The organism is Pseudomonas sp. GW821-FHT02A08, from assembly GCF_059422045.1.
Map to the genome: position 1 here is coordinate 1 of NZ_JBWKWD010000047.1, position 45,704 is coordinate 45,704.

Consider the following 45,704-nt stretch of genomic DNA (forward strand, 5'->3'; position numbering starts at 1 on the left):
TTTGAAATACAAAACGCCCGATGCGGTGCATCGGGCGTTAGGGTGAAACAGGTGTAAACCTATTTCAGGACTAGACAAGCGCTTTATTACACTGTGCGCCTGGCAGGTCCTTGGCTAAACTGCCGGATCATCAGCCGAAAAGCAGCTCACCATGCTTCGTTTATTGTTCTGGATTGCCCTGATTGCCGCTGCAGTGTGGCTCTGGCGCAAGATCAAGGGGCAGGCTTCCACCCCCAGATCCCCTGCCGAGCGGGAAGCGGCGCCCATGGTCCGTTGCGCCCATTGTGGCGTCCACCTGCCCCGTGACCGCGCGCTGAGCCTCGACCAGCAATGGTATTGCAGCCAGGCTCATCTCGAGCAAGGCAAGGGCTCCAGTGGCCGCTGACACTTGCGCAGAAATGGCAGCCGTTTAAGGTCTATCGCGCGTCACCAAGGAACTGAAAGGTGTTGAACGACGTCTGACACAGATTATTCAAGACCTCTCTCTGCGAATGAACCGGGTAATCGAAAACGTCCTGTATCTGCAGCGCCGCGAGCAAATGCCGCCGCTACGGCTCGATCCGAAATCACTGGAAATACTCGGCAATGAAGCCCCGGCCCGCCATTTCAGAGGCCTGGGGCTTTATCCGTCCGGCCAGCCGGGCGAAAGCACTCTGTCCCGCCTAGACTTCAAGGCACGCCAGGAAAACAGCTGCTTTTGCATGACTTATGCTCACGGACGAACCCCACGTTGAACACAAGACCACGACAAAAAGTCTTGATCGTCGATGACGAGCCGGACATTCGCGAACTACTGGAAATCACCCTGGGAAGGATGAAGCTGGAGACGTTCAACGCCCGCAACATCGGCGAAGCGCAATCGCTGCTCAAACGCGAAACCTTCGATCTATGCCTGACCGACATGCAGTTGTCGGACGGTACCGGCCTTGAGTTGGTGCAGCACATCCAGCAGCGCCACCCTCAGGTCCAGGTGGCGATGATCACCGCCTATGACAGTCTCGAAAACGCGATCAATGTGCTCAAGGCCGGGGCATTCGACTTCCTGACCAAACCGGTGGACCTTACGCGCCTGCGTGAACTGGTCACCAGTGCCCTGCTGGTTCCTGCCCGCGGGGTCGGCATCGATCGACGCTTGCTGGGCGACTCATTGCCCATGCGCAACCTGCGCAAGCACATCACCAAACTGGCCAGCAGCCATGCGACGGTATACATCAGCGGAGAGTCCGGCAGTGGCAAGGAGTTGGTCGCGCGCCTGATCCATGATCAAAGCCCCCGCGCCAATCAGCCGTTCATTGCGATCAACTGCGCGGCGATTCCCTCGGAACTGTTGGAGAGCGAGTTTTTCGGCCATCGCAAAGGCAGTTTCAGCGGCGCCATCGAAGATAAACCCGGCCTGTTCCAGGCAGCTCACGGCGGTACCCTGCTCCTCGACGAAGTAGCCGACCTGCCGCTGGCCATGCAAGTCAAACTGCTGCGTGCGATTCAAGAGAAATCCGTACGCAGCGTCGGAGGGCAGCAGGAAGTGGCAGTGGATGTGCGCATTCTCTGCGCCACGCACAAAGACCTTGGCGCCGAAGTCGCCGCCGGACGATTTCGTCATGATCTTTACTACCGCTTGAACGTGATCGAACTCCGGGTGCCGCCCTTGCGCGAGCGCCGTGATGACATCGAAATGCTAGCCAGCCACATACTCAAGCGTCTGGCCGTCGATAGCGGTCAACCTGCGGCGAGACTCCACCCCCAAGCCCTCGATGCGCTGAAAAGCTATCGTTTTCCGGGCAATGTGCGGGAACTGGAAAACATGCTCGAACGGGCGCACACCTTGTGTGAGGACAATCAGATCGAAGCCGGTGACCTGCGCCTGGCTGAAGGCAACCGTGGCGCCGAGGGCGGCATGCCGGACCTGACCCGGATCGACAATCTGGAAGCCTACCTGGAAAACGTCGAACGCCAACTGCTGCTCCAGGCCCTGGAGGAAACCCGCTGGAACCGCACGGCGGCGGCTCAGCGGTTGAACCTGTCATTCAGGTCGATGCGTTACCGGCTCAAGAAGCTGGGACTGGATTGAGGCTTTAAAGTCTTCCGGCAGGCGCATAAGGCGCCGGATCGATAATCGGCGCACGGCCCAGCATCACATCGGCAAACAGCTGGCATGACGCCGGCGCCAGCACCAGCCCGTTTCGGTAATGCCCGCAGTTGAGCCAAAGCCCGTCAAACCCCGGCACCGGGCCAATGTAAGGAATGCCCTCGGGTGATCCCGGACGCAATCCGGCCCAGTGCCCCACCACTTCGGCATCGGCCAGCGCCGGGATCAACTCCACAGCGGACGCCTTCAGGCTTTCCAGTGCCGACCCGGTCGGCGTCTTGTCGAAGCCTTCATGCTCCAGCGTACTGCCGATCAGTATGTGCCCGTCGCGCCGGGGAATCGCATAACGGCCCTTGGCCAGGACCATGCTCGGCAGGAAATCCGCCGCACACTTGTAGAGAATCATCTGCCCTTTCACCGGCTCGACCGGCAGCGCCAGATCAAGAAGCTTGAGCAAATCACCGCTCCAGGCCCCCGCCGTCAGGACGATTTGATCGCCCGGGACAATACCTGTGGAGGTCTGCACGCCGACCACTTTGTTGCCGTCACGAACAAACCCGCTGACTTCGCACTGCTCCTGGATCGTCACGTTCGGCAGCGCCAGCAACGCGGCCTTGAGTGACTTCACCAGACGCGGATTACGCACGTTGGCGACGTCGGCCATGTAGATCGCCCGGGAAAAACCACTGCCTAGCACCGGCACGGCGTCGTGTGCTGCCGAAATATCCACCGCGCTAAGCGGGCGACCTTCCCGGACGGCCCATGCCAGGGCTTCAGCCTCGTCATCCAGATCCAGCCAGTACAGACCGGTGGTGTGCACTTGCGGATCAACGCCAGTGGCGGCAAACAAGCGCTCGCCCAACTGTGGATAAAAGTCCTGGGACCAGTGAGCCAAGGCAGTGACCGCCGGGCTGTAGCGCCACGGGTAAAGCGGCGAAACGATGCCGCCGCCGGCCCAGGACGATTCCTGGCCGACGCTCGAGCGATCCAGCAGCACAACGCTTTGCACTTCGGAGGCGAGATTGTAAGCCGTCAGCAATCCAATCACCCCACCGCCGACAATCACCACTTGCTGTTGCCTGGTCATGTTCTGATCCAATCGTTAAATAGACAGAGGGTACAAAAGGCACCCGAAAAAGAAACTCAGCGCCCCCAGCAGTCTTTGCTGGTCAGGCCGGATTTTGCGTTGACCATACCGAGCACACCGGTGTTGGTGATGGTCAGATCACCGCACTTGTCAGTGGCCATGCTCGAGTCAGCCTTGCGCACTGCCGTCAGCAGAAAGGTCTGGTCGGTCAGGGTCGGTGTGATGCTGTAGTAATCATTGCCGGCACTGAGGCCTGTCGCATCGGTGTAGACATTTTTCTGCGAGTAGAAACGCTCCAGGAGCTGCGCCTGCTCCGAGAGCAGACCGGTCACTTCTGCGCGACGGCCCTTGTTCAGGTATTCGGTGAAACTTGGGGCGGCAATGGTCATGACAATACCGATGATCGCAATCACGATCATGATTTCGATCAGGGTAAACCCGCGGTTGGAACTACGCATGCATCAATTCTCAGTCACTGTATTTGTCGCCACATGATGCGACGGCTGCCGCCGGACTTTTCCATCCCCGCAGTACCGTCGCCAGTGGAATCGTTCACGGCCCCGCCATTGTCACTGGCGTCCTGGGCCGAATGCTCTCCGATAAAGATCACGCCATCGGACAGCGTGTCGCTGTTGTCGACCACTCCATCGGTGTTGCTGTCGAGCATCTTAACGCTGATCGCCTCGGGCAGCTTCAGGCAGACGGCCTTCAACCCCTGATTGCTGTGATAAAAACCGTACCAGTTGCCTTTGGCCAGACAGGTTGGCCGGTTCAGCGCTGGTGAATCCGCTGACGAGGCCGCGTGCGCCGACATCGACAGATCAAGCGCGACGACGACAGCGAACAGTTGTGGCCATAACCTGACAGGTCGCTCAGTACTTCGCATAGATGCTCTCCACCACACTGCGCGAATGCCCTGCGATGCCGACTGCCGTTACCCGATACAAGGTTGCCGGGGTATTGATAGGCACATTCACCGCATTTCGGCTGACACCGATGTTTTGCACGCCATAAAAGCCCTTGCCCGATGCAATCCAGGTCACTCCGGAAGAGGCGTTGAAACCGGCAGCGGTAATAGTCGAAGACTCTGACGGTGGCGCACATTGAACGATGCCGCTACAAACAGGTAGCGCATAACTGTCCCGCTGCACTGCACCCTCGCCCACCCGCAAGGCGGCTTCGGCACTCTGGAACGACTGGTTGCGCAGGGCGACGCTACCGGCCATTTTTTCCTGCAGGGTCGCGCTCTGCATCGATGAAAGACCAATCAGCGTCAGCAAGAGCAAGAACACCAGACTGACCAACAGTGCCATGCCCCGTTGGGCGCAATACGTCTTGAGGGCACGATTCATTGGCACTCCCTCATGGCAAGCGGTTGCGCAGTGCGGCAACCACGTTGAAGGTTTGATCGCTCACCCGGTGGTTCGGATCGAAGAGAGTCAGGCTCAGGCGAACGCTGCGAATCAGCGCGGGGTCCGGCGGGTTGCTGCTGTAGCGCGAAGCAGCCAGATCAGTGGCCGTGCTGGCCAGGCCGAAGCTCACGTCGAAAGCACTGACGTTGTCCACCAATACCTGGTTTGCTGCGGCCCCGCCTTTCATAAGCAGTTGGTTATTGCTGAAGCTGTAAATCAGCCTCCGGACCGGAAAGGCCAATTGCCCTGCCACTGGCGTCCGACCTTCACTGTAGGCCGTCGAATGGGTTCGACAATCGGAAAGCACGGTCCAGTCCGGTTTGCCGCCATGAGCGCCGACATCCGCCGTAACCAGCGTCAACTTGCGGCCACCGTTGTCCCAACGGATCGGCGTTAGCTGACTGGCATGAAAATCACCTTTCTCACTTGAATCGGTGATCGTTGCCAGACAACCGAACATCCCGACCATGCGGACTTCCTGAATCATTTTGCTCAGCACGAAACGTGCGTCCTCCTGTATGTTCGCGGCCGCATTCTGGCTGAGATGGGTGTTCTTGGCCGCGATGAAAATCTGCACCACGCCCAGCACCACGATCAGGCTCAATGCCAGGGCAATCAGCAACTCAACCAGACTAAAACCTCTGATTGAGCGGCTCACGGGATCACCGTCGGATCAATGGCCGCGCGACTGCTCAGGACGAAGCTGCGCCGCGAGTCGGCAGCCTTCACAGCCCGTGAGTCGTCCCAGGTGATCGTGATGGTGTACACCTTCTGGTTGACGGTGACACTGCCCGTCGCGGAGGCACCGAGTGAACTGACAATGTTGGTATTGAAGTCAAACAGGTCCTGGTCCCGGGTAACGTCCGGATTGCCCGAAGCCGGCGGCGCAATGGTGTAGTCCGCAGCAGCGTTGGCGCGAATACGGTCCATCAGGTCGTAGGCGATAAAACTGGCCTGACTGGTCATGCGCGCGCTGTCCGTGTACTTGAGCGCATTGAGCTGAAACGCCGCCCCCCCCAGCAGGCCCACTCCCAGAATGACTAACGCCACCAGGACTTCGACCAGCGTCATGCCCCCCTGCGCACCTTGCCTCCCTGCTCTCATCCGCACTTTCCACCCAATAGAATTCGTCCGTTCAAACACACAGTCAGCGTCCTGCCTTGTGCGCCCCGCCCATAGCTGATCACCACCTCTGAGGACGGTGATGACAGTCCGCCCATGCTGTTGAAATCGATGGCAGTGACGCCAGAGGTTAGCGCCAGAGTTGCGCCGCTGCTCATCGCCGGAACAACCCGTAATACATTGGCCAAAGCGCCAGTACCGTCGTAAATCGCCAGTTCCCCACTCCAGACATCCCCACCCGCCGTCGGGCGCACGCGTGTGGTATTGCCCCGATCGATGGCTTCGAGCCGGGCAAAACTCAGGGCTCGTCGCAGGTCAGCGATTTCAGTATCAGCCCTGGTTGTTTGCGTCGAGCGGGTAAACGCCGGGACAGCCAGAGTCAGCAGCATCAGAAGGATCGCGATCGCGACCAGCAACTCGATCAGCGTGAAACCTTTTGTAGGATGATCCATCGGGGCCTTCTGTTTCCTTCGGCTATACCTGCTCTTGCGCGGCACAACATTCGAGCGATGCGGTGCGTTTGCGTTGCCATTTCTCGCGCAGGGATTGCGCAAGCCACAACACGCCACGGAGGGAGATGCCATGCGACAACAAGGCTTCAGCCTGATCGAACTGCTCATGGGACTGGCAATTACGGGAATTGTTCTGCACTTGGTCAGTCCGGCGTTCGCAACGCTGATCGAGTCGAACCAAAGACAGCAAGCGGCACAGGCTCTTTCCAGCGGTATTCGCACCGCCCGGAGCGAAGCCATCACCCGCAACCAGGCCGTGGTGATTCACGGCATCAATGGCGACTGGAGCCAAGGCTGGCGGATCATTCTGGATATCAGCGGCAAGGGGGAGATGGACAGCGACAATCCACTGCTGGCCGAACGCCAGAGCGGCGCACGCCTGTCGATTGTGGGGAACGGTCCGGTCGAAAGCTCAATACGCTTCAGAGGTCAGGGCGAGTCACTGATTGGAGGGACGCTACACGTTTGCGCTGTTCGCGAACCGGTAAGCCAACATCAAGTGGTGTTGGCCCGGACCGGTCGCGTCAGCCTGCGTAGCGACAAGGCTGAGCATCCGTTATGCGAAAAAAGGAGAAACCTCAGGTCAACGAGCGAACGCGCAGTTCTTTAGGCATCGAGAACGTGATGTTCTCCTCGCGACCGGCCAGTTCATCGGCACCGGTGGCACCCCAGGCCTGCAACTGCTGGATCACGCCGCGCACCAGGACTTCCGGGGCGGATGCGCCGGCGGTGATGCCGATACGCTCGACGCCGTCGAACCAGCTCTTTTGCAGGTCTTCGGCACCGTCGATCAGGTAGGCCGGAGTGGACATGCGCTCTGCCAATTCGCGCAAGCGATTGGAGTTGGAGCTGTTCGGGCTGCCGACCACCAGCACCACGTCGCACTCGTCGGCCAGTTGCTTGACCGCGTCCTGACGGTTTTGCGTGGCGTAGCAGATGTCGTCCTTGCGTGGCCCACCGATGGCCGGGAAGCGCGAACGCAGGGCATCGATAACGCGGCTGGTATCGTCCATCGACAGTGTGGTCTGGGTCACGAAGGCGAGCTTTTCAGGGTTGTTCACCTGCAACGCCGCGACATCCTTCTCGTCTTCGACCAGGTAGATCGCGCCGCCATTGCCGGCATCGTACTGGCCCATGGTGCCTTCGACTTCCGGGTGACCGGCGTGGCCGATGAGTATGCACTCTCGGCCGTCACGGCTGTAGCGCGCCACTTCGATGTGGACTTTGGTCACCAGCGGGCACGTGGCGTCGAACACTTTCAGCCCACGGCCAGCCGCTTCGCTGCGCACAGCCTGGGAAACGCCGTGGGCGCTGAAGATCACGATGACGTCGTCCGGCACCTGATCCAGCTCCTCGACGAAGATCGCGCCACGGGAGCGCAGGTCTTCGACGACAAATTTGTTGTGAACCACTTCGTGGCGCACATAGATCGGCGGCCCGAAGACTTCCAGGGCGCGGTTGACGATTTCGATCGCCCGGTCCACACCGGCGCAGAAGCCACGGGGGTTGGCGAGTTTGATTTGCATGCTGTGCCTCGTGTCTTGCGCGCGAAAACAATGAAAAACAAACTGTGGGAGCGAGCTTGCTCGCGATGGCGGAGTGTCAGTCAATATCAATATTGAATGTCAGGCACTCATCGCGAGCAAGCTCGCTCCCACAGGGTCAGGTGGCAACAGTAGCTGCCCCATGATGCCTTACAGCGCTTTGACGGAAATGATTTCCACGTCAAAGGTCAACGTCTTGCCCGCCAGCGGGTGGTTGAAGTCGATGGTCACTTGCGCGTCATCGAACTCTTTGACCACGCCCGGCAATTCAGTATTGGCCGCATCGTTGAAGATCACCAGCAAGCCAGGCGACAGTTCCATGTCCTGGAACTGGGAGCGCGGGATGATCTGCACGTTTTGCGGGTTCGGCTGGCCGAAAGCGTTTTCCGGCTCGATGCTCAGCGTACGCTTGTCACCGGCCTTGAAACCGAACAGCGCCGCTTCGAAACCTGGCAACAGGTTGCCGTCACCGACCTTGAAGGTCGCCGGGGCCTTGTCAAAGGTGCTGTCCACCGTGTCGCCGTTCTCCAGGCGCAATGCGAAATGCAAGGTGACTTCCGTGTTCTGGCCAATGCGTTGCTCGGCCAATACCTGTTCAGTCATGAACGGTTTCTCCGGTCTTTTTACTTTTGAACATATCCAGTGCCAGCATGACAGCCCCAACAGTGATGGCACTGTCGGCAAAGTTGAACGCCGGGAAATACCAGCGGTTCTGCCAATGCACCAGGATGAAATCGATCACATGGCCCAAGGCAATGCGGTCATACAAATTGCCCAGCGCGCCGCCAAGCACCAGTGCCAGCGCAATCGCCAGCCAGGTCTCGTTGCGCCCCAGACGCTTGAGCCACACCACCAGCACCGCACTGACCACGACCGCGATCAACGCGAACAGCCAGCGCTGCCAGCCGGAGCTGTCAGCCAGGAAGCTGAACGCCGCGCCAGTGTTGTAGGCCAGGGTCCAGCTGAAGTAATCGGGGATGATCACGATCTGCTGGTACATCTGGAGCTTGCCTTCGAAGTAGAACTTGCTGGCCTGGTCAATGACCAGGACCAGCAAACTCAACCAGAGCCAGCTCAGCCGCCCGAAACGGCCAACGGCATTAGGCATAGTGACGGACCTCGCCAGCGCCGCTGATGTTGTCGACGCAACGGCCGCAGATTTCCGGATGCTCCGGGTTCACGCCGACGTCTTCACGGCAGTGCCAGCAACGGGCGCACTTGGCATGGCTCGACTTGACAATCTTCAGCTTCAGGCCGCTGACTTCGGTGACCACGGCATCGGCCGGTGCCTGCACCAATGGCGCAACACTGGCGGTCGACGTGATCAGTACGAAACGCAATTCGTTGCTCAACTTGGCCAGGTCGGCGGTCAGCGCATCTTCGGCGAACAGCGTCACTTCGGCCTGCAGGTTGCCACCGACAGCCTTGGCGGCGCGCTGGATCTCCATTTCCTTGTTGACCGCGACCTTGACCGCCATGATCCGGTCCCAGTAAGCGCGATCCAGCTCGATGCCTTCCGGCAGTTCGCTCAGGCCTTCGTACCAGGTATTGAGCATGACGGACTCATTACGCTCGCCCGGCAGGTATTGCCACAGTTCGTCGGCGGTGAACGCCAGGATCGGCGCGATCCAGCGCACCAGCGCCTCGGAGATGTGGAACAGCGCGGTCTGGCACGAACGGCGGGCCTTGCTGTCGGCGCCAGTGGTGTACTGACGATCCTTGATGATGTCGAGGTAGAAGCCGCCCAGCTCCTGTACGCAGAAGTTGTGGATCTTCGAGTACACGTTCCAGAAGCGGTATTCGCCGTAGTGCTCTTGCAGCTCGCGTTGCAGCAGCAGGGTACGGTCCACGGCCCAACGGTCCAGAGCCAGCATTTCTTCGGCCGGCAGCAGGTCGGTGGCCGGGTTGAAGCCGGTCAGGTTGGAAAGCAGGAAGCGCGCGGTGTTACGGATACGCCGGTAGGCGTCCGCACTGCGTTGCAGGATCTGCTCGGAAACCGCCATTTCGCCCGAATAGTCGGTCGAAGCGACCCACAGACGCATGATGTCGGCGCCCAGGGTGTCGTTGACTTTCTGTGGCGCAATCACGTTACCCAGGGACTTGGACATCTTGCGGCCGGACTCGTCGACGGTGAAGCCGTGAGTCAGCAGCTCGCGATACGGTGCGTGGTTGTCGATGGCGCAACCGGTCAGCAGCGACGAGTGGAACCAGCCACGGTGTTGGTCCGAGCCTTCCAGGTACAGGTCGGCGCGCGGGCCGGTTTCGTGGCCCATCGGGTGCGAACCGCGCAGGACGTGCCAATGCGTGGTGCCCGAGTCGAACCAGACGTCCAGGGTGTCGCTGATCTTGTCGTACTGCGGCGCTTCGTCGCCCAGCAACTCGGCGGCGTCCAGCTTGAACCAGGCCTCGATGCCTTCGACTTCAACGCGCTTGGCCACGATTTCCATCAGCTCGACGGTACGTGGGTGCAGCTCGCCGCTTTCCTTGTTCAGGAAGAACGGGATCGGCACGCCCCAGTTGCGCTGACGGGAGATGCACCAGTCCGGACGGTTGGCGATCATCGAGTGCAGGCGCGCCTGGCCCCAGGCCGGAACGAACCGGGTGTCTTCAATGGCCTTGAGCGAGCGCTGGCGCAGGGTGTCGCCGGTGGTCGGCTGTTTGTCCATGCCGATGAACCACTGCGCGGTGGCGCGGTAGATCAGCGGGGTCTTGTGGCGCCAGCAGTGCATGTAGCTGTGTTCGATGATAGTGGTGTGCAGCAGCGCACCGACTTCGGTCAGCTTGTCGACTATGGCCGGGTTGGCCTTCCAGATGAACTGGCCGCCGAAGAATTCCAGCGAGGTCGCGTATACGCCGTTGCTTTGAACCGGATTGAGGATGTCATCGTTGACCATGCCGTACTTCTTGCAGGTCACGAAGTCGTCCACGCCATAGGCTGGAGCGGAGTGAACCACACCGGTGCCGGCGCCCAGCTCAACGTAGTCGGCCAGGTAAACCGGCGACAGACGGTCGTAGAACGGGTGACGGAAGTTGATCAGTTCCAGCGCTTTACCGGCGGTGGTCGCAATGACCGAACCTTCCAGCGAGTAGCGCGCCAGGCACGACTCGACCAGTTCTTCAGCCAGTACCAGCAGCTTGTCGCCGACGTCGACCAGGGCGTAGTTGAATTCCGGGTGAACGTTCAGCGCCTGGTTGGCCGGGATGGTCCACGGGGTGGTGGTCCAGATCACGATCGAGGCAGGCTTGGCCAGCGACGACAGGCCGAAAGCGGCAGCCAGTTGGGCTTCATCGGCAATCGGGAACGCCACGTCGATGGTCGAGGACTTCTTGTTTTCGTATTCGACTTCAGCTTCGGCCAGGGCCGAACCGCAGTCAAAGCACCAGTTCACAGGCTTCAAGCCCTTGAACACGAAACCGGCCTTGACGATTTCAGCCAAGGCACGGATTTCCCCGGCCTCGTTCTTGAAGTCCATGGTCTTGTACGGGTTGGCGAAGTCGCCCAGCACGCCCAGACGGATGAACTCGGATTTCTGCCCTTCGATCTGCTCGGTGGCATAGGCCCGGCACAGTTCGCGGGTCTTGTCCGCGCCCAGGTTCTTGCCGTGGGTCACTTCGACCTTGTGCTCGATCGGCAGGCCGTGGCAGTCCCAGCCCGGAACGTAAGGCGCGTCGAAGCCCGACAGGGTCTTCGAGCGGATGATCATGTCCTTGAGAATCTTGTTCAGCGCATGACCGATGTGAATGGAGCCGTTGGCGTACGGAGGGCCGTCGTGCAATACGAACTTCGGACGATCCTTGCCAATCTCGCGCAACTTTCCGTACAGGCCAATACTGTCCCAGCGCTGCAGAATCTGCGGTTCGCGCTGTGGCAGGCCGGCCTTCATTGGGAAGGCGGTGTCCGGAAGGTTTAGCGTGGCTTTATAGTCGGTCATTTAAGGCTCTTCATTAGCGATGGGCGCTAGGTGCGGCTAGTGCACGGGCGGCGGCGACATCCGCGTTGATCGCCGTTTTCAACGCCTCCAGAGAGGCGAAACGCTGCTCTTCGCGCAGCTTGTGGTGGAAAACCACCGTTAAACGCCGGTCATACAGATCGCCGGCAAAATCTAAAAGATGTATTTCAAGGTGGGCCTTGCCATCACCTTGTACCGTTGGCCGCACGCCGATGTTGGCGACGCCTGGCCAAGTCTTGCCGTCGATGTCGACGTTGACCAGGTAAACCCCGGAAAGCGGAACGCGACGGCGCTTGAGTTGTATGTTGGCCGTGGGCGTACCCAACTGGCGAGCCAGCTTCTGGCCGTGCAGCACCCGCCCGGTAATCTGGAACGGCCGACCCAGCAGTCGCTCGGCCAAGGCAAAATCAGCTGCGGCCAGGGCATTGCGGACCTGAGTGCTGCTGACGCGAATACCGTCCAGTTCAACGGTTTGCGCCGCCTCGACGGTAAAACCCTGAACGACGCCGGCCTGTTGCAGGAAATCGAAGTCTCCCGCGCGGTCGCAGCCGAAACGGAAATCATCGCCGACCTCCAGGTGCTGGACGCCAAGGCCATCCACCAGAATGGTATCGACGAACTCACTGGCGCTGAGCTTGCTCAGGCGCTGGTTGAACGCCAGGCACAGCACACGATCGACGCCTTCTGCCGCCAGCAGCTGCAGCTTGTCCCGCAGGCGGGCCAGACGGGCCGGCGCGGTGTCCGGAGCGAAGAACTCCCGCGGCTGCGGCTCGAAAATCACCACGCAACTGGGCACGCCCAACTCGAGCGCACGCTCACGCAGCCGCGCCAGGATAGCCTGGTGACCACGGTGTACACCGTCAAAGTTGCCAATAGTGGCGACACAGCCCCGATGCTGGGGGCGCAGATTGTGGAGGCCTCGAACCAGCTGCATAACGCGCTTCTTGCTCATAAAGTGGTCGATTATAACCACACCCGGCGGCCGACGACAGGCAACACCGTAACCCAAAGTGATCGAGCCGACAAAACCGCCGGCTCGCCCGTGTTTATCGAGACCAGAACCTCAGCCCAGCGCCTTGCGATTGAAGTCGCGCAAACGGAAGCCCATCAACACTAACATGCCGAAATAAGCCACCACACCGGCAACGACCAAGGCACCCAGACGCAGGAAACGCTCAAGCATCTGCCCCTCACCCCAGGCCGGCATGAAATGCATCCCTGCCAGCAACACGCCGGACATCACCGCGACCGCAATCACCAGCTTGAAGCAGAACTTTGCCCAGCCCGGTTGCGGCTGATACATCTGCTGTTTACGCAGTTGATAGAAGAGCAGCCCTGCATTGAGGCAGGCGCCGGCGCTGATGGCGAGCGCCAGTCCCGCGTGAGCCAGCGGACCGATCAGCATCAGGTTGAACAATTGTGTGACCACCAGGGTGAAAATCGCGATTTTTACCGGCGTACGGATGTTTTGTTGCGCATAAAAGCCCGGCGCCAGCACTTTGATCACGATAATCCCGAGCAATCCGACGGAATAGGCGATCAACGCGCGCTGGGTCATGGCCGCATCATGGGCGTCGAACTGACCGTACTGGAACAGCGAAACCGTCAGCGGCTCCGCCAGAATCCCCAGCGCCAGGGCGCAAGGCAATACCAGCACGAAACACAGGCGCAGCCCCCAGTCGAGGATCCGCGAATACTCGTGACGATCCTTGTTGGCGTAAGTCTTGGCCAGGGTCGGCAGCAGAATCGTCCCCAGCGCCACGCCCAATACGCCGGACGGCAACTCCATCAATCGGTCGGCGTAGTACATCCAGGACACGGAACCTGCGACCAGGAACGAAGCGAAAATGGTGTTGATGATCAACGAAATCTGACTCACCGAGACACCGAGAATGGCCGGCAACATTTGCTTGATGACGCGCCATACACCGCTGTCACGCAGGTTCAGGCGCGGCAACACCAGCATGCCGATCTTTTTCAGGTGCGGCAGCTGGTAGAGCAACTGCGCCAGCCCGCCCACCAGAACCGCCCAGCCAAGCGCCATTACGGGCGGATCGAAATACGGTGTCAGGAACAGCGAAAAAATAATCATGCTGACGTTGAGCAGCGTCGGCACGAAGGCTGGCACCGAAAAACGGTTCCAGGTATTGAGGATTGCGCCCGCCAGCGACGACAGGGAAATCAGCAATATGTAAGGAAAGGTCACCCGTAACAGATTGGAAGTGAGCTCGAATTTTTCCGGGGTATTGGTGAATCCCGGTGCTGTCACCCAGATGACCCAGGGTGCGGCCAGCATGCCCAACACCGTGACCAGCGCCAGCACCAGCGTCAACAGGCCCGAGACATAGGCAATGAACGTTCGGGTCGCCTCTTCGCCTTGCTGGCTTTTGTATTCCGCAAGAATCGGCACGAATGCCTGGGAAAACGCCCCCTCGGCAAAGATCCGCCGCAACAGATTGGGCAATTTGAAGGCGATAAAGAAGGCGTCGGTCGCCATTCCCGCGCCAAATGTACGCGCAATGAGGGTGTCACGAACAAACCCCAGAACCCGGGAAAGCATCGTGATAGAGCTGACGGCGGCCAACGATTTGAGCAGATTCATTGAAAGAGTTTGTGCCTGTCGATAAACAGCAGGCGAACTAAGCGCCTACTTATGCGATACTCCGCGCCGCAACAGCACAGAGCCAAAGCTCGCGAGTTTACAGGTCGCACGCTGGAAAGAAATCTCCAAGCTTGCTTCACCTACCACTTAGCGGAACGTCTCAACCGCCCTTGACAAGACCTCAACTCATCGGCATGATTCGCGGCCTATTTTGTTTGCTATTTCCTAAAAAGTCTTTCGAGGAGCTCGACGGTGGCCAACTCACCTTCCGCCAAAAAACGTGCAAAACAGGCTGAGAAGCGTCGCAGCCACAACGCCAGCCTGCGTTCCATGGTTCGTACCTACATCAAGAATGTAGTTAAGGCCATCGACGCAAAAGACGCTGCCAAAGCTCAAGCTGCTTACGTTCTGGCTGTGCCAGTTATCGACCGTATGGCCGATAAAGGCATCATCCACAAGAACAAGGCCGCTCGTCATAAGAGCCGCCTGAATGGCCACGTTAAGGCCCTGAACGTTGCCGCCGCTGCCTAAGCGACTCGTTCATTAAAAAGCCGACCTCAGGGTCGGTTTTTTATTGCCTGCGATTTGATGGACACACAAAAAAACTGTGGGAGCGGGCTTGCTCGCGAAGGCGGCGTGTCAGTCGACATCAATATTGACTGATTCAACACTTTCGCGAGCAAGCCCGCTCCCACAATTGGATTTGCGTCAAATTACCGGGCGTGCGCCCACGGCAAAATCGGAATCGCCGTCACCGCATTCTGCGGACTGCCTTCGATCAAGCGATCGCTATACACCAGATACACCAGTGTATTGCGCTTCTTGTCGAGGAAGCGCACCACCTGCATGGTCTTGAACACCAGGGACGTGCGCTCCTTGAACACCTCATCGCCATCCTTGAGCTCACCCTTGAAGCTGATCGGCCCGACCTGCCGGCAAGCGATAGATGCCTCGGCTCGATCCTCGGCCAAACCAAGACCGCCCTTCACCCCACCGGTCTTGGCGCGCGAAAGGTAGCAGGTCACGCCATCGACCTTGGGATCATCAAAGGCCTCGACCACGATCCGGTCGTTCGGCCCGACGAACTTGAACACCGTCGACACCTGACCGATCTCTTCGGCCGAAGCCAGCAACGGCATCGCCAACAGCAACCCCAACAATCCTTTTGCCACGCGCATTCAGGTATTCCTTCAGACCAGGATCAGGTTATCGCGGTGAACCAGTTCCGGTTCCGCCATGTAACCCAACAGACCGACAATCGCCTCGGACGACTGACCGATGATTTTTTGCGCCTCCAGCGCACTGTAGTTGGCCAGGCCACGGGCAATCTCGCGACCATCCGGCGCCACGCAGACCACCATCTCGCCGCGGCGGAAGCTGCCCTGCACCAACTTGACCCCAACCGGCAGCAAGCTCTTGTTGCCCTGGGACAAAGCGGTCACCGCACCCGCATCCAGCACCAGGGTGCCACGGGTTTGCAGATGACCGGCCAGCCACTGCTTGCGCGCCGCCAGCATGCCGCGCTCCGGCGACAGCAGAGTGCCAATGCGCTCGCCCGCCTTGAGGCGATCCAGCACACGCTCAATACGACCACCAACGATGATGGTGTGAGCGCCGGAACGGGCCGCCAGACGCGCAGCACGCAATTTGGTCTGCATGCCGCCACGCCCCAGCGCACCGCCGGTGCCGCCCGCTACCGCGTCGAGCGCCGGATCATCGGCACGCGCTTCGTAAATCAGCTGGGCATCCGGATTGTTGCGCGGATCGGCGTCGAACATGCCGTCGCGATCCGTCAGGATCACCAGCAAGTCAGCCTCGACCAGGTTGGCCACCAGCGCCGCCAGGGTGTCGTTGTCGCCAAAACGGATTTCGTCGGTGACCACGGTGTCGTTCTCGTTGATCACCGGAATGACCTTCAGCTCGACCAACGCACGCAAGGTGCTGCGGGCGTTCAGGTAGCGCTTGCGGTCGGACAAGTCGTCGTGAGTCAGGAGAATCTGCGCGGTATGCCGGCCATGCTCGGCAAAGCTCGACTCCCAGGCCTGCACCAACCCCATCTGACCGATTGCGGCGGCAGCCTGAAGCTCGTGCATCGCACTGGGTCGCGAGGTCCAGCCCAAACGGCTCATACCGGCCGCCACCGCCCCGGAGGACACCAGCACCAGCTCGACACCCGCCTCATGCAAGGCCACCATCTGGTCAACCCAGACACCCATTGCCGCGCGATCCAGGCCTTTGCCGTCCGCCGTCAGCAAAGCGCTGCCGATCTTCACGACCCAACGCTGCGCACCTGTCACCTTGCTCCGCATCATCTTCAACCTTAGCTTGAGGGCACCGCGACCCAGCGCTGCCCGTGACGTTATTCGTGGTTATTCGTGACCAACAATCGATTTCCAGATACCAAAACGCCGCTCGATTGAGCGGCGCTTAAGTTTATCGCAACGAATCAGTCACGCACGTAAATGATTTCCGGACCGTCTTCGTCATCCACATCTTCTTCGTCCCAATCATCGTCGCCGATGTCGTGGACCGACTTCACGCCGCTGCGACGCAGGGCACGCTTGTCATCCAGCGCCTGCAATTGCGCGCGAGCTTCGTCTTCGATGCGCTGATCGAGATCGGCCAACTCTTCCTTGTAGGCCGGATCATTGGCCAGGCGATCGGCACGATCTTCCATGTAGCGCATGATGTCGTGGCACAGACGCTCGGTACCGAGCTTGGAGATGGCCGAGATCACGTAGACCGGGCCCGTCCATTCCAGGCGATCAACGATTTCCTTGACGCGAGCATCGTGCTCTTCATCAAGGATCTGGTCGCACTTGTTCAGGACCAGCCAGCGATCACGTTCCGCCAGGGACGGGCTGAACTTGATCAGCTCGTTGACGATCACTTCAGCGGCATCCGGTGCGCTGGCGTCATCCAGCGGCGCCATGTCCACAAGGTGCAGCAGCAGACGCGTACGCGCCAAGTGCTTGAGGAAGCGAATGCCCAGACCAGCACCTTCGGAAGCGCCTTCGATCAAACCCGGAATATCGGCAATGACAAAGCTCTTCCAGCGATCGACGCTGACCACACCCAGGTTCGGCACCAGCGTGGTGAACGGGTAGTCGGCAACCTTCGGCTTGGCTGCCGAAACCGAACGGATAAAGGTACTTTTACCGGCGTTCGGCAAACCCAGCAGACCGACGTCAGCCAGTACTTTCATTTCCAGCTTCAGGTCGCGCTGCTCACCCGGCTTACCCGGAGTGGTCTGGCGCGGCGCACGGTTGGTACTGGATTTGAAACGGGTGTTGCCCAGACCGTGCCAGCCGCCCTGCACCACCATCAATTTCTGACCGGCCTTGGTCAGGTCGCCGATGACTTCCTGAGTCGCGGAGTCGATCACCGTGGTGCCAACCGGAACGCGCAGGATCAGGTCTTCACCCTTCTTGCCGGTGCAGTCGGTGCTGCCGCCGTTGGAGCCACGCTCGGCATCGAAGTGCCGGGTGTAACGGTAGTCCACCAGGGTGTTGAGGTTTTCGTCGGCCATCATGTAGATGGAACCGCCGTCACCGCCATCACCGCCGTTCGGGCCACCGTTCTCGATAAATTTTTCCCGACGGAAACTCATGGCGCCATTGCCGCCATCACCAGCCTTTACGCGAATCGATACTTCATCAACAAACTTCATAACAAACGCCTCTCGCCATACGGACGAGCCGAAAAACAATCAAGACATAAGACTCTTGCAAAAATGAGCGCAGCGACCCTGAACCACGACACCTACATCGTACGCCGACAGCCCATACAAACAGCTTTGCAAGAGACTCACCCCACAAACGAAAAAGCCCCGTCGCGAGACAGGGCTTTTCCAGCGATCGCGCAATTAAGCTGCGACTACGCTCACGTAACGACGACCGAAGGCGCCTTTTACTTCGAACTTGATCACGCCTTCGACTTTAGCGAAGAGGGTGTGATCTTTACCCATGCCAACGCCGTAGCCAGCGTGGAATTGGGTGCCGCGCTGACGCACGATGATGTTGCCTGCTTTGATAGCCTGGCCGCCATACATCTTCACGCCAAGGCGTTTGGCTTCTGAGTCGCGACCGTTACGGGTACTACCACCAGCTTTTTTGTGTGCCATGAGTTCAATTCTCCTAGTGAGGAATTAGGCTGTAATTAAGCCTGAATACCGGTGATTTTGATCTCGGTGTACCACTGGCGGTGGCCCATACGCTTCATGTGGTGCTTACGGCGACGGAACTTGATGATGCGGACTTTATCGTGACGACCTTGGGAGATCACTTCAGCCACAACGGTAGCGCCAGCAACAACTGGAGCGCCGATATTCACGTCGTCACCGTTGGCAACCAACAGAACGCGATCAAAGGTAACGGATTCGCCGGTAGCGACTTCCAGTTTTTCGATCTTCAGGTATTCACCTGGGGCGACTTTGTACTGCTTGCCGCCAGTAACGATTACTGCATAAGACATGGTATTTCTCCGATAATCCTGCTCACCCAGCTCTTTATAAGAAGAGGTATTGGCTGGCATGGCTGCATGGGGCTGGAGGCCCGCTTGCAATTGCGTAAGGCAGGTGCTGCCCAGGAAGTTCAGGGTGCGCGATTGTACGCAAGGCACGAGCGCCTTGCAAGGGGCCGTCCATCGCGCCTTGACACCTGCAAGCGTGGGTCCTAGCATGCCGCGCAACCCTTCTGGAGCGACTGTCGCTGATGCAACCCCAAGCTTTCTACCGCGCGGTGGCGGACGATTTTAGCGCCGTCGACGGCATCATCAAGAAGCAGCTGACTTCTCGAGTGCCGCTGGTATCGAAAATCGGCGATTACATTACCTCGGCCGGCGGCAAACGCCTGCGTCCTTTATTAGTGTTGCTGTGCGGCAAGGCCCTGGGGCGCGAAGGCGACGAACTGCGTCTGCTGGCCGCCACCATCGAGTTCCTGCACACCGCGACCCTGCTGCATGACGACGTGGTCGACATGTCCGGCATGCGCCGTGGCCGCTCGACCGCCAACGCCATGTGGGGCAACGCGCCAAGCGTGCTGGTCGGCGACTTCCTGTATTCGCGCTCGTTCGAAATGATGGTCGAGTTGGGCTCGATGCCGGTGATGAAGATCCTTTCGCAAGCCACGCGCATCATCGCCGAAGGCGAAGTGTTGCAGCTGTCGAAGGTTCGTGACGCCAGCACCACCGAAGAAACCTACATGGAAGTCATCCGCGGCAAGACCGCGATGCTCTTCGAAGCCTCGACCCACAGCGCCGCTGCCCTGTGCCAGGCCTCACCGGAACAGGCAGAAGCCCTGCGTACATTCGGTGATCACCTGGGCGTGGCCTTCCAGCTGGTCGATGACCTGCTCGACTACAAAGGCGACGCCGAAACCCTGGGCAAGAACGTCGGAGACGACCTGGCCGAAGGCAAGCCGACCCTGCCGCTGATCTACACCATGCGCGAAGGTACGCCGGAACAGGCCGCCCTGGTGCGCAAGGCGATCCAGAAAGGCGGGATCGAAGACCTGGAAAGTATCCGCGAAGCCGTGGAAGCCTCGGGCTCGCTGGAGTACACCGCACAACTGGCCCGAGATTACGTGGCCCGCGCGATCAAGTGCCTCGAAGCGCTGCCAGCCAGCGAATACCGCGATGCACTGGTTGAGCTGAGCGAATTTGCGGTAGCCCGCACGCACTGACAACAAAGATCCCTTGTGGGAGCGGGCTTGCTCGCGAATGCGGCGTAACAGTCGACGGAGATGTTGGATGTGAGTCCGTCTTCGCGAGCAAGCCCGCTCCCACAGGTTTTTCGTTGCTGCCCCCTCCTGCCTAAAACCCTATACAATGTGCGCTTTTAGCGATCCTGAATCCAAGGAGCCTTAGTGAGCACGTTGCCACCCTGCCCAAAATGCAATTCCGAATACACCTATGAAGACGGCGCCCAACTGATCTGCCCCGAGTGCGCCCACGAATGGTCCGCCAGCGGTGAAACCGAAGCGGTGTCCGACGACACGGTGAAAAAGGATTCGGTCGGCAACGTCCTGCAGGACGGCGACACCATCACCGTGATCAAGGACCTCAAGGTCAAGGGCACGTCTTTGGTGGTCAAGGTCGGCACCAAGGTCAAGAACATCCGCCTGTGCGATGGCGATCACGACATCGATTGCAAGATCGACGGCATCGGCCCGATGAAACTCAAGTCCGAGTTCGTCAGAAAAGTCTGAGCCTGCTGTTGTCCATCCCGCGCCCGGCGTGGGATGGCGCCTCACCCTCCCCCGCTTCACCCGGTAAACCCTCGCAATAGCCAAACGCCAGTCGATTTGACCTGACGCAATCTTTACCCGGAAAAAAGCGCAAACCGTCAATAGGCCCTTGCTATTTGATGAATAAGAATTATTCTCATCAGACCCTCAGTGGAGATGAGAACCATGACTTATTTGATCGATGCCTGGCTGGACCGCCCACACCCATACCTTCGGATCCTGCATCGGGAAACCGGGGAAGTCTGTGCGGTGCTTGAAGAAGAAGCCTTGAGCGAACTGCAGGACCAGGGTGATCTTGACCTCAATGGCCTGAGTTCCAGCGAGCCGGTGGTGCTCAAGGAACTGGTGCGTAATCTGTTTCTGTTCTGCTATGCCCGGGCGTTGCGCCCGCACAGTGAACTGCACCACAAGATCGAAATATGAATCACCGTAAAAAACTGTGGGAGCGGGCTTGCTCGCGAAAGCGGTAGGTCAGGCAAACTGTTTGTCGCCTGAAAGGACGCCTTCGCGAGCAAGCCCGCTCCCACATTAGCCCGACGTTATATCGGGCCAGGCCTTACAGAACGTCGAGCAGCTCGACGTCGAACACCAGTACGCTGTGCGGCGGGATGCTGCCAACGCCTTGAGCGCCGTAAGCCAGTTCGCTCGGCACGTACAGGCGCCATTTGCTGCCGGCGTTCATCAGCTGCAGGGCTTCGGTCCAGCCGGCGATCACGCCGCCAACCGGGAATTCCGCAGGCTCGCCGCGCTCGTAGGAGCTGTCGAACACCGTGCCGTCGATCAGGGTGCCGTGGTAGTGAGTACGTACGGAATCTTCACGGGATGGCTTGGCGCCTTCACCAGCGGTCAGGACTTCGAACTGCAGGCCGGAAGCCAGAGTGGTGATGCCGTCACGCTTGGCGTTTTCAGCCAGGAAGGCCAGGCCTTCGCCAGCAGCCGCTTCAGCCTTGGCTGCAGCTTCGGCCTGCATGATTTCGCGGATGACTTTGAAGCTGGCGGACATTTCTTCCTGACCCACACGGCTTGGCTTGCCGGCGAATGCGTCGGTCAGACCGGCCAGGATCGCGTCCAGGCTTACGCCCGGCGGTGGGTTGTCGCGCAGTTGGTCGCCCAACTGACGGCCAATGCCGTAGCTGACGCGGGTTTCGTCGGTGGACAGATTTACTTCGGACATGACACTGCTCCGCTGTGCGGACGGCTCGGGAACTTGCCATGCGTGCACAGCGCGTCCCGGAGCGCCCGGAACCAAAAGGGCCAGCAGACTAGCACAGATGTCATGCCATTGATGAGGGGCCTCAGGCGATCGGCACCTTCAGGTTTTCCTCTACATCGGCAACCAGACCGCACATTTCGTCATGCACGACCGTGTGCACGAGGTTGAAGTGCAACTTGGGAAAGGAGCGTAGAACATCACGGGCGTGCTCCACCGAACGCAGGCTCATCATGTGTCCGTGCGTATCGCTCAAGGGATATGCCGTGCCATGCATCCGCGCCTCCAGCAGATAGATGCCTCCCTCCATCGAGATCAGGTTCAGCTCATCGACCTTCCCGGCGACGGCATACGCATTCAACTCTTGCAGGTTCATGAGCGCACCTCACGCAGTAGCGAGCCTCTTTACAGGGATAGGCTTCGGCGCATCAAAGTACAAGCCACAAACAACACCGCCCGTCTGTTTTGCAACCCTGTGGGAGCGTGGCTTGCCCGCGATGGCATCACTGCGGTTCATCGTTAGACCGAGGTGATGCCATCGCGGGCAAGCCACGCTCCCACAATGGAAGTTGAAATCAGTGCTTGGTGACTTTATCCAGGTAACCCATGGCAAATGCCGAGACCACGAAGGTCATGTGGATGATCACGTACCACTGCAAATGTTCGGGATCGACATTCTTGGCGTCCATGAAGATGCGCAGCAGGTGAATGGACGAGATCGCCACGATCGATGCGGCTACCTTCATCTTCAGCGACGAAGAGTCCATGGTGCCCAGCCAGTTGAGCTTTTCCTTGCTGTCGTCGATGTCCAGTTGCGAGACGAAGTTCTCGTAGCCGGAAATCATCACCATCACCAGCAGGCCGCCCACCAGGGCCATGTCGATCAGTGACAGCAGCACCAGGATCAAGTCCGACTCGGCCATCGAAAACACGTTCGGGATGACGTGGAAGACTTCCTGGAAGAATTTCAGTGCCAGCGCCAACAGCCCGAGGGACAGACCGAAATAGATCGGCGCCAGCAGCCAGCGCGAGGCGTACATTGCATTTTCGATAAAGCGTTCCATTGAATCTCACATGTTGGGCTGAAAACGGCGGCGAGTATACCAGCCGCCCGTCCATACCCAGAAGCTGCCAGAAACCGTCGAAAAATCCGCCACCTGCGCCTGTGTATCAAAGTTTTTCTGCTAGTGTCCAAATCATTGACTGCTCAGTGATGTCGGACAGGAAGACGGGAAATGGATGTGCGATTACCTTTGACGAGTGCCGGAATTTGCATGGCGCTGCTACTGAGCGGCTGCTCGCCCAGCGACGAAAAACGTCAGGTCAGTCTCGAAGAAAAAACCGCGCAGTTCGAAAAATCGCTGGACGCCATCCAGGATCCGAAACTCAAGGATGCCGTGTCGGAGCTGGGCGGCTCGCTGCTGTTGCTCGAGCGCGCGCAACTCAAGCTCGACAGCAAGCCGGTGGAAACCGAATACGGCGAAGACGCCCTCGCCATGCTCAAGCACTACCCGAACCCGCAGGCCCTGGTCGACACCTACATCAACGGGTTGTTCGTGCTGCAAAAGGACTCCGGTTCCGACTACCTGACCGATCTGCAACCAGTATTTCCCTTCACCTTCAGCATTCCTGCCGCGTTTTTGTTTCCCCATGGCCTGGAATGGCAGTCGGTCACACTAAGCAACAAACGGGTGATTCCCTTCCAGCCGGAATGGTCGGAAACCGACCCGGGCATTCAGCTCAGCCCATCGAGCTCCAACCTGACCAACCCCGATGACCTGACCGTGGCCTACCCCTTCATCGAAGGCCTCGACATCGACAGAAAGCAGCAACCGCAACCGGTAAGCCTGCAAGGCAAGATCGAAGTCATCGCGCCACGCCGCCTCTACAGCTTCGACCTGACGAAAAAGGACGTAGGCCAGACCCGCACCAATGACAACCTGAGCGTCACCCTGCTCTCATTGACGAACAACTACGCGGAAATCGAATACAACAACAGCGCGCCGCCGGCCCCCGAAATCAGTGAAACGCCGCTCAACCCGCTGATCGTCCAGGCCAGGGACAGCACCGGGCAATTCATCGCACGCGCCGGCTCAATCAACGAAACCTCGGTACAAATTGCCTTCTATCAGCAGCAACTGGCCAAGATGCAGCAGCAAAAAAGCTGGAGCGAGGCCCTGGAAAAACAGCTCGACGAAGAACAACGCAACTTTGAGAAACAGCAGGCTCGGCATTATTCGAAGGTGTACTTCAACGGGACGATCGAAACACTCGAAGTCAGCCTGCTGGATTTTTCCGCCGTCACGGTCACCCGAAAGGACCTCGACCTGCCGATCCGGCGCTTCGATGCCAATACCACGGACAAGTCCATCCAGCCCTTGAACCTGTCGGTGGTGGTCTACGACGACCAGGCGGCGGGCTGGCTGAAAGGGGCAACGCTGACTGAGGATCAGCTGAAAAAGAATGTCAGCATCAGTCAGTCGGTCGACGACCCCAGTGCTGCGCGAATCGAATTCACTCACCTGCGCACCTTCAACGATGAACTGCTCGGCACATCGTTCAACCCCGGTGAAAGTCCGGTGAGCTTCTTTACCGAAGACACTCTTGGCAAACGCGACGAACCGATCGAACTGCCGTCAGAGGCGTACCAGATCGATCCCCTGCGCGGCACCATCACTTACGATCTGAATCTGTTTCCGCAAACCCCGGCCTATGCGGTGGGCTCGATGCCGCTGTTCCTGGCCACGCTCGACAAACAATCCGTCGATGCCCGTCAACTGCCCAAGGGCCTCGGGCTAAAAGACAATGCATTGGTGGTGGACCTGAAGGCATTTCCCGCCCAGGACTGGCGCTTTTTCGCCAAGGACGACAGCGGCAATTACTTGAAGGAGATTCTATCGGTCAACCATGGCACGAGCGCACAGGGTCCGGCGCAGTTTGCCGTGCATTACTTCTACGGGCAGCCTACGCGCCTGGAAACCTATCAGCGCACTGACCTCGCCACCGTGCAATATGGTTTCGAAGTCAAACTCGACAAGGCCGACATGACAAGCCTTGATCAATAGTGCCACTCAGTGCTCGGGGTGAAACTCGAAGCCGCCCATGTTCCGGCAGCGACCACCGTTGATTTCCCGCAGTTGGGCTTGCAGGTGCAGGCACCAGATTTGCGGATCGTCAGCCAACTCGTAGCCGTGCAAGGTCAGGCTTTCAACGATGGTGTCGAGGATTGATTCAGCGACGAACGGACCGTGAAACGGGCCTTGGGCCTTGATGGCCGAAGGTTGTTCACCAGCCATTCCGGCGGCGAACAGCAGAGTCCACATGCCCGTATCTCCCGCCAATGGACGGATGGCACATTCGATACGGGTCACAAGGCCCAGGCATTGACGGGTGAGACAGAGGTTGCGCGACATGGCGGCGACCCTCGGTAGATCCGGTATTCAGCCCCCATGGGAAGGCTGTTTCGATCCTGTGATTACTGTCGATATCCTTGAGCAGAGAATAGAAGAAAAGTCTGGCTTGCAGGCCGGAGCAAGACCGAAAGGCGCCGAATGGTCATAGTGTGAATATTGACGTCATTTCGACGACGCTCTCCGGTGTTCACACAAAAAAATGTGGGAGCGGGCTTGCTCGCGAAAACGGTACATCATTCAACATTAATGCTGGCTGACAGTACGCTTTCGCGAGCAAGCCCGCTCCCACAATGGAGTTGCCTGGCTTCAAATCAAACAGGCATCAAGCCGGCTTGGTTTCCGCCAACGCCTCCTGCGCCAACTCCTTCTCGGCTTCTTTCAGATCATCTTCACTGATCATTTCCGCGATAACCCGCAGGCGCTCCACGACCCGCGCGTTTACGCTGCCTTCAGGGAACTCGCCATTCTCGTCCGGCTCGCCGGCCGGTTCTCCGACCAGCAAGCTCAAGGCTTCGTCGGCCTGACGGACCGCGTAGACATGGAACTGCCCCGCACGCACCGCCGCCAGCACCTTCTCGTCGAGCATCAGCGTGGCGACGTTGGCGTGAGGAATGATTGCCCCCTGCTCACCGGTCAATCCGCGAGCTTCGCACAGACGGAAGAAGCCCTCGATCTTCTCGTTGACCCCGCCGACCGCTTGTACTTCACCGAACTGGTTGATCGAGCCGGTGATGGCAAAGCACTGCTTGAGCGGGGTTTTCGACAAGGCCGAGATCAGGGTGCAGGCCTCGCCCAGGGAAGCACTGTCACCATCGACATAACCGTAGGATTGCTCCAGGGCGATGCTCGCGGAAATCGCCAGCGGAAACTCCTGGGCGTAACGGCTGCCCAGATAACCGGTAAGGATCATCACGCCTTTGGAGTGGATTGGCTGGCCGAGGTTGACCTCGCGTTCGATGTCGACGATACCACTGCCACCCGGGTACACCGTGGCGGAAATCCGCGCCGGCACACCGAAAGCCGAATCGCCGACTTCCAGCACGGTCAGGCCGTTGCACTTGCCGACCGCCGCGCCATCGGTGTCGATCAGTATGATCCCGGCCAGCATGTCGTCGAGAATCCGCGCCGACACCCGCCCGGTCCGCGTGGCCTTGGCCTTGAGCGCGCGCTCGATGTGCCCGGCGTCGGTCATTTCATCGCCAGCCAGGTGACGGATGAAATCCGCCTCGCTGACCAGCTGGAACAAATCACCGATACGCGCCGACAAGCGCCCCTGATGCTCGGCCAGACGCGCACTGTAGGTCGCCAGGCGTGCCACCGCATCGGCGGTCAGCGGTGCCATGCCTTCTTCGGAAGTACGGGTCTTGAGCAACTGGGCGAACTGCTCCAGGCTCTCGTCGACCATCGGGATGTCTTCGTCGAAATCCACCAGGACGCGGAACATCTCCTGGAAGTCCGGATCGAGGTCCTGCAGTGTGTAATACAGCTGACGGGCACCGATGATGACGACCTTGACCTGCAACGGAATGTGTTGCGGCGTCAGGGTCACGGTGGCCAGACGGCCCAGCTCACCGAGTGGCGATTCCATTTTCAGCTTGCGCGATTGCAGGGCACGTTTCAGCGCGTCCCACACGAACGGCTCGCTGAGCATTTTGTCCGCTTCAAGGATCAGGAAACCGCCGTTGGCCCGATGCAAGGCACCCGGCCGCAGTTGGCGATAGGTGGTGTACAGCGCGCCCTGATCAGTGCTGTATTCGATGCGCCCGAAAAGGTTTTCGTAAGTCGGGTGCGGCTCGAACACCACCGGCGCACCGCCGCTGGCCGAGTGCCCGACCACCAGGCTCGGCGCGTACTGTTCTTCCAGCAACTTACGGGCGACTGCGTCGGTCTTGCTGTCGTCCACCAGCTGCTCGACCACGGTCTTGAGCAAGTACACCTGCATGGCTTGCAGATAACCGCAGACCGCCGCGTTCTCGGCGTACTTCTCCGACAATGGCGACAATAATGGCTGCAGGGCCAGGGTGATGGTTTCTTCGTTCAGATGACGCAGCTGGTTGCTCGACTCGCGCTTCCATTGCGGCAGGCTGGCGAGCTCTTCGTTCAGACGCTCCTCCAGTGCCGAAATATCTTCGTGAAAGCGGTCGCGCTCGGCTTCCGGCAACTGGGCAAATTCAGCTTCGTCCAAGGCCTTGCCGTCGCCCATCGGAGTGAAGGCGATATTGCTGGCGTCGCGGTACAGCGCTACGTCCTTTTCCAGGGCCAGGCGCTCGATGACGTCCAGGGCCTTGTCGTAGCGCTGATTGAAGGCGCGGTCGATGCCGCTTTTCTTCTGCTGGTAGGACGGATGCTCGAAAACCGCCGGGAACGTGGCCAGCAGGTTGTCGATCAAGCCGTTGATGTCACCGATGAAGGCCCCGGCGGTGCCCGAAGGCAGTTCCAGTGCGCGGGGCTCGCGCGGTTCATCGAAGTTGTTGACGTAGACCCAGTCCGCCGGGGTCTGCAGGCGCTTGCCTTCGGCCTTGAGGTAGCGTTTGACGAACGAGAACCGGCCAGTGCCGGGCTCGCCCATGACGAATACGTTGTAACCGGGGCGTGGCATGGCCACGCCGAACTGCAAGGCTTCGACCGCACGTTCCTGGCCAAGCACTCCGCGAAAGGGCTCCAGATCATTGGTGGTAGAGAAGCTGAACTGTTCAGCGGAAAACGGACGGGTCAGCGCTTCGGGCGCTAGACGCAAGCTGGCAGCAACAGGATCAGGCATCGGGCTTCCTTAACAATCAGGCGGGGCAGATGGCAGCATTCTGGCGCTGCCCATGCCCGACTGGCAAGGAGCGCCGCAGACCTGAGCATCGTCAATCGGCCAACCCCAGGCGGGCCGGGCTTGCGCCGCCGTTTCCCATGAATGTTTTGCAAAAAATCACGGAACCCCGCGATCGTGCCTAAACTCCAAACTGCGCGGCTGGACTAATGCCCGGCCCACTGGCACCGGAACGGGCCAGAACTCCTTGTCAATTGGTATGCACATAAAGAGAACAAAGCTATGAAACGGATTCTTCTTGGTACTCTCTTCACCGCTGTATCCATCAATGCCATGGCGCAAGCGCCAGGCGGCCCGGATTGCGGTTGGGGCAACATGCTGTTCGAAGGCCAGCGTGGTACTCCGGCTCACTTCCTGGCATCCACCACCAACGGCACTTCCGGCAACGCGACCTTCGGCATGACCTCCGGTACCAACGGTTGCGCAACCAATTCGGCGCTGACTTATGGCGGCAAATCCTGGTTTGCCATGAATGGCATGATGAACGAACTGTCCGAAGACATGGCCAAGGGCCAGGGCGAAGCGCTGACCACCTATGCCGTGGTACTGGGCGTGGCACCGGAAGACCGTGCGCACTTCGCCGCCGTCACTCACGAGCACTTCCAGCAGATCTTCAGCAAGGCCGACGTGACCGCAGAAGACGTGCATACCAATACCCTGGCCGTACTCAAAGCCGACCCTCGTCTGGCCAAGTACGCAACTCAGGCTTAAGCTCGACCCGCCCCGCTTCTTTCGGGAAGCGGGTTTTGTTTTTTGGACCAGCCCCCTTTTCGGGTAATGCCAACCATCTGTAGGAGCTGTCGAGTGAAACGAGGCTGCGATCTTTGTTTTTAAAAGATCAAAAGATCGCAGCCTCGTTTCACTCGACAGCTCCTACAGGCGAAGGACATCAATTGCGCTGGTCCTGGTTTTTTTCCTGTTTAAGTTGCCGACTATGTTCAAACGCCTTGCCTGGCTGGCGCTGTGTGTCTGCGCCCCGCTGTCCGCCGCGCCTCACATCGACCCACAACGTTTGCAACAACTGGCCAACGACCCTTTCTGGATATCCCTGGGCCATTACGAAACCGCCAAGCTCGGCGGCTGGCGCAGCTATGTCAGCGACAGGAAGTTTTTTCTCGCCGCTGACGGCAATGAACATCCTGACCATGAACTGGCGGCGACTGTACAAGCCCTGTACGCCCCGGCCAGTGCCGGTGAAACACACGCTCAATGCGTCTATCCGGCCCGCACCCGCTGGCTGAAAGAACAACTCGGCCTGGCCGGCCTGCCGACGCCGGATTGCGCCGGGTTCAAGCAATGGTTCAAGGACGTCTCGCCCGACAGCGCAGTGATGATCTTCCCGGCGGCTTACCTGAACAGCCCGTCCTCGATGTTCGGCCATACCCTGTTGCGCATCGACCAGGCCGAAGTGAAGAGCGACAAGACTTCGCTGCTCAGTTACGCGATCAATTTCGGTGCCTACATCGAGGGCTCCGACAACAGCATCATCTATGCCTGGAAAGGCCTGATGGGCGGCTATCCCGGCCTGTTCGCGATGGTGCCCTATCAGGAAAAGCTCTTGGAATACCGCAGCCTGGAAAACCGCGACCTGTGGGAGTACCGCCTGAACCTGACCCAACAGGAAACCGCGCGCATGGTCGAGCACGTCTGGGAGCTGAAGCAGATCAAGTTCGACTACTTCTTCTTCGACGAAAACTGCTCGTACCGCTTGCTGGAACTGCTGCAAGTGGCCCGCCCTGGCCTGCGCCTGACCGAACAGTTCCCGCTTACGGCCATCCCGACCGACACCGTCAAAGCCGTGAAAAATGCCGGGCTGGTGGAGTCCATTCAATATCGTCCGTCCCGGGAGCGCGAGTTGCTCAGCCGCGCCGCGCCGTTGAACCCTGAAGAGCAGCAATGGGTGCTGAAAGTCAGCGCCGATCAGAAACAATTGCAGGACCCGGCGTTCAAGACACAACCCCGTGAACGCCAGGCGCTGATCATCGATGCGGCCTATCGTCTGGAGCGTTACCGCGCCAACGGCCAGGAACGCGACCCGGCGCGCGCCCAGCGCAGCTTCGAACTGTTACGGGCAATCAACCAGAACCCGGCGCCGGAACTGGATATCCCGCAACCGGGCCTGCCTGAGGACGGTCACGAGTCCCGTACCTGGCAACTCGGCCTGGGCACTCGTGGAGATAAAGCCTTTGGCGAGTACGGCTTGCGCATGGCTTATCACGACCTCAATGACAACAACGCAAGCTTTCCCCTTGGCGCGCAGATTGAAATCCTGCAGTTGAAACTGCGCCAGTACGAAGGCAATGACTGGCAGGTGCAGCAACTGGACCTGGCCACCATTCGCTCCCTGACTCCGCGTAACGAACTGCTGCAACCGCTGTCATGGCAAGTCACCGGCGGTCTGGAGCGAGTACCGGGCAAGCACGATGACCAGACTCTGGTCAGCCACGTCAACGGCGGTGGTGGTGGCACCTGGCAACTGGGCGATGACATGCTCGGCTTTGCCTTGGGCACCGTGCGTATCGAGCACAACAACGACTTTGCCGCGTTCATCGCACCAGCCGCCGGCTTCAACACGGGTGTGCTGTGGAAAAACCCTCTGGGCAACCTGAGCCTGGAAGCCAAGGGTGATTTCTTCACCAATGGCGAGGTGCGCCGTAGCCTGAGCCTGAACCAGCAGTGGGAAATATCCCGCAATCTCGGACTGCGCTTGAGCGCCGAGCGTGAGTTCAGCCATTTGGCGACGGCCGAGAACGAAGTGATGCTTGAGCTGAAGTGGTATCACTACTGATCCGAACGCCACGTCCCCCCCCTGTGGGAGCGGGCTTGCTCGCGAAAGCGGTGTGTCAGTCAGCATTAATTTTGAATGGCAGATCGCATTCGCGAGCAAGCCCGCTCCCACAGGGAATCGTCGTTTGCCGACGGATTGATCACACACCTTTCACAAACACCCGGCGCATCCACTTCTAGACTTTCCTTATAAACCGCGTATCGGCCTGGCAGCAGAAGGATCAGACCGCCGCCCGGGCCTATCACTCGCCATAAGTCGCTTTCAGACATCCGGTGAAACCAAATGCCTGCGACCATGGCCAAAACCCTATACCGGGAGAATTCCATGAGCCGTGCCTTCGTCAATGAAGATAACGCCGCCGCGCAAGCCGATCAGCCTGTCGAACGGCAGGTCAGCGCGCAGCCCAATTACGTCACGCCGCAAGGCCTGGACCTGTTGCAGGGAAAAGTCGCCGAACTGCAAACCCTGCACGCCGAACAATCGGCAAAAGGCGAGCAGGCCGACAAGCAGCGCCTGGCGGATCTCGAGCGTGATTTGCGTTACTTCAAGCAGCGCCTGGGCAGCGCTCAGGTGGTACCCGCCGCGACTTCGAGAGAGAAAGTGCAGATCGGCAGTTGGGTGACCTATGCCGATGAACACGCCACCGAACGCCGGGTACAACTGGTGGGCGAAGATCAGGCCGATGCCGCCCACGGCCTGATCAATTGGGGTTCACCGCTGGGAAGGGCACTGCTCGGTGCGCGACTCAACGATGAAGTGCTGTGGCAGCGCCCTGCCGGGGATCAAGTGATTGAGGTTATCCGTATCGAGCCGGCTTAGACAACGCCTTGGGCGAGCATGGCATCGGCGACTTTAACGAAGCCGGCGATGTTCGCGCCCTTGACGTAGTTGACCCGGCCGTTCTCCTCACCGTAATGCACGCAAGCGTGGTGAATCGACTGCATGATCGCGTGCAGTTTGCTGTCCACTTCGCCACCGGTCCACGCCAGGCGCATGGCGTTCTGCGACATCTCCAGCCCGCTCACCGCCACGCCACCGGCGTTGGATGCCTTGCCCGGTGCAAACAGAATGTCCGCCTCGATGAACAGATCCACCGCCTCCAGGGTGGTTGGCATGTTCGCGCCCTCAGCCACGCAGATGCAACCGTTGCGCAGCAAAGTGCGAGCGGCTTCGGCATCCAGTTCGTTTTGCGTCGCGCACGGCAGCGCGATGTCGCAGCTCAGGCTCCACGGCAGCTCACCGGCGCGGAACTCCAGGCCAAAACGGCCGGCCAGTTCACGAATGCGCCCGCGCTGTACGTTTTTCAGGTCCAGCACCGCCAGCCATTGCTCCTCGGTCAAACCACTTTCGCAATACAGCGTGCCTTCGGAGTCGGACAGCGAAATCACTTTGCCGCCCAGGTCCATGACCTTGCGCGCCGCGTATTGCGCGACGTTGCCGGAGCCGGAGATCGCTACACGTTTACCTTCCACGGCCAGGCCGCGACGCTTGAGCATTTCTTCGGCGAAGTACACGCAACCGAAACCGGTGGCTTCCGGGCGAATCAGGCTGCCGCCGTAGCTTGGACCTTTGCCGGTCAGCACGCTGGTGAACTGGTTGCTCAGGCGCTTGTACTGGCCGAACAGGAAGCCGATTTCCCGCGCACCGACACCGATATCCCCGGCCGGCACGTCAACGTCCGCGCCAATGTGGCGGTACAGCTCGCTCATGAAGGCCTGGCAGAAGCGCATGACTTCCGCGTCGCTTTTGCCTTTCGGATCAAAGTCAGAACCGCCCTTGCCGCCGCCCATGGGCAATGAAGTCAGCGAGTTTTTGAAGGTCTGTTCGAAGGCGAGGAATTTCAGGACGCCCATGTTCACCGACGGGTGGAAACGCAGGCCACCCTTGTACGGGCCGATCGCGCTGTTCATCTGGATGCGGAATCCACGATTGACCTGGACCTTGCCCTGATCGTCAACCCACGACACGCGAAACACCACCGCCCGCTCCGGCTCGCAGATACGCTCCAGAATGCCCGAGGTCAGGTAATGCGGATTGGCTTCAAGAAACGGCCACAGGGTACGCAGGACTTCTTCGACAGCCTGGTGGAATTCGGGTTGATCCGGGTCGCGTTTTTTCAGGCGCGCAAGGAAGGACTCGACGGATTCGATCATGGAAAAGTCTCGGCAAATTTATTGTCGTTGGAGGAGATTGAGCCGGACTGTAACAAACGATTCGCGCACAAGAACAGAGCAAAATGTCGCATTAATGAAATTAAATGGTGCACAGGATATAAAACAGACTGCTTTTCGGCCTGATATTGCACCTGAATGGGGATTCACAATTCAATTCCTGCACCATCAGGAATACCGCCTTCGCGAGCAAGCCCGCTCCCACAGGGAATCGATGTTGAATCGAGAGCTGTGCCTTTCACAAAACCCTGTGGGAGCGGGCTTGCTCGCGAAGGCCACTGCTCGGTCTCACTGAAAAAACGCGCAAAAAAAACGGAGCCCGAAGGCTCCGCTCTTTATGCAACCAACCCGAAATCAGGCCAGTTTCTTGTGGCGTACACGGTGCGGCTGGGCAGCGGCTTCGCCGAGGCGCTTTCTACGGTCGGCTTCGTATTCGGTGTAGTTGCCTTCGAAGAACACCGCTTGCGAGTCGTCTTCGTACGCCAGGATGTGAGTCGCGACGCGGTCAAGGAACCACCGGTCGTGGGAGATCACAATGGCGGCGCCCGGGAAGTCCAGCAGGGCTTCTTCCAGGGAACGCAGGGTTTCGACGTCGAGGTCGTTGGACGGTTCGTCGAGCAGCAGGACGTTGCCGCCCTCCTTCAGGGTCAGGGCCAGGTGCAAGCGACCGCGCTCACCACCGGACAGGTCCTTGACGAACTTCTGCTGATCGCCGCCCTTGAAGTTGAAGCGACCGACGTAGGTACGCGACGGGATCTCGTAGTTGCCGATGCGGATCTGGTCGGAACCGTCGGAAATCTGCTGGAACACGGTCTTGCTGCCGTCCAGGTCTTCACGGCTCTGGTCGACGCAAGCCAGCTGCACGGTTTCACCGACTTCGATGCTGCCCGAGTCCGGCGTTTCCTTGCCCATCAGCATGCGGAACAGGGTCGATTTACCGGCACCGTTACCGCCGATCACGCCGACGATGGCGCCTTTAGGCATGGAGAACGACAGGTTGTCGATCAGCACGCGGTCGCCATAGCCCTTGGTGACGTTCTTGAATTCGATGACCTTGTCGCCCAGGCGCGGACCGGCCGGGATGTAGATCTCGTTGGTTTCGCTGCGTTTCTGGAATTCCTGCGACTGCATTTCTTCGAAGCGTTGCAGACGAGCCTTGGATTTCGACTGGCGGGCCTTGGCGCCTTTGCGCACCCACTCCAGTTCTTCCTTCATGGCTTTTTCGTGGGCCGACTGCTGCTTGGATTCGGCAGCCAGACGATCGGACTTGGCTTCCAGCCAACCCGAATAGTTGCCCTCGTAAGGAATGCCCGCGCCGCGGTCGAGTTCCAGGATCCAGCCAGCAACGTTGTCCAGGAAGTAACGGTCGTGCGTGATCGCGACCACGGTGCCCGGGAAGTCGTGCAGGAAGTGCTCAAGCCACGCAACGGAGTCGGCGTCCAGGTGGTTGGTCGGTTCGTCGAGCAGCAGCATGTCCGGTGCGGACAGCAGCAGGCGGCACAGGGCCACACGACGCTTTTCACCACCGGACAGAACTTCGACCCTGGCATCCCAGGCCGGCAGACGCAGCGCATCGGCGGCGACTTCCAGTTGACGCTCCAGGTTGTGGCCGTCGCTGGCTTGCAGGATGGCTTCGAGCTTGGCCTGTTCAGCCGCCAGTTTGTCGAAGTCGGCATCCGGATCGGCGTAGGCCGCGTAGACCTCGTCCAGGCGCGCCTGGGCGTCCTTGATCACGCTGACCGCTTCCTCGACCACTTCACGCACGGTCTTGGTCGGATCCAGTTGTGGCTCTTGCGGCAGATAGCCGATGTTCAGCTCCGGCATCGGACGGGCTTCGCCCTCAAACTCGGTGTCGACGCCGGCCATGATTTTCAGCAGCGTGGACTTACCCGAACCATTGAGGCCGAGTACGCCGATCTTGGCGCCGGGGAAGAACGACAGAGAAATGTTTTTCAGGATTTCCCGCTTCGGCGGAACAACTTTGCCCAGCCGATGCATGGTGAATACGTATTGAGCCATGGAGAACCTAGGGTCAGTGACTGATGAATGATTGGTGCGCAGGCGGATGCCCGGCCAGACCGTGCGCGTCGCTCGCTTGAGGCTATCAATACGTGCGCGCTGAAAAAGTCTGAGTCTAGGAGCTGGAACGCTCCCGCGTAACCGGCAAAGCTACCTGATTGACCAGTGGCAGTCCAGCCGACGGACAGGGGCTGGCACTTCGCCACAACTCAAGGCATGCTAGCCGCCCTTCGGGCGTCCGGCTTATAGTGCACGTCGCGCCAGTCCAGCCAAACCGCAGGATTACAGCTTGTCCATTGTCCCTCCGCCTCTGACTTCCAGTGCGCCGGCCACAGCGCCCGGCTCCCCCCTGCGCGGAACGTTGAAGGGCACCTTGGCGACACTCGTATTATTGCTGCTGGCCCTGCTGTTCTGGCAGTTGCTCGACCAGTTGCGTGAAACCCAGAAGAACCAGCGCCAGTACACCATCGACTACACCGCCGATCTGGCCGCACAGGTCAGCCTGAACATGGCGCTCAACGCGCAGATCGCCCTCAACCTGTTGCCGATCGTCGAGCAACCCCAGGGCGCCGATGAATTGCAGGCCCTGTTGCGCAAGCTGCAACAGTCGCTGCCAGACCTGCGCAGCCTGGCGTTGCTCAGCCCCTCGGGAAGAGTCATCAGTGACAGCGCTCCCGACAGCGATGACAGCGACTACCTGGGTGAACTGGTACGCCGCAGCCACGCCCAGGCGCACTACTTCAGCAACGCCACCGACGGTTCCGTGGTGCATTTATTGTTGCATCAGGCCAGCGGCAGTTCCCGAGGCTATTGGGTCCTGCGCCTGACCCCCACCTTCTTTTCGTCCCTGACCAAACAAAGCGAGGCCGACGGCCGCCCGCTGTGGCTGGTGGAAAACCGCATCAATCATCAGATCATCAGCCGCGACGAAGCGCTGCCCTCGATCAATCCTGGCACGCTGACCGAAGACGATGTCGCCAACAGCGTGCTGACCGTCCCGCTGAGCAGCAGCGATTGGCAACTGCGCGGCTTGTTCGACCGTCAGCGCGTGCTGGAAGAGCTGTTGCCGGCGTTCATCGGCAAATGCCTGCTGGGCCTGGCGTTTTCCATGCTGCCGTTCCTCGCTTTGCTGAACACGCGCCGGCGTCAGCGCCAGTTGAATGAAGGCCGCCGGCGCTACCAGGACATTTTCGAAGGCACCGGCGTGGCCTTGTGCGTCCTCGACATGTCCGGGCTCAAGGTCTTTTTCGACAAGGCGCAACTGCAGGGCAGTGAGCAACTGCAAGCGTGGCTGGCGATCCCGGAGCAACGCCGGCCATTGCTCAAGGAGCTGCGGATCACCGAGGTCAACCAGGTTGCACTGCAACTGCTGAATGTCGATAGCGCCGACAAAGCCTGGAAACTGCTGATCGACGGCAAACCACAGGACGGCACCGCCATCGGCGACCAGGTGCTCGAAGCAATGCTCAACCAGCAGCAACAGCTCGAGCTGGAAATCAAGCTGCAGGACGCCAGCGGTCGCGACCAGCACCTGTGGCTGGTGCTGCGCCTGCCGCAAACTCCGGACGACTATAAAGCAGTGATCCTGAGCATCACTGACATCACCAGCCGCAAGCTCATCGAGTTGTCGCTGCAGGAGCGCGAAGGGTTCTGGTCGGACGTGGTGCGCACCGTGCCGGATCACCTGTATGTGCAGGATGTGATCAGCCAGCGCATGATCTACAGCAACCATCACCTGGGCCAGACCCTGGGTTACAACCGCACCGAACTGCACCAGATGGGCGAATACTTCTGGGAAATCCTCCTTCATCCCGAGGACGCCGACTACTACCATCGCTCCCGCCAGATCCAGCGCCAGGCCGGTTATCGCCAGTTGATGCAGTGCCAGTTGCGCTTCCGCCATCGGGACGGCCAGTGGCGACGCTTCGAGATTCGCGAGCAGGCACTGGCCCGGGACAAGAACGACCAGGTCACGCGGATCATCGGCGTGGCCAAGGACATCACCGACCAGATCGAAGCCAGCGAATCCCTGCGCGACAGTGAGCAGCGCTACCGGATGCTCGCCGAAAGCATCAGCGACGTGATCTTCTCCACCGACAGCCGCCTTACCCTCAATTACGTCAGCCCTTCGGTGCAAGCGGTGCTGGGTTACGACGCCGAGTGGATTTTCCAGAACGGCTGGCAATCGACCATCGCCAACCCGCAACAACTGACCGGCATCTACCACCTGATGGACCGGGTCAGCAAAGCGCTGGATCAACCGGACCAACTGGCGCTGTTGCGCAGCCAGGTACAAACCCAACTGTTCCTGTTCGATTGCCTGCGGGCCGACGGGCGCAAGATCCCGATCGAACTGCGTCTGGTGTTGGTCTGGGACGAACACGGCACGTTCGAAGGCGTGCTTGGCGTCGGCCGCGACATCAGCCAGCAACGCCGGGCCGAAAAAGACCTGCGCATGGCCGCTACGGTATTCGAACACTCGACCTCGGCGATCCTGATCACCGACCCGGCCGGCTACATCGTCCAGGCCAACGAAGCTTTCAGTCGTGTCAGTGGTTACGCCGTGGAGCAGGTCCTCGACCAGCTGCCGAACATGCTGACCGTCGACGACCAGCAGGAAGCCCATCTGCGTTACGTGCTCAAGCAATTGGGCCAGCACAGCACCTGGGAGGGCGAAGTCTGGCTCAAGCGCCGTAATGACGAGCATTACCCCGCCTGGGTCGGGATCACCGCCGTACTCGACGACGAAGGCGACTTGGCCAGCTATGTGTGTTTCTTCAGCGACATCAGCGAGCGCAAGGCCAGCGAGCAGCGGATTCACCGCCTCGCCTACTACGACGCCCTGACCCACCTGCCCAACCGTTCGCTGTTCCAGGATCGCCTGCACACGGCACTGCAATCGGCTGAACGGCAGAAGTCGTGGGTGGTGCTGATGTTCCTCGACCTCGACCGTTTCAAGCCGATCAACGACTCCCTGGGCCACGCCGCCGGCGACCGCATGCTCAAGGAAATGGCCACGCGCCTGCTCGGTTGCGTCGACGATGACGACACGGTGGCACGCATGGGCGGTGACGAATTCACCTTGCTCCTGCAACCGCGAGCCAACCGTGAAATCGCCCTGAACCGGGCGATCCATGTGGCCGAACAGATTCTCGCCAGCCTGGTGAAACCCTTCGTGCTCGAAGGCCGCGAGTTCTTCGTCACGGCCAGTATCGGCATCGCCCTGAGTCCGCAGGACGGCAACGAACTCAGCCAGTTGATGAAGAATGCCGACACCGCGATGTACCACGCCAAGGAGCGTGGCAAGAACAACTTCCAGTTCTATCAGGCGGACATGAACGCCAGTGCGCTGGAACGCCTGGAGCTGGAAAGCGACTTGCGCCATGCCCTGGAACAGAACGAATTCGTGCTGTATTACCAGCCGCAGTTCAGCGGCGACGGCAAGCGCCTGACCGGTGCCGAGGCGCTATTGCGCTGGCGTCATCCACGCCGCGGGCTGGTGCCGCCGGGGGATTTCATTCCGGTGCTCGAAGAGCTCGGGCTGGTGGTGGATGTCGGCGACTGGGTGATCAGCGAAGCCTGCCGTCAGCTCAAGGCCTGGCATCAGGCCAGGGTACGGGTGCCGAAGGTGTCGGTGAACATCTCGGCGCGGCAGTTCTCCGACGGCCAGCTCGGTACGCGAATCGCTACCATCCTCAAGGAAACCGGCCTGCCGCCGGCGTGCCTGGAACTGGAGCTGACCGAAAGTATCCTGATGCGCGAAGTCAGCGAGGCGATGCAGATTCTCGCCGGACTGAAAAACCTCGGCCTGAGCATTGCGGTCGACGATTTCGGTACCGGTTATTCATCGCTCAACTACCTCAAGCAGTTCCCGATCGACGTTCTGAAGATCGACCGCACCTTCGTCGATGGCCTGCCCAGCGGTGAGCAGGACGCACAAATTGCCCGGGCAATCATTGCCATGGCCCACAGCCTGAACCTGGCGGTGATCGCCGAGGGCGTGGAAACCCAAGAGCAGTTGGACTTCCTGAGGGAGCATGGCTGTGACGAGGTCCAGGGTTATCTGTTCGGTCGGCCGATGCCGGCGGGGCGGTTTGAAGGGCAGTTCAGCAATGATGCGCTGTTCATGTTTGACTGAAGCCTTGCAGTGATGCGGGCGGCCCCTTCGCGGGCAAGCCCACACATTTGGAATGCGTTCCCCTGTGGGAGCGGGCTTGCCCGCGAAGGAGCCCGCCCAGGCACCGCATACCCGCTCATGAAGCCCACTTGTCTGCGACATGATGCCGTTTCATATGCCATCTAAAACCCATTGGGTTAGAATGCCCCCCTTTTCCGCCCCCGATCCTTGAGGACCGCCATGTTCAGCCGTGATTTGACTATTGCCAAGTACGACGCCGATCTCTTTGCCGCCATGGAGCAAGAAGCTCAGCGCCAGGAAGAGCACATTGAGCTGATCGCTTCGGAAAACTACACCAGCCCTGCTGTGATGGAAGCCCAAGGCTCGGTACTGACCAACAAGTACGCCGAAGGCTACCCGGGCAAGCGCTACTACGGTGGTTGCGAGTACGTAGACATCGTCGAGCAGCTGGCTATCGACCGCGCCAAAGAGTTGTTCGGCGCCGACTACGCCAACGTTCAGCCGCACGCCGGTTCGCAAGCCAACAGCGCCGTTTACCTGGCCCTGCTGTCGGCCGGCGACACCATCCTGGGCATGAGCCTGGCCCACGGCGGTCACCTGACCCACGGTGCCAGCGTTTCGTCTTCGGGCAAGCTGTACAACGCCATCCAGTACGGCATCGACGCCAACGGCCTGATCGACTACGACGAAGTCGAGCGCCTGGCCGTTGAGCACAAGCCGAAAATGATCGTGGCCGGTTTCTCTGCCTACTCGCAGATCCTCGACTTCCCGCGCTTCCGTGCAATCGCCGACAAAGTAGGTGCCTACCTGTTCGTCGACATGGCCCACGTGGCCGGCCTGGTTGCCGCCGGCGTCTACCCGAACCCGGTTCCATTCGCTGACGTCGTGACCACCACCACCCACAAGACCCTGCGTGGTCCACGTGGCGGCCTGATCCTGGCTCGCGCCAACGCCGACATCGAGAAGAAGCTGAACTCCGCCGTATTCCCGGGTGCCCAAGGCGGCCCGCTGGAGCACGTGATCGCGGCCAAGGCGATTTGCTTCAAGGAAGCGCTGCAGCCTGAGTTCAAGGCTTACCAGCAACAAGTGGTGAAGAACGCCCAGGCCATGGCCAGCGTGTTCATCGAGCGCGGTTTCGACGTGGTTTCCGGTGGCACTCAGAACCACCTGTTCCTGCTGTCGCTGATCAAGCAGGAAATCTCCGGTAAAGACGCCGATGCCGCCCTGGGCAAAGCGTTCATCACCGTAAACAAGAACTCCGTGCCAAACGATCCACGCTCCCCGTTCGTCACCTCCGGCCTGCGCTTCGGCACCCCGGCTGTGACCACTCGTGGCTTCAAGGAAGCAGAGTGCAAGGAACTGGCCGGCTGGATCTGCGACATCCTGGCTGACCTGAACAACGAAGCGGTGATCGATGCCGTTCGTGAGAAGGTCAAGGCCATCTGCAAGAAGCTGCCGGTGTACGGCGCTTAATCAGCACTGCTAAACCGCAGTAATGAAAACCGGCCAGAGATGGCCGGTTTTTTATTGCCTGGAGTTTAATTAGCGACTCATACCAGCAAGACAACCAACCAACAGCGCAACAACACCCAGGCAAAAAATTACACCCTGCCACTTGCAAACTTAAACCCTTGCAACACACACGACACCCTCAACTAACAAAAACTGCTTATTCTAAAACCCGTTTCAATCATCAACCAATAACGAATGGGTTACATCATGAATGGCAATATTGAAAAATCTTTCATCGCAATACTGCGAATGTTTGACCATAAAGTTAATGTTCTTGAACTGCTCCACGGCAAACCGGCGATGGCCACCATCAGCCTGTTCAGCGGAGGCTTTTACACCGGCAAACCGCAGTCTCAGGACCACTCCCACCTGCTCGGAATACGCCCAAACGAGCAGATCGGTGCAGTGAAAAGCTTGAAACTGCACTTTCTGCATACCGCTGACGGCTACATACTTACAATAAAAAACAAGGGTGATTATTATAATCGAGTCATCAGCGAGAACTGGCTTAATACTTTTGAAGCCATGAATTCAGACACTGACGAAGCGACAGCCTTTACACTTCTCAATCATCAAGATGCAGCGGTCACACTGGATAATTTACCGGCGACTCACTCACCAATCTCGCTAAAAATCGAAGACAAACATTACATGGGTGGACTTAAAGTAAAAGGCTCACCCTATGTTTATCTTGGAAAAACTGAAGAGCGCTCAAAAATTACTTTCATCCTGACCATCCTTGAAAGAAAAGCACCTCGAACCTGACTTTACCCACCATAACGTTTGAACAAACACCATCAAAAGCAGCTTACATAATGTCGCCCGCAGGCTGCCTCCCGGGGCAGCCTCACCCATATTCTCAAAAAATCGGCATCCGATTTTTCCCACACCGCTCAAGACCGGGTATTTCGCTCAACTGGTAAGACCGGTCATGCCAATTTTGTAAATTTCGCTTGCGACCCGCCAAAATCAGCGCCTAAACTGCAGCCGCACTGGACATACCGGTAAGACCACAATAATTAAGTCCTGAATCTGATGTGCCCCGCACACGGCAGCCAGGACACCGACCAGGATTCCTCCCATGCTCAGATGGTGCTCGCGTTCAATCTTCCTCCAAGTGGTTCTCGGACTGGTGCTCGGCATCGTCTGCGGGCTGACCCTTCCCGAATACTCCGCTCAGCTCAAACCGCTCGGTGACGGTTTTATCAAGCTGATCAAAATGCTCATTGGCTTGATTGTGTTTTGCGTAGTGGTCAGCGGCATCAGCGGTGCCGGCGACCTGAAGAAGGTCGGCCGTATCGGCCTCAAATCAGTGATCTACTTTGAAATCCTGACCACCATCGCCCTGGTGATCGGTCTGGTGTTCGCCTTCAGCACCGGCATCGGCAGCGGCGCGAACATTCACCTGGAGCAGCTTTCCGCAGCCGACATGGGCGATATTGCCCAGCGCAGCCAGCACATGCACACCACCACACAGTTCCTGATGGACCTGATTCCGACGTCGGTGATCGGTGCCTTTGCCGATAACAATATCCTGCAAGTCCTGTTGTTCTCCGTGCTGTTCGGCAGTGCGCTGAATCTGGTGGGCGAGGCGGCATCGGGTATTTCGCGGCTGATCAATGAACTCAGCCACGTGATCTTCCGCATCATGGGCATGATCGTGCGCCTGGCGCCGATCGGTGTATTCGGTGCGATCGCCTTCACCACCAGCAAATATGGCCTGGACTCGCTGCAACACCTGGGCAGCCTGGTCGGCCTGTTCTACCTGACCTGCGTTGCCTTTGTAGCTCTGATTCTCGGTCTGGTGATGCGCCTCTCCGGCCTGAAGATGTGGCCGTTGCTCAAATACCTGCGAGAAGAACTGCTGATTGTCATGGGCACCGCTTCGTCCGACGCCGTGCTGCCGCAAATCATGCGCAAGCTTGAGCATCTGGGCATCGGCAGTTCGACGGTCGGGCTGGTGATTCCAACAGGTTACTCGTTCAACCTCGACGGTTTCTCGATCTATCTGACCCTGGCCATCGTGTTCATCGCCAATGCCACCGGCACGCCGCTGGCAATGACCGACCTGCTGACGATTCTGTTGGTATCGTTGATCACCTCCAAGGGGGCCCACGGTATTCCGGGCTCGGCGCTGGTGATTCTGGCGGCCACCCTGACAGCCATCCCGGCCATTCCGGTAGTGGGTCTGGTGCTGGTGCTGGCCGTGGACTGGTTCATGGGCATCGGCCGGGCGCTGACCAACCTGATCGGCAACTGTGTGGCGACCGTCGCCATCGCGCGGTGGGAAAAGGACATCGATGTGCAGCGGGCGAACAAGGTACTTTCGGGCCAGGCAGGTTATACCTTCCAGTCGAGAAAACCGGTCGCACCGGCGCATCAGCAGGAATTCTGAATCAACGGTGTGCCCGCCTCGTCCTGGCCGGCACACCTTCACCCCTTTTGGATGCTCATGGAGCGAACAGTGATTACCTCGTCGACCGTTGTAACTTCAGTCGTGGAAAAACTTCGGGCCGCTTTGGCCCGTGGTCAGTGGCGCTCCGGCGAAATGCTGCCGGGGCAACGCGAGCTGGCCGAACAGCTGGGTATCAGCCGCCCAAGCCTGCGTGAGGCGGTCATCGTCCTGGAAACCCTTGGTCTGGTGCGTTCGATGCCGGGCAAAGGCGTCGTCGTGCTCGAGGCCAGTCTCAGCGATGGCCAGTCCCACGACAGCGCGGTGGCCGCAGCGAGCCTGGAAGACGTGCTGCAACTGCGCTACACCCTGGAGCCATTCATCGTCGGTCTCGTGGCGCAGTCCATCAGCAGCAAGGAAGTCGGGCAACTGCGCCTGACCCTGATGGACATGCGCGAAGCCCTGGAGGCCAATGACAGTGAAGCCGGCGTAAGCGCCTATATCGCGTTCCACGAAGAGCTGTTCACGCTGACGTCGAACCCGATCTTCCAGAGCGTGGTCCAGCAAACCAGCAATGCCCTCAAGCAAAGCGCCGAAGTGTTGCGCAACTCCCCGGAGCATCTGGCCGAACGCCTTGAAGAAAACGAAGCCGTGGTGCGGGCGATCCGCAGCAAGAACAGCGCCCAGGCCAGCGTCGAAATGCGTCGGCACATTTTGCGCGAAGGCCAACGCATAGGCATCGAACTGAACATTCCGGAAGACAACCTCGGCAGTTGAAACCTCTTCGAACTGGAGATTGGCCATGAACAGCTACGCTTCGCCACAAACGCTCGCTACCCTGCCCGTCCGCCCGTCGGTGGATGATCTGTATTCGCGGGTCCTGGACGCCATTTTCGAACAGCGCATCCATTCGGCCAGTCGCTTTACCGAAGAAAGCCTGGCGCAGATGTTCGGGGCAAGGCGCAGCGACATCCGTGATGTGCTGACGCGGCTGTCCCATCAGCAGATCATCATCCTTCGCGTCAATCATCGTCCCCGCGTCGCCGAACTTGATGTCGAGCAGACCCGGCAAACGCTGCATGCCCGGCGTCTGGCCGAGATCATGCTGGTGCGGCTGGCCTGTCAACGTCCATGCGCACAAGACTTGAAGCGCCTGCGGACACTGGTCGACAACGAGCGTCAATGCACCGAACGTGGCCGGGCGATTCGTTTGTCGGGAGAGTTTCACCTGCAGTTGGCACAAATGGCGGGGAATGCACCGTTGGCGCATTTTCTTGAGAGCCTGGTACCGCTGACTTCATTGGCGATTGCGCAGTTTGATCTGCAGCAGAAGGATTATTGTGTGGAGCACATGGCGATTCTGGATGCGCTGGAGCGAGGCGATGCCGCGACGGCGCAAGTCGCGCTCAACCGGCATCTGGATTACCTGGAACAGACACTGCTCAATACAACCCGTGAACATTGTGTTGCCGGCTAGATTGCATCGCGGGCAAGCCCGCTCCCACAGTGTTCGAGGATGAGCACAGACATTGTGTTCAACCAGAAACCTGTGGGAGCCGGGCTTGCCCGCGATGGCGTCCTCAAAGACGCCATAAAAACCTCAGACCGCCGCCACCCGCGCAAACCCCTCGCGAATCTTTTCTTCCGGCAAGTCATCGGCAATGAACACGATCACGCTTTCGCGCACGTCGTCTTCCGCCCACTCGGTATCCCAGTCGAAACCATAAAGCTTGAGCACCCCCTGAAACACCATGCGACGGGATTCGCCGAGGATGTTCAACACGCCTTTGTAGCGCAGCAACTGCTTGCCATGCTCCTCCAGCAACTCGTTCATGAACTCGCTGAGCTTGTCGATATCCAGCGGTTTTTCCGTGCGCAGCACCAGGCTGGAAATACGGTCGATGGACGGAACCTGGCTGACCGGGCGCAAAGTCACGCCGCCGCCGAGATCGGCATTGAGGTTGAAGCCGCGCACATCGAGCAACTCGGCCAGGTCGATCTTGCCGTGGTCAACCACACGAATCGGCGCACGCCGGTTGATGCGGGTCAGACGCTCGTTCAGCGCAGTGAAGGTCGCCTCGTCCACCAGATCACGCTTGCTCACCAGCAAGCGGTCGGCGAATCCGACCTGCGCCTGGGCGATGGTCTGGGCCAGGTGCAAGTCGGCATGTGCCGCGTCGACCAGCGTGATGATGCCGTCGAGGATATAGCGCTCACGCAGCTCTTCGTCGATGAAAAAGGTTTGTGCCACCGGTGCCGGATCGGCCAGGCCGGTGCATTCGATCACCAGGCGGTCGAAGGCGATGTCGCCCCGGTCCAGACGCTCGAGCAACAGATAAAGCGCTTTGGTCAGGTCCGTGTGGATGGTGCAGCAGACGCAGCCGTTGGACAGTGTCATTACTTGTACCGGCTCATCGCCCAACAGCTGGGTATCGATACCGGCATTGCTGAATTCGTTCTCGATCACGGCGATTTTCAGGCCGTGCTCGGCCTTGAGCAGGTGACGCAACAGGGTGGTCTTGCCGGCGCCGAGGAAGCCGCTGAGGATCGTGACCGGGATGGGAGAGGACAAACTGGATCTCCTTTTTCACACAGTGAAAAAACAACACAAAACAAATGTGGGAGCGGGCTTGCTCGCGAAAGCGGTGTGTCATTCGACATTCATGTCGACTGACACGACCCC

General features: G+C 59.4%; 43 protein-coding genes. 17 read left to right on the plus strand and 26 right to left on the minus strand.

The annotated features are described in order from the left end of the window. Window positions 1-151 precede the first annotated feature (151 nt). Together AC07W4_RS24740 and AC07W4_RS24745 are read left to right on the plus strand one after the other, a co-directional pair. Window positions 152-385, plus strand: a complete 234-nt coding sequence (locus AC07W4_RS24740; RefSeq protein WP_008052082.1) for a PP0621 family protein — start codon at window positions 152-154, stop codon at window positions 383-385. 345 nt (window positions 386-730) lie between these two features. Beyond that, the gene (locus AC07W4_RS24745) at window positions 731-2,068 is read left to right on the plus strand and encodes a sigma-54-dependent transcriptional regulator (protein WP_495034337.1); all 1,338 of its coding nucleotides are present in this window, start codon (window positions 731-733) and stop codon (window positions 2,066-2,068) included. A 4-nt stretch (window positions 2,069-2,072) separates the two neighbouring features. Here the strand turns inward: AC07W4_RS24745 and thiO are convergent, their stop codons facing one another. Genes thiO through AC07W4_RS24780 form a run of 7 tightly spaced genes read right to left on the minus strand, consistent with a single transcriptional unit; the run spans window position 2,073 to window position 6,159 of the window. Continuing rightward, window positions 2,073-3,173, minus strand: coding sequence for a glycine oxidase ThiO (gene thiO, locus AC07W4_RS24750; RefSeq protein ID WP_495034338.1), 1,101 nt, complete (start codon window positions 3,171-3,173; stop codon window positions 2,073-2,075). Window positions 3,174-3,229: 56 nt separating this feature from the next. Beyond that, window positions 3,230-3,631, minus strand: coding sequence for a type IV pilin protein (locus tag AC07W4_RS24755; RefSeq protein ID WP_495034339.1), 402 nt, complete (start codon window positions 3,629-3,631; stop codon window positions 3,230-3,232). 14 nt (window positions 3,632-3,645) lie between these two features. Continuing rightward, entirely contained in the window at window positions 3,646-3,987 is a 342-nt protein-coding gene (locus AC07W4_RS24760) for a hypothetical protein (RefSeq protein WP_495034340.1), read from the minus strand. Between the two features lie 58 nt (window positions 3,988-4,045). Next, window positions 4,046-4,525, minus strand: coding sequence for a pilus assembly PilX family protein (locus AC07W4_RS24765; protein ID WP_495034341.1), 480 nt, complete (start codon window positions 4,523-4,525; stop codon window positions 4,046-4,048). Between the two features lie 10 nt (window positions 4,526-4,535). Beyond that, on the minus strand, window positions 4,536-5,243 hold the full coding sequence (locus tag AC07W4_RS24770) for a PilW family protein (RefSeq protein ID WP_495034342.1): 708 nt from the start codon (window positions 5,241-5,243) through the stop codon (window positions 4,536-4,538). Then, window positions 5,240-5,689, minus strand: coding sequence for a type IV pilus modification protein PilV (gene pilV / locus AC07W4_RS24775; RefSeq protein WP_495034343.1), 450 nt, complete (start codon window positions 5,687-5,689; stop codon window positions 5,240-5,242). The genes AC07W4_RS24770 and pilV overlap by 4 nt, the downstream gene beginning before the upstream one ends. Continuing rightward, window positions 5,686-6,159, minus strand: coding sequence for a GspH/FimT family pseudopilin (locus AC07W4_RS24780; RefSeq protein WP_495034344.1), 474 nt, complete (start codon window positions 6,157-6,159; stop codon window positions 5,686-5,688). Before AC07W4_RS24780 ends, pilV begins: the two co-directional genes overlap by 4 nt. A gap of 130 nt (window positions 6,160-6,289) precedes the next feature. Between AC07W4_RS24780 and AC07W4_RS24785 the strand changes: the two genes are divergently transcribed. Next, the gene (locus AC07W4_RS24785) at window positions 6,290-6,829 is read left to right on the plus strand and encodes a GspH/FimT family pseudopilin (RefSeq protein WP_495034345.1); all 540 of its coding nucleotides are present in this window, start codon (window positions 6,290-6,292) and stop codon (window positions 6,827-6,829) included. Here AC07W4_RS24785 and ispH read toward each other — a convergent pair. The 6 genes from ispH to murJ all read right to left on the minus strand — a co-directional run bounded on the left by ispH (window position 6,798) and on the right by murJ (window position 14,315). Beyond that, window positions 6,798-7,745, minus strand: a complete 948-nt coding sequence (gene ispH / locus AC07W4_RS24790) for a 4-hydroxy-3-methylbut-2-enyl diphosphate reductase (protein WP_095946021.1) — start codon at window positions 7,743-7,745, stop codon at window positions 6,798-6,800. The genes AC07W4_RS24785 and ispH overlap by 32 nt on opposite strands. Window positions 7,746-7,913: 168 nt before the next feature. Next, window positions 7,914-8,351, minus strand: coding sequence for an FKBP-type peptidyl-prolyl cis-trans isomerase (gene fkpB / locus AC07W4_RS24795; RefSeq protein ID WP_172435403.1), 438 nt, complete (start codon window positions 8,349-8,351; stop codon window positions 7,914-7,916). A gap of 7 nt (window positions 8,352-8,358) precedes the next feature. After that, window positions 8,359-8,871 carry a signal peptidase II gene (gene lspA, locus AC07W4_RS24800; RefSeq protein ID WP_008052069.1) on the minus strand — a complete coding sequence of 171 codons (513 nt, stop codon included), beginning with the start codon at window positions 8,869-8,871 and terminating at the stop codon, window positions 8,359-8,361. Beyond that, on the minus strand, window positions 8,864-11,695 hold the full coding sequence (gene ileS / locus AC07W4_RS24805; RefSeq protein ID WP_495034346.1) for an isoleucine--tRNA ligase: 2,832 nt from the start codon (window positions 11,693-11,695) through the stop codon (window positions 8,864-8,866). The genes lspA and ileS overlap by 8 nt, the downstream gene beginning before the upstream one ends. A 13-nt stretch (window positions 11,696-11,708) precedes the next feature. Next, window positions 11,709-12,647 (minus strand): bifunctional riboflavin kinase/FAD synthetase, encoded by a 939-nt coding sequence (gene ribF / locus AC07W4_RS24810; RefSeq protein WP_495034347.1) that lies wholly within the window; start codon window positions 12,645-12,647, stop codon window positions 11,709-11,711. A gap of 129 nt (window positions 12,648-12,776) precedes the next feature. Further along, window positions 12,777-14,315, minus strand: a complete 1,539-nt coding sequence (gene murJ / locus AC07W4_RS24815; protein ID WP_495034348.1) for a murein biosynthesis integral membrane protein MurJ — start codon at window positions 14,313-14,315, stop codon at window positions 12,777-12,779. A gap of 252 nt (window positions 14,316-14,567) precedes the next feature. Here murJ and rpsT point away from each other — a divergent pair, with 252 nt between their 5' ends. Then, complete coding sequence (gene rpsT / locus AC07W4_RS24820; RefSeq protein ID WP_007970922.1) at window positions 14,568-14,846, plus strand: 30S ribosomal protein S20; 279 nt, start codon at window positions 14,568-14,570, stop codon at window positions 14,844-14,846. Between the two features lie 182 nt (window positions 14,847-15,028). Here the strand turns inward: rpsT and AC07W4_RS24825 are convergent, their stop codons facing one another. The 5 genes from AC07W4_RS24825 to rplU form a co-directional block, all read right to left on the minus strand. Next, complete coding sequence (locus AC07W4_RS24825; protein ID WP_495034349.1) at window positions 15,029-15,493, minus strand: CreA family protein; 465 nt, start codon at window positions 15,491-15,493, stop codon at window positions 15,029-15,031. Window positions 15,494-15,505: 12 nt separating this feature from the next. Next, window positions 15,506-16,624, minus strand: coding sequence for a glutamate 5-kinase (proB, locus tag AC07W4_RS24830; protein WP_032829785.1), 1,119 nt, complete (start codon window positions 16,622-16,624; stop codon window positions 15,506-15,508). Between the two features lie 137 nt (window positions 16,625-16,761). Further along, window positions 16,762-17,985 carry an Obg family GTPase CgtA gene (gene cgtA, locus AC07W4_RS24835; RefSeq protein WP_008052064.1) on the minus strand — a complete coding sequence of 408 codons (1,224 nt, stop codon included), beginning with the start codon at window positions 17,983-17,985 and terminating at the stop codon, window positions 16,762-16,764. Window positions 17,986-18,180: 195 nt separating this feature from the next. Continuing rightward, complete coding sequence (gene rpmA, locus AC07W4_RS24840; protein WP_003281574.1) at window positions 18,181-18,438, minus strand: 50S ribosomal protein L27; 258 nt, start codon at window positions 18,436-18,438, stop codon at window positions 18,181-18,183. A gap of 35 nt (window positions 18,439-18,473) precedes the next feature. Beyond that, entirely contained in the window at window positions 18,474-18,788 is a 315-nt protein-coding gene (gene rplU, locus AC07W4_RS24845; RefSeq protein ID WP_007950961.1) for a 50S ribosomal protein L21, read from the minus strand. Window positions 18,789-19,027: 239 nt separating this feature from the next. On the opposite strand from rplU, the gene AC07W4_RS24850 reads away from it, so the two are divergent. The 3 genes from AC07W4_RS24850 to AC07W4_RS24860 all read left to right on the plus strand — a co-directional run bounded on the left by AC07W4_RS24850 (window position 19,028) and on the right by AC07W4_RS24860 (window position 20,983). After that, entirely contained in the window at window positions 19,028-19,996 is a 969-nt protein-coding gene (locus AC07W4_RS24850; RefSeq protein ID WP_008052062.1) for a polyprenyl synthetase family protein, read from the plus strand. Between the two features lie 183 nt (window positions 19,997-20,179). After that, entirely contained in the window at window positions 20,180-20,521 is a 342-nt protein-coding gene (locus AC07W4_RS24855; RefSeq protein WP_008052060.1) for a zinc ribbon domain-containing protein YjdM, read from the plus strand. A gap of 204 nt (window positions 20,522-20,725) precedes the next feature. After that, on the plus strand, window positions 20,726-20,983 hold the full coding sequence (locus tag AC07W4_RS24860) for a PA4570 family protein (protein WP_008052059.1): 258 nt from the start codon (window positions 20,726-20,728) through the stop codon (window positions 20,981-20,983). A 133-nt stretch (window positions 20,984-21,116) separates the two neighbouring features. Here the strand turns inward: AC07W4_RS24860 and bamJ are convergent, their stop codons facing one another. The 3 genes from bamJ to AC07W4_RS24875 form a co-directional block, all read right to left on the minus strand. Next, entirely contained in the window at window positions 21,117-21,734 is a 618-nt protein-coding gene (gene bamJ / locus AC07W4_RS24865; protein ID WP_008052058.1) for a BamJ family beta-barrel-assembly machinery protein, read from the minus strand. Window positions 21,735-21,855: 121 nt separating this feature from the next. Further along, window positions 21,856-22,146 (minus strand): DUF6482 family protein, encoded by a 291-nt coding sequence (locus tag AC07W4_RS24870; protein WP_046041769.1) that lies wholly within the window; start codon window positions 22,144-22,146, stop codon window positions 21,856-21,858. Between the two features lie 199 nt (window positions 22,147-22,345). Further along, window positions 22,346-22,834, minus strand: a complete 489-nt coding sequence (locus AC07W4_RS24875) for a TIGR00645 family protein (RefSeq protein ID WP_007970904.1) — start codon at window positions 22,832-22,834, stop codon at window positions 22,346-22,348. Window positions 22,835-23,005: 171 nt separating this feature from the next. Between AC07W4_RS24875 and AC07W4_RS24880 the strand changes: the two genes are divergently transcribed. Beyond that, window positions 23,006-24,835 (plus strand): hypothetical protein, encoded by a 1,830-nt coding sequence (locus tag AC07W4_RS24880; RefSeq protein ID WP_495034350.1) that lies wholly within the window; start codon window positions 23,006-23,008, stop codon window positions 24,833-24,835. Between the two features lie 6 nt (window positions 24,836-24,841). Here AC07W4_RS24880 and AC07W4_RS24885 read toward each other — a convergent pair whose 3' ends face one another. Both AC07W4_RS24885 and AC07W4_RS24890 read right to left on the minus strand, forming a co-directional pair. Beyond that, window positions 24,842-25,183, minus strand: a complete 342-nt coding sequence (locus tag AC07W4_RS24885) for a PA4575 family protein (protein WP_008052055.1) — start codon at window positions 25,181-25,183, stop codon at window positions 24,842-24,844. Window positions 25,184-25,505: 322 nt separating this feature from the next. Next, a complete protein-coding gene (locus tag AC07W4_RS24890) occupies window positions 25,506-27,944 on the minus strand; it encodes a Lon protease family protein (protein ID WP_008052054.1) in 2,439 nt (812 codons plus the stop codon). A gap of 279 nt (window positions 27,945-28,223) precedes the next feature. Here AC07W4_RS24890 and AC07W4_RS24895 point away from each other — a divergent pair, with 279 nt between their 5' ends. From AC07W4_RS24895 to AC07W4_RS24905, 3 genes are all read left to right on the plus strand, one after another. Continuing rightward, window positions 28,224-28,712 (plus strand): DUF3015 domain-containing protein, encoded by a 489-nt coding sequence (locus tag AC07W4_RS24895; protein WP_008052053.1) that lies wholly within the window; start codon window positions 28,224-28,226, stop codon window positions 28,710-28,712. Between the two features lie 223 nt (window positions 28,713-28,935). Further along, on the plus strand, window positions 28,936-30,789 hold the full coding sequence (locus AC07W4_RS24900; RefSeq protein ID WP_495034351.1) for an Lnb N-terminal periplasmic domain-containing protein: 1,854 nt from the start codon (window positions 28,936-28,938) through the stop codon (window positions 30,787-30,789). A 324-nt stretch (window positions 30,790-31,113) separates the two neighbouring features. Further along, window positions 31,114-31,608: a GreA/GreB family elongation factor gene (locus AC07W4_RS24905; protein WP_008052047.1), complete on the plus strand. Its 495-nt coding sequence runs from the start codon at window positions 31,114-31,116 to the stop codon at window positions 31,606-31,608. On the opposite strand, the gene gdhA is transcribed toward AC07W4_RS24905, so the two are convergent. Then, window positions 31,605-32,942, minus strand: a complete 1,338-nt coding sequence (gdhA, locus tag AC07W4_RS24910; protein WP_495034352.1) for an NADP-specific glutamate dehydrogenase — start codon at window positions 32,940-32,942, stop codon at window positions 31,605-31,607. The genes AC07W4_RS24905 and gdhA overlap by 4 nt on opposite strands. A 372-nt stretch (window positions 32,943-33,314) precedes the next feature. Beyond that, window positions 33,315-34,979, minus strand: a complete 1,665-nt coding sequence (ettA, locus tag AC07W4_RS24915; protein ID WP_008052045.1) for an energy-dependent translational throttle protein EttA — start codon at window positions 34,977-34,979, stop codon at window positions 33,315-33,317. Window positions 34,980-35,268: 289 nt separating this feature from the next. On the opposite strand from ettA, the gene AC07W4_RS24920 reads away from it, so the two are divergent. The 6 genes from AC07W4_RS24920 to AC07W4_RS24945 all read left to right on the plus strand — a co-directional run bounded on the left by AC07W4_RS24920 (window position 35,269) and on the right by AC07W4_RS24945 (window position 44,498). Next, window positions 35,269-39,117: a sensor domain-containing protein gene (locus AC07W4_RS24920; RefSeq protein ID WP_495034353.1), complete on the plus strand. Its 3,849-nt coding sequence runs from the start codon at window positions 35,269-35,271 to the stop codon at window positions 39,115-39,117. A gap of 219 nt (window positions 39,118-39,336) precedes the next feature. Next, on the plus strand, window positions 39,337-40,590 hold the full coding sequence (glyA, locus tag AC07W4_RS24925) for a serine hydroxymethyltransferase (RefSeq protein ID WP_007970889.1): 1,254 nt from the start codon (window positions 39,337-39,339) through the stop codon (window positions 40,588-40,590). A 246-nt stretch (window positions 40,591-40,836) separates the two neighbouring features. Beyond that, window positions 40,837-41,394 carry a hypothetical protein gene (locus tag AC07W4_RS24930; RefSeq protein ID WP_495034354.1) on the plus strand — a complete coding sequence of 186 codons (558 nt, stop codon included), beginning with the start codon at window positions 40,837-40,839 and terminating at the stop codon, window positions 41,392-41,394. Window positions 41,395-41,710: 316 nt separating this feature from the next. Next, complete coding sequence (locus AC07W4_RS24935; protein WP_495034355.1) at window positions 41,711-43,024, plus strand: C4-dicarboxylate transporter DctA; 1,314 nt, start codon at window positions 41,711-41,713, stop codon at window positions 43,022-43,024. A 69-nt stretch (window positions 43,025-43,093) separates the two neighbouring features. Next, window positions 43,094-43,798 carry a FadR/GntR family transcriptional regulator gene (locus AC07W4_RS24940; protein ID WP_008052039.1) on the plus strand — a complete coding sequence of 235 codons (705 nt, stop codon included), beginning with the start codon at window positions 43,094-43,096 and terminating at the stop codon, window positions 43,796-43,798. 25 nt (window positions 43,799-43,823) lie between these two features. Continuing rightward, the gene (locus AC07W4_RS24945) at window positions 43,824-44,498 is read left to right on the plus strand and encodes a GntR family transcriptional regulator (protein WP_008052038.1); all 675 of its coding nucleotides are present in this window, start codon (window positions 43,824-43,826) and stop codon (window positions 44,496-44,498) included. 123 nt (window positions 44,499-44,621) lie between these two features. Here the strand turns inward: AC07W4_RS24945 and yjiA are convergent, their stop codons facing one another. Continuing rightward, entirely contained in the window at window positions 44,622-45,593 is a 972-nt protein-coding gene (gene yjiA, locus AC07W4_RS24950; RefSeq protein WP_495034356.1) for a GTPase, read from the minus strand. Window positions 45,594-45,704: the final 111 nt, after the last annotated feature.

Bases quoted from the DNA above. Each gene is read 5' to 3' on its own strand.
- AC07W4_RS24740 (WP_008052082.1), top strand. From the start codon at position 152: ATGCTTCGTTTATTGTTCTGGATTGCCCTGATTGCCGCTGCAGTGTGG.
- thiO (WP_495034338.1), bottom strand. From the start codon at position 3,173: ATGACCAGGCAACAGCAAGTGGTGATTGTCGGCGGTGGGGTGATTGGA.
- AC07W4_RS24755 (WP_495034339.1), bottom strand. From the start codon at position 3,631: ATGCGTAGTTCCAACCGCGGGTTTACCCTGATCGAAATCATGATCGTG.
- AC07W4_RS24760 (WP_495034340.1), bottom strand. From the start codon at position 3,987: ATGTCGGCGCACGCGGCCTCGTCAGCGGATTCACCAGCGCTGAACCGG.
- AC07W4_RS24765 (WP_495034341.1), bottom strand. From the start codon at position 4,525: ATGAATCGTGCCCTCAAGACGTATTGCGCCCAACGGGGCATGGCACTG.
- pilV (WP_495034343.1), bottom strand. From the start codon at position 5,689: ATGAGAGCAGGGAGGCAAGGTGCGCAGGGGGGCATGACGCTGGTCGAA.
- AC07W4_RS24780 (WP_495034344.1), bottom strand. From the start codon at position 6,159: ATGGATCATCCTACAAAAGGTTTCACGCTGATCGAGTTGCTGGTCGCG.
- AC07W4_RS24785 (WP_495034345.1), top strand. From the start codon at position 6,290: ATGCGACAACAAGGCTTCAGCCTGATCGAACTGCTCATGGGACTGGCA.
- ispH (WP_095946021.1), bottom strand. From the start codon at position 7,745: ATGCAAATCAAACTCGCCAACCCCCGTGGCTTCTGCGCCGGTGTGGAC.
- lspA (WP_008052069.1), bottom strand. From the start codon at position 8,871: ATGCCTAATGCCGTTGGCCGTTTCGGGCGGCTGAGCTGGCTCTGGTTG.
- ileS (WP_495034346.1), bottom strand. From the start codon at position 11,695: ATGACCGACTATAAAGCCACGCTAAACCTTCCGGACACCGCCTTCCCA.
- ribF (WP_495034347.1), bottom strand. From the start codon at position 12,647: ATGCAGCTGGTTCGAGGCCTCCACAATCTGCGCCCCCAGCATCGGGGC.
- murJ (WP_495034348.1), bottom strand. From the start codon at position 14,315: ATGAATCTGCTCAAATCGTTGGCCGCCGTCAGCTCTATCACGATGCTT.
- AC07W4_RS24825 (WP_495034349.1), bottom strand. From the start codon at position 15,493: ATGCGCGTGGCAAAAGGATTGTTGGGGTTGCTGTTGGCGATGCCGTTG.
- proB (WP_032829785.1), bottom strand. From the start codon at position 16,624: ATGCGGAGCAAGGTGACAGGTGCGCAGCGTTGGGTCGTGAAGATCGGC.
- cgtA (WP_008052064.1), bottom strand. From the start codon at position 17,985: ATGAAGTTTGTTGATGAAGTATCGATTCGCGTAAAGGCTGGTGATGGC.
- rpmA (WP_003281574.1), bottom strand. From the start codon at position 18,438: ATGGCACACAAAAAAGCTGGTGGTAGTACCCGTAACGGTCGCGACTCA.
- rplU (WP_007950961.1), bottom strand. From the start codon at position 18,788: ATGTCTTATGCAGTAATCGTTACTGGCGGCAAGCAGTACAAAGTCGCC.
- AC07W4_RS24850 (WP_008052062.1), top strand. From the start codon at position 19,028: ATGCAACCCCAAGCTTTCTACCGCGCGGTGGCGGACGATTTTAGCGCC.
- AC07W4_RS24860 (WP_008052059.1), top strand. From the start codon at position 20,726: ATGACTTATTTGATCGATGCCTGGCTGGACCGCCCACACCCATACCTT.
- bamJ (WP_008052058.1), bottom strand. From the start codon at position 21,734: ATGTCCGAAGTAAATCTGTCCACCGACGAAACCCGCGTCAGCTACGGC.
- AC07W4_RS24870 (WP_046041769.1), bottom strand. From the start codon at position 22,146: ATGAACCTGCAAGAGTTGAATGCGTATGCCGTCGCCGGGAAGGTCGAT.
- AC07W4_RS24875 (WP_007970904.1), bottom strand. From the start codon at position 22,834: ATGGAACGCTTTATCGAAAATGCAATGTACGCCTCGCGCTGGCTGCTG.
- AC07W4_RS24880 (WP_495034350.1), top strand. From the start codon at position 23,006: ATGGATGTGCGATTACCTTTGACGAGTGCCGGAATTTGCATGGCGCTG.
- AC07W4_RS24885 (WP_008052055.1), bottom strand. From the start codon at position 25,183: ATGTCGCGCAACCTCTGTCTCACCCGTCAATGCCTGGGCCTTGTGACC.
- AC07W4_RS24890 (WP_008052054.1), bottom strand. From the start codon at position 27,944: ATGCCTGATCCTGTTGCTGCCAGCTTGCGTCTAGCGCCCGAAGCGCTG.
- AC07W4_RS24895 (WP_008052053.1), top strand. From the start codon at position 28,224: ATGAAACGGATTCTTCTTGGTACTCTCTTCACCGCTGTATCCATCAAT.
- AC07W4_RS24900 (WP_495034351.1), top strand. From the start codon at position 28,936: ATGTTCAAACGCCTTGCCTGGCTGGCGCTGTGTGTCTGCGCCCCGCTG.
- AC07W4_RS24905 (WP_008052047.1), top strand. From the start codon at position 31,114: ATGAGCCGTGCCTTCGTCAATGAAGATAACGCCGCCGCGCAAGCCGAT.
- gdhA (WP_495034352.1), bottom strand. From the start codon at position 32,942: ATGATCGAATCCGTCGAGTCCTTCCTTGCGCGCCTGAAAAAACGCGAC.
- ettA (WP_008052045.1), bottom strand. From the start codon at position 34,979: ATGGCTCAATACGTATTCACCATGCATCGGCTGGGCAAAGTTGTTCCG.
- glyA (WP_007970889.1), top strand. From the start codon at position 39,337: ATGTTCAGCCGTGATTTGACTATTGCCAAGTACGACGCCGATCTCTTT.
- AC07W4_RS24930 (WP_495034354.1), top strand. From the start codon at position 40,837: ATGAATGGCAATATTGAAAAATCTTTCATCGCAATACTGCGAATGTTT.
- AC07W4_RS24935 (WP_495034355.1), top strand. From the start codon at position 41,711: ATGCTCAGATGGTGCTCGCGTTCAATCTTCCTCCAAGTGGTTCTCGGA.
- AC07W4_RS24945 (WP_008052038.1), top strand. From the start codon at position 43,824: ATGAACAGCTACGCTTCGCCACAAACGCTCGCTACCCTGCCCGTCCGC.